This is a genomic window from Shewanella olleyana (assembly GCF_023283825.1).
Classification (GTDB): Bacteria; Pseudomonadota; Gammaproteobacteria; order Enterobacterales; family Shewanellaceae; genus Shewanella; species Shewanella olleyana.
In genome coordinates, this window is the sequence record NZ_JAKILD010000007.1 from 115,343 (window position 1) to 173,013 (window position 57,671).

Sequence of the window (57,671 nt, forward strand, 5' to 3'; positions counted from 1 at the left end):
GACAAAACCACCTAGAATATTAATCACCAGAATCATGATCCCAGCAATGGCATCACCTTTTACAAATTTAGAAGCTCCATCCATTGCACCGTAAAAATCAGCTTCTTTAGTGACTTCAGCTCGGCGAACTCGAGCTTGATCTTGGGTTAATGTTCCGGCGTTCAAATCGGCATCAATCGCCATTTGTTTGCCAGGCATAGCATCAAGCGTAAATCGAGCACTCACTTCAGAGATGCGACCAGCACCTTTGGTCACTACAGCAAAGTTAATAATGATTAAAATGAGGAAAACGACTAAGCCCACAGCATAGTTGCCGCCGATCACTACGGAGCCAAAAGCTTCAATGACTTTACCGGCGGCATCGCCACCGTTATGTCCTTCTAACAAAACTATACGAGTAGACGCGACGTTAAGGGCTAAACGCAGTAACGTCGCGACCAGAAGCACACTGGGGAATGCAGCAAAATCTAGCGGTCTATCAGAATAGATGGCGACGAGTAGTACAACTAAGGCTAAAGCGATATTGAATGAAAACAGAATATCCAAAAGAAAAGCAGGCATGGGCAATACCACCATACCTAAGGCAGCAAGCACTAATAATGGCGTACCTACGCCTTTAAAAGTACTAAACCTAACTTGCTTAACTTGACCTAATGCTGCTTTTACATCCATCAGTAAAAAACCTTTATAGTAATATTCTTGACGCCGACGACAGTAAAATGCAATTACTAAGCCAAAAGAATATTATTAAAGGCGAACTAAAACTGAGTGAGGGATTTATAGACAATTAATGTTTTAAATCATCTGGTATAGGTTGGTTTATAGGTATGGCTTTAGGGCGCTTGCCTTTACCTTTTTGATATTGTTTTAACTGAAAAACATAAGCCAAAATTTGTGCAACAGCGGTAAACAAACCTTCGGGAACTTGCTGCTCAATTTTAGTTGTATGGTATATCGCTCGCGCTAAAGGCGGTGCCGATACGATCGGTACTTCATGTTCTCTGGCTATTTCTCTAATTTTAAAAGCAACATCATCAATTCCTTTTGCAATTAAAAACGGTGCTGCAGATTGACTGACATCATACTTAACTGCCACAGCGTAATGCTCGGGATTCACTACAATCACATCCGCATTTGGCACTTCTGACATCATACGTTTATTCGCCATTTCATGCTGCATCTGCCTGATCCGGCCTTTTACTTCAGGCTTACCTTCCGTGTCTTTGTATTCATCTTTCACTTCTTGCTTGGTCATTTTCAGCTGTTTATTGTGATTCCATATTTGAAATGGCACATCAATAACCACAATAAGTAACATGGAAGAACATAATATGATGAACATCCACACCAATAGTTCTAGTGCATGATATACGTTACCCGGTAAATGATCTGTCGATAGAGTCATGATGTCATAGAAGTAAAAGCTTAATAAAAAGTAAGCAGATACAGCGACTACCAGAAATTTTGCAATCCCTTTAGTCAGCTCTACCAAGGCTTGAGTACCAAACATTCTCTTAAACCCTTTAGCAGGGTTCATTTTGCTGCCTTTAGGCATAAATGCTTTAACGGAAAAAGTGATTCCCCCTAAAATAATATTACCAATAAAAGCAATAAGGGCGAGAAAAGCAATAAAGCTAATTAGAGGGAAAGCTAACTCATTGCCAATAACTCCCCAAACACGAAACATTGAGCTGGTATCAAAAATTTGATCCCGCTCCATGGTTAGCATTTGGGTCATAACATTGTGTAGGCTTCGAGCAAGGTTAGGGCCAACAATCGCAAAGCCAACGGCTGAAGCTAATAATACCGCAGCAGTACCTAATTCTTTAGATCGTGCCACCTGTCCTTTTTCACGCGACTGTTGCAGTCGCTTGGCGGTGGGGTCCTCTGTGCGTTCTTGGCCTGTATCTTCTGCCATCAGTAACCTACTGAGTTATCGAACCGTCAATTTGACAGGTCAGTTGCAAAATATCACACATCAATAATTGGCCTTGAAGCCATACCTCATCAAAATGGGACATGATGGGGCCAAGTGTGAGCCAGAGAATTAACAATCCACTGACCATAGTCACTGGAAAGCCAATAGCAAAAATATTCAATTGCGGCGATGCACGGGTCATCACACCAAATGATAGATTAATGAGCAGTAACGCCACGATAGCCGATATAGACATGGTTAATGCCGCGCCAAACATATAACTACCAAACTCAGCAAGCCTGCGATAGTTTGTGATACTAAAACCCTGATTTGAAATAGGAATAGTGTCAAAACTTGCCACCAGCATCTTGAACATTAATAAATGTCCATCAACAGCCAAGAAAATCAGCGTTGCTAGAAGTAAAAAGAAATTACCTACCACAGGAGTTTGTTGGCCAGAGCCCGGATCAACCATAGAAGCAAAACCCAGACTGGTTTGCATACCTATGATTTGACCTGTGAGAACAAACGTTTGCATCACTAAAATAGTGACAAAACCCATGGCCGTGCCAATTAAAATTTGCTGGGCAGATATAAATACTGCACTGAGGGAGAATAGCTCTACAGGTTCAACAAATGCAGGAAGTACAGGGGCGACAGCGACAGTTATAGCGACAGATAAAAATAATCGAATTCTTGCGGGAGTGGTATTGGCACCAAATACTGCCATCACCATTAGCATTGAAGATATTCTGAATAACGGCCATACATAGGCAGCTATAGTACGGCTGATTTCTTCAAATAAAATCTCCACAGGCTAGCCTATCACTTGTGGGATCATATTAACAATGGTATAAAAAAAATCCATCATGGTTTGTACTAGCCAGTGTCCTAGAAACATCAATGAGAACAATGTCATTAACAATCTAGGTAAGAAACTTAAGGTTTGCTCGTTAATCGATGTCGCAGCTTGGAAGACGGCCACAATCAAGCCAACAAAAAGACCTGGCAGAATAATGGCTGACACAATCAATACAATTACAGATAGCGCTTCACGAAAAATATCAATCAGTGACTCAGGTGACATCTGTAGCGCTCCCTATGTACCGAAACTGTTTGCGAGTGTTCCCATCACTAATCCCCAACCATCGACGAGTACAAACAGCATAATCTTAAACGGTAATGAAACAATCATAGGCGATAACATCATCATACCCATAGCCATCAAAATACTCGCCACCACTAAATCTAATACTAAAAATGGCACGAAAAGCATAAACCCAATTTGGAAAGCTGTTTTTAATTCACTGGTAATAAAAGCTGGAACTAAAACACTCATCGGTGCTTGTTCTGGTGAAGCGATGTTGGTGTAACCCGAAATCTCAATGAAAGTTTCTAAATCTGTCGTTCTTACCTGCGATAACATGAATGCGCGAAGCGGCTCTTTACCCACTTCATAGGCTTGTTGCATCGTCAGTGATTCGTTTATATATGGCTCCACGGCCCGATCATAAATTTGATCGAATACCGGCGCCATAATAAAGAATGTCATGAACATACTTATACCAATAAGCACTTGATTTGAAGGAGTTTGTTGTAAACCTAATGCTTGACGTAAGATAGATAGCACAACGATAATCCGCGTAAATGATGTTAGCATTATCACCATCGCAGGGATAAAGCTCATCGCAGTCATCAATAGCAATATTTGCATCGTTACTGAATATTCAGTACTACCGTCAGCGCCAGTAGAGACTGTAACAGCTTTTAATATTCCATCTTCAGCAAAACTTAATGGAGTAAAAAAAGCAGCTGCAAAAATGGCTAATACTATCCACTTCTTCATTATTGCTATTCCTTAGCCTGTTCTTTTGCTTGTTGTTTAGCTTGTTTTAATCGACTGGCAAATGAGCTGGTTTCAACATTAACAGTCGAATCGAGTTTTTCGATAAGATTAACTTGCTGGGCAGTAACACCGAGTAAATATTGTTGCCCCTCTAACTCCACTAACACCAGCTTTTCTTTTTGACCTAAAGGCGTCATAGCAACTGTTTTAATGACACCTTGATTTGACTGAACTAAGTTCAGTTTTTTGACGATATAAGCCAATACAAAAATGATTGCGATAACCAGTATCAGTCCGCCCATCATGCTTGATAATGCGGCAATATTGGATGTTTCTGCGCCGCGAATAGCGACTTCTGAGCTTGCAGGCTCTGAACTAACGGCTTCGGTAATAGCAGAGCTTGTCACCATGAATAAACTAACTGCATTTAGCACAGAAAAATCCTTACAGACTAAATTTAAATATAAACTACTTTAACTTTTTGATTCGTTCAGTTTGGCTGATCACATCAGTTAACCGAATACCAAATTTATCATTGACCACAACCACTTCACCATGAGCAATCAAGGTTCCATTGACCATAACATCAAGTGGTTCGCCAGCAACCCTATCTAGTTCGACCACCGAACCTTGGTTCAATTGAAGTAGATTGCGGATACTAATAAAACTGCGCCCAACTTCCATAGAAATAGTGACAGGAATATCCATGATGCTATCAAGTTTATCTGCTTCTTCTTGTGAAATTGGCGCAGACTCATCGACGAGTTCATCAAGTTCAACTTGTTCAGCTACATTCGCTTCTTCAAGTGCTTGCTCAGCCATTGCTGCAGCCCAATCGTCAGTATCATCACTCATTTACGTCACCTTATAATTCTGAAATATCACGCGCTTTACCTTGTTTGCGTGTAATCAATTGTAATTCTGATTTAGCCGTTTCTGGGCGAGGAATTTTCTCACTGATCTTCAACGCTAAATTGTCTCTCGATTTACCCAATTTACATCGATAAGTCGGTAAATCTTCTATTCGCATCATGATGTGTTCAGGCAGTTCAATAGGGATCACATCCCCCGCTTTAAACTCCATTACATCACGCAGTGTGACTTCATGTTCGATGATATTGGCATCAATACCCACTTGAACATCCATAATCTCGTCACGTAAGGCTTGGCCCCAACGCATATCAGTATCTTGCTTATCACTTTGAACACCTGCATCAAGCAGTTCACGAATAGGCTCAATCATCGAGTAAGGCATAGTGATATGGAAATCACCTCCACCGCCATCAACTTCAATATGAAAAGAGTTAATCACGACCACTTCAGTTGGACTGACAATATTGGCCATAGCGGGGTTAACTTCTGAGTCTAAATATTCAAACTCAACATCCATCACTGGCGCCCAAGCGTCTTTGTAATCTTCAAATATGATTTTTAGCAGTAATTGAACGATGCGTCGTTCTGTAGGTGTAAATTCGCGACCTTCGATTTTTGCATGAAAGCGACCATCCCCACCAAAAAAGTTATCAACTAAGATAAACACTAAACGCGCTTCCATAGTGATAAGCGCAGTCCCTTTAAGTGGACTAAAACGCACCATATTCAAACTTGTGGGAACGAACAAGGTATGAACATACTCGCCGAATTTAAGCATTTGTACGCCGTTAATTGACACTTCTGCAGCCCGGCGCATCATATTGAACATGCTGATTCTTAAGTGGCGAGCAAAACGTTCGTTGACAATTTCAAGCGTCGGCATCCGGCCACGAACGATTCTATCTTGAGATGAGAAATCATATACACGAGCATCGTCACTTTCGTTAATGTCATCTTCATCGACATCATCAACCCCGTGCAATAGAGCATCAATTTCGTCTTGGCTTAATAAATCACTCACGTCATCACCTTGTCTTATTCACTGGCGTTATTGCATTACAAAGCCAGTAAATAGCACTTTCTCAACTACTTTTTGGCCTGCTACAGGCTGCAATGTGTTTTGCACATTTAGCAGCGCCAGTTGTCTTAACTCATCTTTACCAGCTTGTGTACTTAACTTTTGTACATCAGCCGCACTAAAAGTGGTTAACAGTGCATCTTCAATTAATGGAATATGCATTTTTGCTGTTTGACCATCATCACCGCGCACCATCAATTGCACTTTAATTTCCACTAAACGAGCTCGATCCACTCCCGGAAGGTTGAACAAAAATGGTCTTGGCATACCTACATAATTTGCTTTGCCTTTTTTAGACTCATCAACGACTGTTTCAGTTGAAGCAGACGTACCTGGTGTTGCAGGAATCGACTCATCATCACCGCCCATGAAAAATAAAGCTGCTCCAGCAATTAACGCAACAAGGACGACGCCAATCACAATAAAGATAATGAGCTTTTTCTTACTTTTAGGTTGGTTTTCTGTTGTTAACTCTAACGATTCTTCTTCAGCCATCATTCATTCCATTCTCTGTTGCCACTTGGTGATATTTTGGTTATGAATATCACATGGCGTTGACTGTCTTTAACTTGGTGGCTATAGATTACCGACTTAGGCGTAATAATCTATAGCTGAGTTGCTACTCTTTGTATGTTTTGTGGCAATGTCGAGCTCTTGTGCTGCTATTTCATCCAACATACTATCGCCAGTACTATTTTGCTCATCATATTCAGATCTTTTCTGGTTCTCACCATCTTGAGAAACATGACTATCTGCAAGTTGTAACCCTTCCTCTGCGAGCATTTCACGAAGTTTAGGAATAGCTTGTTCGATTAAGTCTTTGGTTTGAGTCTGGGCGACTTGGAATTGTACTTGAGTTTGTTCGCCATTAACTTGAATTTTTACCACCATATGCCCTAATTCAGCCGGATCAAGGCGAATTTCAGCGTGCTGCACTCCTTGCCCCACCATAGTGATAAGCTGCTGTTTCATCACTGGCGCAAATTTTTGAATCATATCTTGCATTTGTACTGCAGATTCAGTGCCTTGACGTAATGAAAGTTGAAATTGAGGTACATCACTCTTGTGCTGAGGCGTAAAGCTACTTTGGTTTTGTAATGCCTTAACATCTATCGATTCACTGTCTTTCATTGAATCCAACGAACTTATATTAATCGAACTCATATTAGTCGACCCCGTATTAATAGCACTATTTGTAGCACTATCTTTTGCTGAGCTAAGCAGGGCATTATTGAAAGCCACTTTTGAAGTAGGCTTATCTAAAGAGACATTAATTTCTGCTTTCGTCAGATTAATTGATGTAGTTTCTTTATCTGTATTATTAATATCTAACTTTTTCGAATCTGAAATAGCTTTATTCTCTGCAGCGACTTTTTCAGCATTTGTCGCTTGTGCAGCAGAAACATTCGAGGCGTTAGCGACTTTGTCAGTGCCTCTTAATCCACTAGCGGCAGCTTTAAGTTCAGCTGAATTTGATTCGGAGTTAAGATTTTGAACTGCTGAGTTTACAACCCTTTGACCATTCGACTCAGCCAGCCCCATTAGCGGTAAAGTTAAACCGTTATTTGCGGTTTGCTGCTGATTAAAATTACTGATTAATTTATTCAGCTCTGCAGGATTTAATGCTGCGAGTTCGGCCTCACTCATCGAAGAAAATTGACTTAGGGCGCTAACTTGCTCTGTAGAGAGCGAATTTAAAAAGGTAGCAGAATCCAAGTCTGTATCATTAGATAAGTCATTGATAGGTAATTCGCTATTTAAAAGTACTTTATCTGTTGAGTGCTGGGTCTCATCAATTAATACCAATTCAGTATCAGCTTGTAAGAGGCTTTCTTTTGAAGCATCAGCTTCTAACGGCAAGTCTTTGCCACTTTGTTCGGCCTCTGCATTTTTATCAAAGTTTTCAGCTAGCCCTATTTGAGCAAAAATAAGCTCAACATCAGCCTCTTCAGTTTGTGACTCTCCGTTGTTTTCGTTAGTCACTTCAGCTTTTACGGCGATTTGGGTTTTATCTAATTCGGATTGTGAAGCTTGATTAAATACTGACAAAAATGACTTGTTATCAGTACTTTGAACAGTATCTTCCATAGCACCAGCTACTTGTGCATTGGCTGTTTTACTACTACTTCCAAGTAAAATACTGCTCATTTGTTGCATAACAAACTCCACTTATAATCATTCATATTGAATTATTGGGCACAAAATCAAAAACAGAACAACAGTCACAAAGCTGACACTGTGCCTGTTAACTAATTAAACAAGCAAATAAAATGCCAGCTTATAAAAATGGTAAATTATAGAGGTTTTTGAATTTAAATAACCAGCTTAAACAATGATTTATTGTATCGAGAGTGTAATTAGAAAGGGATACTAGCGCGGCTTTTTCCTAATATATTGCTGCATGGCAAATTCATCAGAAGCTTTTTGTTCTCGCTTATTCTCAACTAACTGAGCCTTTAGGGTATTTTTTTCTAGCAGCATTTCAACAGCTTTACGCTTCTGTTGCTTCTCTTGCCAATGTACTTGTCGATATCCCGTTTGCTTTTCAGCTTCTTTTACCGCATTAACTTGTTGAATAAGGGCTTGATCAACCTGCTTAATAAACTCGTGGAATGAGTGATATTCGCTGGCACTCAAGGTTTTACCTTGGGTTTCACCCATTTGCTTCATGTACTCAAGTCGATAATTATTCAACGCATCAAGCTGCCCTTGACACTTTTGTTGCTCAAGTTGAGCAGATTTTAACTGTAGTGCAGCTTGCTCTTCAGCTTCTTTATTGATTTTTAATACCGTAAGCAGTGGATCGGTACGGCGCATTATTTACATTGGGCAGCGATTTGCCCGACCATGGTTTGGCTATCATTAAACGAAATCACGTCTTTAAAACCTTGTCTTAAGAATGCATTCATTGCTGGCTGAAGCCTAATGGCATTATCTATTCGCGGATCGCTTCCTTGAGAATATGCACCAATAGAGATTAAATCGCGACTTTGTTGGTAAGTAGAATACATTTGTTTTACTAAACGCATCGACTCTAAATGCTCAGGCGCAATGACCATGGGCGCGACGCGACTAATAGATTGCTCAATATCAATGGCTGGATAATGGCCTGAATCGGCAAGTGTTCGTGACAACACAATGTGGCCATCTAAAATAGCCCTAGATGCATCAGCAATAGGATCTTGTTGATCATCGCCTTCCGTTAACACCGTATAAAAGGCTGTGATAGAACCTTGGCCAGGTCCACCGTTGCCCGCACGTTCAACCAAACGCGGCAGCTTTGCAAATACCGATGGCGGATAACCTTTTGTTGCTGGAGGTTCCCCGACAGCCAAAGCCACTTCACGTTGAGCTTGAGCGTAACGGGTCAAGCTATCCATCAAGAGTAATACGTTGTAGCCTAAATCTCTGAAATATTCAGCAATACGAGTCGAGGTTTCACACGCTCGAAGACGCATAAGTGGCGAGGTGTCAGCGGGAGCGGCAACCACTACAGAACGCGATCGACCTTCTTCTCCAAGGATTTCTTCAATAAACTCTTTAACTTCTCGTCCACGCTCACCGACTAAGCCGACAACAATAATGTCAGCCGTCGTTCCGCGAGTCATCATCCCCAATAACACACTTTTACCCACACCTGAGCCTGCAAATAAGCCCATACGTTGACCTTTACCGACAGTAAGCATGGCATTAATGGCTCTAACACCAACATCTAATGGCTCTGAAATGGCGCGTCTTGCTAACGGATTTATTGGCGGTGCATGACGTGAGGCTTGTTGTTCTGTATTTAATGGCCCTAAGCCATCTAACGGTAAGCCACTTCCATCAAGCACTCTACCGAGTAAACTTAACCCGACTTTTAAACCTGATTGTTCACCTAAGGGCTTTACTCTTGCCCCCGGTAATACCCCTCGTAACTCATCTACTGGCATTAGGTACAATAACTCATCGTCAAAACCTACCACTTCAGCAACAAGTTCTCCAGCCATAGTTTCAATTGAGCATAAGCTGCCAACCGGCGCTCTGCAGCCTGTTGCTTCAAGGGTTAAACCGACAACTCGCACTAATTGCCCACTGGCAACAGGCCGAAGCGGGCTAACCTTTTGGCTTTGAATTTTTAGTTTATTGAGTAACTGATGTTGACGGTTTAACATTATTGTCCCCTTCATCAGTATCTAATTGAGTTGCTGAATCCAATTGAGTGTCTTTTGCTAAATCATTAGGATTTAAAGATTGCTGTTGGTCTGAGGGCTGCTCTGACTGTGAAATTAGCTCTTGGTTGTCATCCTGAGTATTTTCTTTAGCTTGCGCTGAAACGTCATCATGTGTTGCAGTCTCATTAGACGCATCATCAGCTAACATTCCTGAGTCATTCACACTTGCTTTATTGACGCTATCAGCAGAAGTTTCCGCGTGCTCCACATCCTGAGCCCGGGCATCAATATCATTTATCTTAGGTAACTCGTCGACTACCTCAGTGGTATATTGAGGGTGCTCAGTTTTAATGGTTTGTACGTTGGCTTGAATACCACTGGCTTGCTCTTGCAAGTCATGCAACACCTGACGCATTCTTTCTTCAACACGTAAATCAACACTCGAACGCATACTGTTAATAATGCAGTCGCCAGGATTAAGTGAAGGATCCGCTTCTATATCCCAGTGATTTTTTTGTAATTGTGCGTCGCTATAAAGTTGCATCACTAAAGTGGCATCATCAGGATGTAATCTAAGTTTGACTTGCTGCTCTTTGATAGGCAATGAGTCAACGCCTTGACGCAGCACAGACAAGATATGTTCAGGGTGAGTTTTTAGTTCATGACCGACAATAGATTTAGCAAGATTGATAGCCAAGGTTAACACTTCAGCTTCAATTTCAGCATCGAGTAACATTAACGGTTGTTCGAATTGCTGCACCAGCTGAGTTAATCGTTCAAGGACTTCATCGAGTTTGACTTGACCGACTTCATAACCTTGTTGTTCACCTTGCGCAAAGCCTTCAGCATGTCCTAGCTCTAATCCTTCAAGCTTGCCTTGTTCAAGACCTTGGCTATGACCTTCAATTTTACCTTGCTCAAACCCTTCTTGCTCAGCCTCAACGCGGATCTGCTCAATTTCGGCCATTGTTGGTGGTAAAAGAGGCTTATCTTCACTTGGTGCTGGAGGATTTTGATGACCTTGATAGCCAAAAAGGTTAGATGGAGCATCAGTTTTGTTTTCGGTGACATCAGGCAGCTGCCAATGACTGAAATCTACGTCATCATTATCAATTGATTTGTTGGTTTTAGATTCCGTCATCTGTCTGCCTAATTTCTACTGCGATTAATCTAGTCATAAAACAGCTTTCAGGTAAAAGTCGTTAGCATTAACGTTACAAGAACTCTTCACCACCACCGCCACCTAACATTATTTCACCACTATCACTTAAGCGACGTGCAATAGCGAGAACTTCTTTTTGAGCAGCTTCAACTTCACTAATTCGTATCGGTCCCATGGCTTCAAGATCATCACGAAGTAACTCGCCAGCTCGTTTAGACATATTACCGATAATTTTATCTGATAATTGGTCATCAGCGCCTTTTAGTGCTTTCATCAGTACATCTTGCTGCACTTCTCGAAGTATAACTTGTACACCACGGTCATCGACATCAATTAAGTTTTCAAACACGAACATAAGATCTTGAATTTGCTGAGCCATTTCTTCATCAGACTCTCGCATCGTTTCCATAATTTGACTTTCAACGCCTGTATCTAAGAAGTTCATAATATTAGCAGCCGCTTTAAGTCCGCCCATTTTCGCAGCTTGTGCACCGCCTTGGCCAGCAAACTGTTTCTCCATAATATCATTCAATTCTTGCAATGCTGCAGGCTGAACTTCTTCTAAATTGGCAATACGCATCATCAAGTCGAGTCGGGTGTTCTCTGGGAACTGACTGAAAATTTCAGCTGCTTGATCTGGATCTAAATAGGATAAAACAATGGTCTGAATTTGTGGATGCTCGTTTTGAATAATAGTGGCAACCTGGCGCGCATCCATCCACTTCAATGAATCTAGGCCTTTAGCACCACTACCCATGATAATTTGTTCAATTAAATTACCCGCTTTATCTTCACCCAACGCGGCGGTTAACGCTTTTCTGACAAACTCTTCACTGTTAAAACCAATTGATGAGAACTTTTGAATCTCTTCAAGAAAGAGCTTATGAACACCAATGACTTTTTCTTGACCAAAGTCTTCCATAGCAGCCATAGCCATACCGACTTTCTGAACCTGCTTGGGTTCTAAATGTTTTAGTATTGAAGCCGCGTCAGCTTCACTTAGGCTCAAGAGTAAAATAGCGGTTTTTTCAGTTCCCGTTAAATCATCTGGGTTGAACCCTTTGGTAGCCTCTGCTACCGAAACGTCATCATTTGCCATCGTCTTGTAACCAACTCTTAATTACTTGGGTAGAAAGTTCAGGTTCATTTGCCACTAAAGCCCGAATTGATTTGATCATATCATCGTCTTTATGCAGATTCGGAATTTGAATTGAGCCATCATCTGCGTAGCTATAATCAGCCTCTTGAGTATTGAGCATTCCCAATGTATCGGCAGCATACTGGTCTTCTATCTCAGCAAGTTCATGACCTAAACGTGCTTCTTCAGGCATTTCGATATCATTTGCTTTAAGCAGCTTATTCAGCATAGGCCTGATAACAAACAGGATTAATACTAAAACCAAAAATGCACCTAACACCAGTCTCACTGCGCGCCAAAACCAAGGTTGTTCCCACAATTCTGGCTCAGGTAAAGCTTCAATTAATTGGTCCATAAATGGCACTGTTACCACTTCTAAGGTGTCACCGCGTTGACTGGTAAACCCCATTGCACCTTCAAGTAATCGACGAATATTAGTCAATTCCTGCTCAGTTCTAGGTATTCTGGTAACGACACCGTTTTCATCTACAGGGCCAGGTTTAAAGTCAATTGCCACTGATACACTGACTCGTCTAACTTGGCCTACTTGCTGGCGTGTATGGCTAATCGTGGTGTCTAATTCGAAGTTACGTGTCGCTTCACGATGACTATCTCCATTAACTGATGTCGCTTCTGCGCCGCCAGCTTCTTGAGGTATATCTGACTCCATTGGCGGCTGATTGCTTAAAGCCCCAGGGATCCCTCCCATCGACTGGCCTGATGAATTACGCTCAATGGTCATTTCACTTCGAATGGCGGGTAAATCTGGAGAGAAACGTTTAGCGGTTTGCTCTACTGCAGTAAAATCCATGTTGACATCGACCTGAGAGGTAAAGTTTTCAGGTCCTAATATAGGCATTAAAATTGATTCAACTTTATTACGGTATTCAGCTTCTTTCTGTTGAACTAACTCTTGTTCACGACGCGCTCTAGATGATGCGGCATCTTGGCTACCTGAATTGAGTAAACGTCCATTTGAATCTGTTACAGTAACGCGTGTTGGATCTAAACCTTGTACTGCTGAAGCCACTATATCGACGATTGAATCGATTTCTTCTTGTCCTAAACTGCCACGACGAACGCTAACAACAACGGTTGCACTTGGTTTTGATTTATTGCGTGCGAAAACATTTTCTTTTGGCAGCGCTAAAATAACTTTAGCTCGAGTGACACTTTTTAATTCTTCAATAACTCTGGCTAAGTTAATTTCTTGGCTTTGCTTTAAACGTGCTTGCTCCATTCGTTGGCTCACACCAAAGCCACTGTCTTTACTTAAGTAATCTGTCGGTTGGCTTGATGCTTCAACGCCTGCACGACCTAAAAGTAGTTTTACATTTTGATATTTATCTTCAGGAATACTGACCACATCACCAGAAATTTTGTATGCTATTTTATTCTTATCCAAAACGTCCAATACTTGGATCATTTCGTTGGTTTCCATTTGGCCTAATGGTCTAAATTCTGGCTCTTGTGCCCAAATCATCATAAATACAGCCAGTACTAAACATACAGCTAACGCCAAAATCATCGTAATTTGGCGCATAAAGTCAGCACTACCAAAAGAACTCATCAAACCAGGTTTGTTTTCCTGCTGAATCCCAGAGCTATTGACGGAATCTGAATCTAATACGAGATCTGTACTCACAATAATTACCTACTTTCTAATCTAATAAAGAAGCCTAAACAGGCATGCTCATAATTTCTTTATAAGCTTCTACAAGCTTATTTCTTACCTGTACTGTTGCTTCAAAAGCAACACCAGATTTCTCACGAGCAATCACGGTATCTGATAAGGTCACAGTTGAATCACCCATTTCTAAACGAGTGGCTAAATTTGCTGAGTTTTTTTGTAACTCAGTCACTCCACCAACGGCTTGTGAAAGTAACTCACCAAAATCAGCCCCTGAAGTGTTCCCCACTTTTTGAACCATATCTGGCTGAATAGGTGAACGTAGATTAGGCGAAATCTCACCACGAAGTGATTGCATTTCTTGTAAAAAAGGATTTGAACTAATCTGCATTGTAATCTCCTATTCGTCGGATAATTGACGACTAAAACCAGTTACAATAGATTTAGCAAATTGAATGCCAACAATATAAGCAAACAGAAAGTTTAAGCAGATTTATCGCTAAAGGGTGGCTGTTTGACGAACAAATAGACAACGGACCTAATGATTCGACAAATTAGGCCCGCTTGAGAAGTGAAGTATTAAATTTATCAGCGCTTATGCAGGAACCTGAATCCCCATATCACGCATTTTTGCCATTTTATAACGTAATGTTCTCGCACTGATCCCCAGCTTTTCAGCTACGTCTTTACGACTACCATTGCATTGATTTAACGTTTCTAAAATAATCACATGCTCTTGGGCTTTTAGCTCTCCACCAAGGCCATCATTCTCTACTGCTGGCTTAGCTTGCAAGGGTTCAGGTTGTTGCAAATCGACTTCATTAGTGTCGAGAATAATATCGCTGGTAGAAATCTCGTCACCAGTATGAAGAATAAGTGCTCTTTGAATCACATTATCGAGTTCACGGACATTTCCCGGCCAACGATAAGTAAGTAGCCTACGGCAAGCCACTTCATCTAAGCTTGGTACTGGTGAAATATTGGCATTTTTGGCATGTTTAACCAGCAAATGTCGAGCAAGTGGTAATATATCTGCAGGTCGTTGGTTTAATGCTGGCCAAGTTAAAGGGAATACATTAATTCGATAATATAAATCCTCTCTGAACCCTCCCGATGCAACCATTTCTTTCAGATCTCGGTTTGATGTTGCAAGGACTCTGACATCCAATGAAATCGTTTTCCTGCCGCCTAAGCGTTCCACTTCTCGCTCTTGCAAAACACGCAGCAATTTAGCTTGTAAACCCAATTCCATTTCTGAAATTTCATCTAATAAAATGGTGCCGCCTTGGGCCTGTTCAAACTTTCCAGGGCATGCTTGATAAGCGCCTGTGAAAGCACCTTTTTCATAGCCAAATAAGGTGGCTTCTAACATGTTTTCAGGAATTGCCGCACAATTAATCGCAATAAAAGGCTGTTCTGAGCGGTTACTATTTTGATGTATATAACGAGAAAGCACTTCTTTGCCTGAACCACTTGGTCCCATAATCATCACTGATGCATCAGAGCTTGCGACACGTTGTGCGATTGATAGCAAGGCCAAACTTTTATCGTCTGCAACCACGGGTTGATCAAGGTTTTGCTTTAGCGGTAAATAGCGTGATACCTGATTCAATAATACTTCAGGAGCAAATGGCTTAGCCAAGTAATCAACAGCGCCAAGCTTTATAGCGCTAACAGCACTATCGATTGTGGCATAAGCTGTCATTAACAACACTGGCACCTTACTGCTTTGTTGCTGTAAATAATTTAGCAATCCGATACCGCCAATGCCTTCCATCTGTACATCACTGATTACTAGGTCAAACTCATTGGACTTTAAGGCAATGATTGCTTCTTCTGCAGATGCAACGTCCACACATTCATAACTTGCCAAAAGTAAGGTATCTAGTAAGGCTTCTCGTAAGGATTCATCATCTTCAACAAGTAATAGTTTTGCTTCACCCATGCGTTGCCTCCACTGCATTTACCTTATTATTGGTATCTTGTATTGCTTCAGATTTAATTGACTGATAAATAGGAAATGTCAGTCGAATCAAACAACCTTTATTCGGTTGTGAAGACACTTGCACAGTTCCATTATGATTGCGTACCACAGTTTGAACCACCGCAAGACCTAAACCAGTACCCTGACTCTTAGTCGTAAAGAAAGGTTCAAGTATTTGCTGTTGCATATCAGTAGCTAACCCTTTGCCATTATCAATGACATCAATATGGATGTGGGTATCTGATGAAGCAGTAATGAGCCTAATTTCCGTAGCGTTAGCTTCTAAGCTATTCATCACTAAGTTATTAATTGCTGAGCTTAATGCATTCCCATTCGCTAATATCTTCTCACTAGCGTGGTTGAAATAACTTAATTTGCACTGTTTGTTTTCAACAATAGGTTCACAGCTCGCTAATACAGGCTCAATGACATCTTCGGCAGTCATTGGCTCAGAAGTATCATCTTGTTTGTTTTTCGCCATGAGCAGCATGTCATTTACTTGGCGCTCGAGCTCATTAAGTCTATCTACCAGTTTTGTCTGAAAACGTTTTTTAGCGGGTTCATTTAACTTAGTGCTTGCAAGGTTTGATGCATACAGCATTGCAGCAGAAAGTGGCGTTCTCACTTGATGAGCTAATGTCGCCACCATTTTACCCAATGCGGATAAGCGTTGTAGGTGAGAGAGATTCTTTTGTAATAAACGGGTTTCCGTTAAGTCAGTTAATACGATTAATTGCCCAGGCTCCGGTGACAGCGGTGTTATGGCTAACTTAACTCTAAGACCATTTTTAAGTGAGACTTCATGACCATCATCTTCTTGGGGAGAAAAAGCACGATTAATAATATCAAACCATTTAGCCCCTTGAAGCGGTCGACCTAATAGTTCAGTTGCTACTGGATTGGCAAGTGTCACCAAGCCATCGCCATTAATAATCACAACACCAGAGGGCATTGCTTGTAGGATATGCGCCATTTGATTTGACATATTGGCCGCCTTTTGCGGGGTTGAACACCCAGTTTGCTCAGCAGAATCTCTACTGGATACTGTAGATGTTGTTGCGATGTTCTCAACACCTTTAACAATAGTACTATAGCCTTTGTCGCTGTGAATATAATCCACAGTGTCTAGTTGGGAGCGAGGCTCTACCATAGTTTGTGCTGAACTGCTGTGCGCCGAAAACATAGCCACTCCGTCAAAATAATAACTTTGGTAAGAGCTAATGCATTTGGTGTGCCAAACTATATTTTAATATTATAGGCTATGATTTACAGACAGAAAAAAAGCATGCCTAAGGCATGCTTTTACTGAAACAGTTAAATAGTAAATGGGTTAATCTTTACTCATTCCATATTTGCGCATTTTCTCAACTAGTGTCGTTCTGCGTATTCCCAGCATTTCAGCAGCCCGAGCAACAACATTATCTTGCTGCTCTAACGCTTGGCGGATCATATCGATTTCAAGCTCTGCTAATAAATCTTTAAGATTAACACCTTCAGGAGGCAGTTCACTTGGGAAACGCGTTTCAGGAATTTCGATGGGTTCTTCATCACTGAAAATTGACGCTAATGCATCACGCTCTTGTTGCTCTTCACTAATTTCGACGCAGTACTCTGGCACATCTATATATCGGTATTTACGCGGTAAATCGTTGACATCAACTAAGCCACCAGGGAACAAAATGGTTAATCGCTCGACTAAGTTAGACAATTCACGAACGTTACCCGACCAATTATGCTCCTTTAATGATTCTATCGCACGTTGAGTAAAACGGATTTTACCACGACCTTCATTAAATACTCTGCTAACCAGTTCTTGCAATAGCAAAGGCACATCATCACGACGCTCACTCAGTGATGGCATCTCGATTGGGAAAACATTTAAACGATAGTAAAGATCTTCACGGAACAAGTTTTCATTAATCATCGTTTCTAAATCACGATGAGTAGCAGCAACCACTCTTACATTTGTCGTTATAGCCTTTGAACCACCTACTCTTTCAAACACTTTTTCCTGCAGCACACGCAGTAACTTAACTTGCATCTGTAATGGCATATCGCCAATTTCATCTAAAAACAGCGTACCATTTTCAGCTAATTCGAAACGGCCTTTACGGGTAGAAATCGCCCCAGTGAATGAGCCCTTTTCATGGCCAAAAAGCTCACTTTCTAATAATTCTGGTGGGATAGCGCCACAGTTAACAGGAATAAAAGGCCCATCACGTCGCTCGGACATGTAATGGATATTACGCGCGACAACTTCTTTACCGGTTCCTGATTGACCTAATACCAAAACCGTCGCATCAGAAGAAGCAACTTGGCTTATCAAGTGACGCACGTTAGCCACGCCCTCACTTCGCCCAACTAAAGACCGAAATAGTTTGGTTTGATTGGCACTAGTAGGTATTTGAGGTTGTTTAGCTTGACCGTAGACTTGACAAAAATGAAGAAGCTCAGTTAGTTGGGGGTAATTAATGGGCTCATCAATAGTGCCTAAAACATTGACGCCATGAACTTTAAGATCACCCATTAATAATACAGGTTGCCATGGAATTGATGACTGAACATCTTTAATAAATTCAGGAGTGACTGATTCAGTATCTATGACTAAAGCTCTGAAACGCGATTCTCGCGTTAATGAAGCAAGATCATCTCTAGTAATGATATGGTGTTTTTCATCTAAAAATTCAAAAATACAACAAAGACGAGACACACGCTCAGAAGGTTCAGCAACAATTAAAATTCGTTGTTCTATTTGCATCATGTAAGAAGGCCAAAGCTCTAGTTATTAGTTATTCAAAGTCATATTCATGTTATTGAGCTTTATTTACTCAACATAATCTACTCAACATACTCTACTCAACATAGAGTCTCGACTTGAATATTGATTATCGCGCTATGTATATTGATGTCAGATCTCACTCAATCAAATGACACAATTATAATACAAACATTAACATAGCAGAAAGCATACTCATATTTTTTTAATCTTTACTTAAATATAGCCAAGCCCGCAATAAAGTTTAAACGAATACGCAAAAATAAATATTGTATTATCAGGGCATCAGAATCAAGTGACACTAGTCATTATTCTATCATGGCGATGATTTAAGTCACTGATAGCCGATTTTATATACAACAATTGAAGTAAAGTTAATGCAAACACTAGAATTCGCAGCTTTCAAACTTAATTTATACTTAAATGCCTAAGGCTAAAAAGACGCCAACGGCGCCTTTTGTTTAACAATAACAAACTATATCTTAGCTAGCTTCAGAGGTCATTTGATGCATATCTTGAGGAATGGAGTCCCAACCTTCTTTAATGGTTCGAAGGATGCCTGTTACATCATCAATCGCTTTAACATCGTTATTCACGTTTGCTTCTGATATACGGCGTAACATGAAATCATACAAATCGCTTAAATTGCTAGCAACAGAATCTTTTACATCCATATTCAAACTGTTATTTAAACCATTAATAATGCCAATGGCTTTATTGATTGCAACACCTTTTCCTTGTAAATCTTGAGTTTCAATTGCGTAGCGACTTTGGGCTAAACGCAAAAGAGCACCATCAAACATCATTTGGATAATTCGATGGGGGGACGCAACAGCAATCTCACTATCTAGAGATACTTTGCGGTAAGATTTTATTGATCCTCTCATAGGTCACCTTCGCTACTTATTTGAATCGATTGACTGATAAACATTTATTTGGCGCTGATTTTTTTTCCTAGCTTGAAGTAACGATTGAATGTGCTTAAGAACATTATTAGCCCTTTTCTCAAACCCTTCACCAATCACGATTTGGTCTTGAAGTGTTTTTCTAGCAACTTCCACATCGCTTTCATCAATACTATCGAGTAAAATTTGACGCTCTCCAATCAATACAAGCAATTTAGATACCAACTCATCTGACTTTTCATTTTCTGATGGTGTATTTTCTAATAACTGAAGTGTTTCTTCAATAACATCATTTTTTTTATTTAATTGATTCATATACTTTAAACAATTATTAAACTTAGTTCTGTGCTACCGAACCAGGAAGTGAATTAAGTCTCTCTGTTAAACCTGAGCTTTGCTGATTTAATGAGGCGACCACTAAGTCCATCGCATTAAACTGTTTAAATAAACGTGCTTCAAGTAGCTCCATTTTCAAACTGAAAGCTTCACGCTGATCATCTAAACGACTCTTCTCACTGGTTAAACTATTATTGCGGCTATCAATTAAGCCACCGGTTTTGACATAACCTTCAACCATGGTATCTAAACGATTTGCAATCCCAGTGTCAGGAGTTGCAAATAACCCTTCAACTAAATCCATATTTTCACTAATTGCTGTATCTAGTTTTTCACTGTCAATTGACATTTTACCAAAGCGGTCTGTTTCAATACCTATGTCATATAATGCAACTGTTTGCCCATCGACATCGACTCGATTACTGATCATACTTCTCATTTGGGATTCAATTGAACGGATCATTGAATCCCCCTGAAGTGCTGCGGCCTCTTCTTTTTCAGTATCGTATTTGGACATGTCACTGATTGAGGTCACCAAAGTATTATATGCATCAACAAATGCCTGAATATTTTCTTTAACTAGCTCATCATCTTGCTCGATTTTTAATGTCGATGTTTTTGATATATCAGCTTCAGTGAGAGAAAGGGTTACACCAACTATCGCATCTGACACTTCATTTGTTTGAGAAGTGACCTTTTGACCATCTATGTATAGTATTGCATTTTCTGCACTTTGCAGTGTCGTCAAATTTCCAGCACCGAACATATCATTTAATCCGGAGCCTGTAGTATCTGTAGCTGAAATTGTCACTTCGTTATCTGTACCAGGCTCATCTGAGCTAAATACTAACCTGCTACCAGCATCACTTTTAATGATTGTCGCTGTAACGCCAGAGTTGTCTGTTGCACCATTAATTTTTTTGGCAATATCTTCAAGTGAATCTGTCGCTTCAATATCCACAGAAAATGCTTCACCATTAACTGATAAATCAAGACTGCCCGTTCCCACCCCGAGACTTGGATCTGCAACATTGGTTCCTGCCACTTTATGTGAAGAGGCAAGTTGTTCTACTTGAATTTGATAACTACCTGTTTGCGCATTTTTATCTGCTGTAGCGCCAAAATAAATACTTTCGCCGGTAGATACTTTACGAATATTAAGTGCATCAGGGTCACTTAATTTCTCTAATGCATCCTGGAATGTAGATAATTTACTTTTTAGTGAACCAATAGCCGATACCTTTGCATCAATTGTCGCTTCACTTTTATCAAATAATGCTTCTTTGGGAAGTTTTTCAGCATCGACAAGAACACCTACAATGGTGTTGATATCTAGGCCGGAGCCAATACCTGTTGCTGTTAATGCCATAGTTTCCTCACATAGTATTCAATAAAATCGTTTACGCTTCTTTATCACAAAAGATTGATTGCGAAAAATTAACTACAAAAATCTCTTTATTCACGCTTCAGTATTAAGCAATAAACCTGCCACTTCAGCTAGCTTTTGCGACAGTTCTAACGCTTCCTCGTTTGGGATCTGTCTAATGAGGTCACCAGTGTCTATATCCATAACACTGATCACATTTCGACCTGAATCATCATCAACTTTAAAAGCAAGACCTTTACGCATTATTGACGCCATGTCATTAAGATTATCAGTGACTTCTGCTAAGTTCTGCTCTTCAGGCTTTTTATCAGCATAGTCTTGCTCATACTGCTCTGATTTAGCCAGCTGTGATACTTTTGTTTTTTCCTCGGCCTGTTGAGTTTTACTTTCAGCTAACTGACGCGTGCCCATATTATCAATAAGGGTATTTGAGGCGCTAGTAAAATTGATATCCATAGCCATCTTACTCCTTTAAATTGTTATTATTGTAAAGCCATATGATTCGTTAAAGAGTCTTCACTCTAAAACGAACAAGATTAAAACGATAAAAGGGAGACCGTTCAAGATCTCCCTTCTTTAATTCTAATATTTAAACAGACTATTCAAATTATAGAAGAGATAACGCCACTTGAGGAAGCTGGTTAGCTTGTGCAAGCATCGCAGAACCTGTTTGCTGTAGCACTTGGTTTTTAGTCATTTCGGCAGTTTCTTTAGCGAAATCAACGTCAACAATACGTGATTTTGCATCAGCAACGTTTGCTTGAGTGTTAGCGCTGTTAGCAATGTTGTGAGCTAAACGGTTTTGTTTCGCACCTAAATCTGCACGTTGACTATCAATTGTTTTGATAGCTGCATCAATTTTGGTAAGAGCTGAAGCACGACCAGCTGAAGTTGCATTAGTTAATGCCGCAACTGATAAACTAGTAGAGTCACTTGATTTAACTGTGATAGTAATATCTTCACCATCTTGGTGACCTACTTGGAAGTTTTTACCACCTGAGAAACTACCATCTAATAATTTAGTTTCACCAAATGCGGTATTGTTACCAATCTCAGTGATTTCTAAAGCAAGCTCGTCCATTTCAGATTTAAGAGCGGCTAAATCATCCGCACTGTTTGCACCATTCTCAGATTGTACCGTCAGGTCACGCATACGCTGAAGCATATTAGTTTGCTCCTGCATTGCACCTTCAGAAATTTGTGCAATTGAAATTGCATCATTTGCGTTACGCATGCCCACTTCTAAACCACGAACTTGAGAGTTCAAACGGTTAGAGATAGCTAAACCCGCTGCATCATCTTTTGCGCTGTTAATACGTAAACCACTTGATAAACGTTCCATCGATGTGGCTAAGTTTGAAGTTGAAGAATTTAAGTTCTTCTGCGCTTTCATTGAAGTGACGTTTGTATTTACTGTAATAGCCATAATTTGATTTCCTCTTTATACCTGGCTTTAAAACTTGCCTGTCTTTTATTGCCAGGCGGGTCTATTTGGTTACAAATACTTTAACGGCAGCAAATTTAGATACTTTAGTTTTTTTTGAACATTTTTCACACAAAGGTTTGTCACATTTAAAAACAATAACTTACAAGTACAAAAAAGCCACATTCATCTTTTAAAGATAAATGTGGCTCAATTAAAAAACTAATGAATATCTAGGGCGTGCCCTAGTGTCTTAATTTAAATCGTTCATTAACCTAATAATGATAACGCAACTTGAGGCAGTTGGTTAGCTTGAGCCAACATTGAACTACCAGTCTGTTGCAACACTTGGTTCTTAGTCATTTCAGCGGTTTCTTTAGCAAAATCGACATCAACAATACGTGACTTTGCATCTGCAACGTTAGCTTGAGTATTTGCACTGTTAGCAATGTTATGAGCTAGACGGTTTTGTTTAGCACCTAAGTCTGCGCGCTGGGTATCAATATTTTTAATTGCGGCATCAATTTTGGTGAGTGCTGAAGCACGACCTGCTGACGTCGCATTAGTCAACGCAGCGACAGATAGACTAGTCGCGTTGCTTGTTTTTACTGTGATGCTGATATCTTCGCCATCTTGATGCCCAACTTGGAAAGTTTTACCAGCAGAAAAACCACCTGTTAATAATTTAGTATCACCAAAAGCAGTGCTATCGCCAATAGCAGTAATCTCTTCAGCTAATTGGTCCATTTCAGCTTTCAAAGCGGCTAAATCGTCAGGGCTGTTTGCACCATTTTCAGATTGAATGGTTAAATCACGCATACGTTGTAACATGTTGGTTTGTTCTTGCATCGCACCTTCAGAAATTTGCGCAATCGAAATAGCATCGTTTGCATTACGCATACCAACATCTAAGCCACGAACTTGTGAGTTCAAACGGTTAGAAATAGCTAAACCTGCGGCATCATCTTTTGCACTGTTGATACGTAAGCCACTCGATAAACGTTCCATTGAGGTAGCTAAACCTTGAGTCGAAGCATTCAAGTTTTTCTGCGCTTTCATTGATGTAACGTTGGTATTTACTGTAATAGCCATAAATAAATCCTCATTCTCAGTTTTGTTGCCAAGACTTTGGAGCTTGGCTAAATTTTACAATTTAACGTTGGTTTTTCTTGTTCATATATCTTGCGAGATTCAAACGCCTAGCTAGATATAGTCAAACAACGAAATAGAACCGACTTTGCCGAATACACTCGACACGGCATTTAATGCCAGTTGCTGTTTTTCAAACTCAGTTATTGCAGCTGCATAGTCCAAATCTTCAAGCATTGACAATGCGCTATCATTAACAATTTTTTCTTCAGCGTGATTAGTAGAAATACTTTCTAAACTCTTCAAGCTATTGCCAGCAATACTTCTTGCTGTACTGACTTGAATTTGACCACTATCAATACTATTCAATAGCTGTGCCAACTTTGAGTTTCCTTGAGAAGTATTCGGTATTGTAGGATCCTCAAGCATCGCAATTGCTTCATTCAAGGTGTCTAAAATACTGACAGTTTCCTGAGGTTCCATAGTGAAAGAGTCACCAGCAACAGGTTGTCCAGACAACTTAACCTCTATTCCGTTAAAGCTCACAGGGTTACTTGGATCAAAATTAGGTACAGTAGAAACCACTGTGCCGCCAGAGTCTTGAATTTGTAAATCTAGCACCCCAGCATTATCAACAAAGTTAAAAGTGTAGGTATCTTCAATATGTGCGGCAGGATCAAAGATAGCAGCCTTCTCAACGACAAAATCTCCTTGCTGAGATGGCAAATAATTGACGCCATAATCACCTAACGGGTTTGGCGCGTTCATAAATACCGTATCACCTGGCACATTTGTTCCGACGGTAACACCAGAGGCAACAACACTTTGCCGTTCTCCACTGTCACCGCTATAAACAATTTGGCCATTACTATCAAAAGCAAACGGTGGATTATTGGTATCATTACCAGCAAAGATGTAATTGCCTGATTCGTCTCTTGTGTTGGCAATTGACATTAGTTCTTCGAGGCTATCTTTCATTTCATCGGCAATCATTTGCCGTTCAGATTGAGACAAACTGCCGTTTGCAGCGCGCTGAAATTGCTCGCGCATACTGCTCAGTACAGTTTCAGTACTACCAAGCTTGCTTTCACTTAAACCAAGATGCTTTTGGGCGTAATCGATATTTTTGACATATTGATCGACTAACGAGTTTTTCTGTCTTAAATTATCAACCCCGATTGCGGCAACAGGGTCATCCCCTGCGGTATTAATTTTTTTACCACTGGCTAACTGTTCAAGAATTTTATTAGTTGCCGACTGCCCTTTAGAAATACTGCTAGTATTTTGATTAAACATCTGAGCGGTTGAAATTCGCATAACTGATTCTCCTAGCGAACTGAACTAAGCAGTGAGTCAAACATTTCCTGCGCAGTTGACATTATTCTGGCGGACGCTTGATAAGATTGTTGAAAACGCATGAGGTTTGCTGCTTCTTCATCTAAGTTAACGCCTGATTCACTTTGTACTCGGTTATAAGCTTGCAAATAAACAGCTTCATTTGAAGAGACAGACACCGCAGCAGCCTTAGTTTGACTACCAATATCTAGCTTTGTGCCTTCGAAAACACCAGCTAACGTGGTAGAACCGCCATTCATCAATTTTGCATCGACTAATTTCGCCATTTCAACTGCATTACTGTTATCACCTTCAGCAAATGACAAATCGAAGGTATAAGTATCAATAACACCGCCAGTAGAACTATCATCAATTTCAAAATCAAAACCATAAGGCGTGATGATTTGAGGGGGCGTAAATGCAGTTGGGCCGCCAACAGCAGCTCCAGTGGAGTCGAATGCTTGATAGGTGTTAGTGACAGTGTCAATCTGAAATGTTAATTCACTGTCTGTAATTGGGAAGTTTGGATCCGTTCTGTCAATACTCGTCAGTTTTACACTTGTTTCACCAGAGTTAGTTGGCTCACCAGTAATTTGTGGTCCCGCTGCAGCAATGCCTTTAGCGTCAGTCATCACCACACCGATACCGGCCGCCGCACCTGCGTTAGGTCTGATTTCAAAAGTATCACCATCAGCGAAACCCGCTGGGGTAGAATCAATTTGAATAGAAAAACCATCCCCACCCGTTAATTGATTATTCACAGCATCATAAGTTAATGCTTGAATATCACCGGTTTTGGTATCCTTTAATTCATAAGTAGAAGGTGCTGTAAAAGATAACTCGTAAGAACTGCCAGTAAGCTGACTTACATCATCAATATTAACTCTTAATTTTGCTGTCCCAGTGTTACCTTCATATTCTCCTACACGGCCGGCAGCCATCGTTGGATCATTAATATCGGTAAAAATGTTCTGTCCAAGTTCGCCATTTAAATCAAAACCTTTAGACTGCATTTCATTAAAGGCATCTGCGATACCGAGTGCTAACTGACCTAACTCTTGATTAACTGGGATCAATGTTTCATCTCTGAACTTGAATAACTCACCCAGTTGACCACCTAACTTTGAACCATCAATCACTAATGTTTGATTGCCAGTCGACGTGGTTAATCTCAGTTCATTTGGATAAGGATCGCCAGCAGTCGTTCCCACTTGCATGGCAACTTCACCCGATACAAGCATCACGGAGCCACCAAGCATGACGCTCTTGCCGCCATTATCTAACGGGATCACATTCACTTCCGCGTATTCACTTAGCTCAAGGATCAGTGCATCTTGCTGATCAAGTAATTGGCTATCTTGGTTGCCACTTTTCATCAGCTCTAAGTTGATATTGGCCAGCTCGTTACTAATTTCATTAATACGATCGGCAACTGCGCCGATTTGGCTATTGGTTTGCTTCATCTGCGAATCAAGATGTGACTGCATTTGATTCAAGCTGGTCGCAGTTTGCTGAGCGGCGCCAAGCATACTGTCACGCATACCGAAATCGGTAGGAAGATCCGCAACACTGTTGATACTGGCAAAAAAGTCGTTAAGTCTATCTGGCACCATTGAACCAATTTGAGAATAAAGCTGATCCATCTCATTCATTTTGGTATAACGGGTTTCCGCACCACTCATTGCAGTCTGGCCAATTCGTAACTCACGTGCCGCAAAGTCGTTATAAATACGTTTTACGTCAGACACATAAGTACCTTGACCATAAAAACTGCTACCAATTTTTTGAGATTCTAATGTCGACTGCTCAGCAACTTGACGGTGATAACCCACAGTATTGGCATTGGCAATGTTATTACTGGTCACGCCCATTTGAGATTGCGCCGCCAGTACACCCGTTCGGGCAATATTTAGTAAATCAACAGCCATTAGTTAGTCTCTCCAGGTAGTACAGACTTAAGTCCATTGGTCACTGATTCCATCACTTTCAACACTTTTTGCGCATATTGAGGATCAGTGGCATAACCGGCTTTTTGTAATGCATTAATAAATTTGGCAGGCTCAGCTGCTACTTTTCTAGCGTCTTGGTAACGTTCGCCATTTGAAATAAATGACACAAAGTCATTAAAACTGTGTTCAACACTTTCATACATTCTGAAATCGGCTTTTTGCTTCACTGCAATCCCCTGTTCATATTCCAGTGTATTCACCGAAGTTTTATCACCTTGCCAGCGACTGTCAGCTTTAATATTAAATAAGTTATTGCTGGCACTGCCATCTTGACGGCGGATCATTTTTTGACCCCAGCCGGTTTCAAGTGCTGACTGTGCTAAAAGCACTTCAGGTGTTGTCCCTAAAGTCTTGGCAGCCTTTTCTGCATGTGGATATAAAACAGAGACAAAATGCTGTGGATTTTCAAATTCTGTTGGCGCCTGATGAATGGTTTGCGGCAATTGATTGCCACTAGAGGCAACTGAAGAAGTGATATTACCGGCGAGTATTTTTTCAAGGGTTTGTTCATCAATGACATTATGACTGCTGGACAACTGATTGATATTAACCGCAGGTTTACCTGATCCAATGGCACATAATGACGATGCATTCATAGTGGAAGCTTGATTTACTGAAGCTTCTTGAGCCAATCCTTTATTAAAAGTACCGTCAAATAATGAATGACTGATTTTGGCATCAATATCGCCGCGTAACACTGATGCTGGCTTGAATGGCGTATCTTGTGGAGATAACTGCTGAACCATTAAGTCAGCGATGCCCAGCATTCCTTTATCAGATAAGTCCACCGACATTTGTTGATCACGCATGTTTTCAAAAAACTCGGTGGTTTGACTATTCATCGGGCTATCAGACTTAAAAGCCGCATTCGCATCTCGCATGCTTTTCATCAGCATTTGAATGAAGATGCCTTCAAACTGTTTTGCGACTTCTTTAAGTGCCCCTTTCTCGTCCTTCTGAGCTTGAGAACGTAATGAATCTAGTCCCCCTAGATCCAGAAAGTGCGATGAATTTGACAGCTTTTCCATAGTCGTACCGACAATTTTTAGATGATGATAAGTTCTCCATGCAAAGCGCCTGCCATCTTTAACGCTTCTAATATTGCAAGCACATCAGAAGGTGCTGCACCCACTAAGTTAACCGCACGCACTAGCTCATCTAGCGTTGTTCCTGGGTCGAATAAAAACATTCTGCTATCAGCTTCTGCCACATCAATCGTGCTGTCAGTAGTGACAACAGTTTGACCATTGGCAAATGCGTTGGGCTGAGAGACCTGTGTAGCTTCTGCAATGGTTACCGTTAATCCACCATGAGTAACCGCAGCTGGCATCAATTTCACATTTTGGCCAACAACAATCGTCCCTGTTCGTGAATTAACAATCACTTTTGCCGACTCGCTAGCTATTTCAACCTCGACATTTTCAAGCGTCGCTAAAAAGGATACTCGCTGGGATGCATCGCGAGGCGCACTCACTTGAATAGAAGTACCATCTAAAGCTCGAGCCATGCCAGGGCCTAAAAAGCTATTGATCGCATCCGCCATACTTTTTGCGGTAGAAAAGTCAGAACGATGTAAATTGAAGGTTAAATGATCGCCAGTCGAAAAAGGCGACATAACGCTACGCTCGACCATCGCGCCACCAGGAATACGACCAACAGTTGGGGTATTTTGAATCACTTGAGAGCCATCTAAACCTTCAGCACTAAAGCCACTCACCACTAGACTGCCTTGGGCAATCGCATAAACATTACCGTCCACACCTTTCAAGAATGTTTGTAGTAATGTGCCGCCGCGTAAGCTTTTGGCTTCACCGATACTGGATACTGTAATGTCAAGATTTTGACCAGGTTTAATAAACGCTGGCATCTCAGCATGCACTGCAACCACTGCAGCATTTTTGGTTTTTGGGCTGACATTATCAGGTAGATTAATACCAAAGTTTTTCAACATGGTTCTAAACGTTTGTTCTGTATAACGGGTTTTTTCACCGGTTCCAGGTAAACCTACCACTAGGCCATAACCAATTAACTGGTTACTTCGCACCCCTTGGACATTGGCAATATCTTTAATTCGCTGAGCTTGAGTTGGCGCTGAGACAGTTAACATCGCAACGGTCGCTGCGGAAATAACAGCACTCACAAAAAATGATTTAATCTTCATGGCATACTCCTTAGAAAGGCCACCACTCGCCCATAAAGAATGAGCTTAACCATCCCACTTTTTGGACATCTGCGAAGGTGCCTGTACCACTGTATTGAATACGGGCATTAGCAACGCGAGTTGACTCGACGGTATTATCTGGGGTGATGTCTTGGCTACGAACCATACCTGTGACACGAATAAACTCGTCACCGTTGTTAATCGAAATCCATTTTTCACCACGAATCACTAGATTACCGTTACTCAGTACCTGCATGACATTGGCTGAGATACTGCCATCTAAACTGTTTGATTGATCGGCATCAGACTCACGCTTAGTATTCATCTCATCTGAATAACGTAAATCCAGTGGCACACCTTTAATCGTGACATTGCCACCACCTGCGTATATGGGATCAACACTTAAATTAGAGTCTTTTTTAATTTCGTTATTAGCACTTTTTGTCGCTTGGGTGGACTCATTAAGTAACACAGTAATAATATCGCCAACTTTGTGCGCACGAATATCCGAATATAAGCTCGATGACTGATGGTCTATGTAAATAGAACCCGTTGATACCATTTTTGTTGGCGGTGCCTCTGGGTATACCGGAGCATAAAACGGATCATCTGGAATAGGTTTTTTTTGAGTGCTGCTGCAACCAGCAAGCAAAATTACCGTTACTAAGGCTAAGTAAGTACGCATTATCCTTCCCCTTGCATCAAACGTTATAGGTTTTGAGTCACGTAAGACATCATTTGGTCAACGGCTGAAATCACTTTAGAATTCATTTCATAAATTCGCTGACTTTGAATTAAGTTAACTAGCTCTTCAGTGACGTTCACGTTTGATGTTTCAAGTGCGCCTTGACGAATTGCACCTAAGCCATCTAATGAAGCTGTACCTTGAATTGGTGTGCCACTAGCACCCGTTTCGGTATATAAGTTTTGGCCTAATGGATCTAACCCTGACGGATTGATGAAATCACTCATGGCAAGTTGCCCAACAACGGTACTTTCTGTTGCGCCTGATAATTTGACTGAGACCTCTCCTTCAGCAGAAACCGTAATCGAGGTTGCATCGTCTGGAATAGTGATAGATGGCTGCACCACATAGCCAGAACCTGGAGTCACTATTTGCCCATTTTCATCTAAACTAAACTGGCCATTTCGAGTATAAGCTGCTGTGCCATCTGGCATTTCTACTTCAAAAAAACCCGGTCCCTCAATCATTAAGTCGAGTGAGTTATCCGTGGTCAGCATGTTGCCTTGGGTGAACATCTTTTGAGTAGCAACAACTTTAGTACCCGCGCCAATATTTAAACCATTAGGCAGTTTGGTGTTATCAGCACTAATACCACCTGCTTGATTCACGGTTTGATAAAGCAAGTCTTCGAATACTGCACGACTTTTTTTATAGCCAACAGTGCTGGCATTCGCCACGTTATTAGAAATAACTGCAATATCGGTTTGCTGGGCGTCTAAGCCTGTTTTACTTATCCATAAAGCGGGATGCATAATAATTACTCCTAACTAACTCTCATTAAAGATGATGATGCTTTATCAAGATCTTCGGCATTTTTCATCATCTTCACTTGCATTTCGTATTGGCGCTGAATATCAATTAACGCCACCATTTCAGATACAGCATTAACATTGCTGCCTTCAACAGCGCCTGTTTCAACTTGAATATTGGGATCGTTCGGTGCATTAAGCCCTGAGGTCAATCTGAATAAACCATCTTCGCCGCGCATCATTTCTTGATTGTCAGGGTTCACCAGCTTAATTCGAGCGACTTCCTCAATGACATCAGCTGTAGCGCCTTGTGGCCGTACAGAAATAATCCCATCAGGTGATATCTGAACTTTATCGATAGGTAGCGGCAACACAATTGGGCCAGCCTCACCCATCACCGGGTTTCCGCGCCCATTGGTCAGTAAACCAGTACTGTCAAAACTTAGACTCCCTGAGCGAGTGTAAGCTTCACCGCCATCACCACTTTGAACGGCTATCCAGCCTTGATCTTTAATGGCGATATCTAAATCACGACCCGTTGTTTTAATTGGACCAGAGCTAAAGTTATGCCCAGGGCTTTCTGTCATAGAGAAAACACGCGTAGGTAAACCTTCGCCAAATGCTTGCATAGAGCGAGCTTGAGCCAAATCAGCTTTAAAACCATCGGTATTCGCATTGGCTAAATTATTGGCACGAACAGCCAAAGCATTCATATTCTGCTTTGCCCCACTCATGGCAACATAAAGTAATTTGTCCATTTGCTGCTCCGTCAAACTTTCTACATAACAAAAGATATATACAGAACTAGCAATCAGTGTGCCAAAGTATAAAAGGAAGAGTATTTAGAATTAACTGAATGAAATATAGAAGAAATAAACAGTGCTATAAAATAAGGAGAGCTGATAAATAGTCAGAATAAAATGGCAAAGAGTTGCCATGGCGGCAACTCTTTGACTAGCTAAACTCTTAGAGAGTTTAAAAGATTTATCGAATTTGAAGAATCGATTGGTTCAAGGTGTTATTCACTTCAAGCGTACGTGAGTTAGCTTGGAAGTTACGTTGAGCTGAAATCAAATCAACAAGCTCAGTAGTCAAATCAACGTTAGACTGCTCTAGTGCTGATGAACGAATACTACCAAAAGTACCGCTATTAGCTTCACCCGCTAACGCTGCACCTGAGTCTAAACTTGCCTTCCAAGAGGTGTTACCCACTTGAGTCAAGCCTTGCTCATTAGCAAAACGTACCAAAGCTACACGCGCTAACGGCTCAGTTGTGCCATTACTGTAGCTTGCTGTCACTAAACCATCATCACCAATACCGACATTAGTTAAGCGGCCAACTGTGGTTCCGTCTTGGGTTAATTCAGTCACTTCGAAAGGTGAAGCGTATTGCGTTGGGTTATTAAAGCCAAGGTTTAGTTTTTGAGTGCCATCAGCACCAGGACCTAAAACATTGGCGCCATTGACACCTAATTCAACAGTCTCAACTGTAGCAGGGTCCGATCCAGTATATGCACCCGCATCGTTGAATTTTAATACAGATCCTTTCCAACCTGACGCATTTTCAGCTAATGCTGTACTGTCATCGATACCATCACCCGTGGTATCAACGCCGTAAGATCCACCATTTGCTTGGTCAATATCGACTTGCTCGCCATCAACAGCGTAGAAAGCAACCCAGTTACTTTCGCCAGTGTATGAACCACCTGTAGGCTTAACAAAGTAAGTTGTCATAATATGTGACTCACCTAACGAGTCATAGATCGTTACTGAAGTTGAATTGTTGAAGGTGTCAGGATCGTTCGGGTCGAAATTAGCAGGATCTAGCGCTGACTCACCAACATTTAAATTCATTTGCAAGCCAACATTACTTGTTTGAACTGGGCTACCTGCCGTATCAGGAATTTTAATCGGTACCGTACTCGATAAACTGACTGAAGTAGAGTTACCGTCAGCATCCACAGGGAAGCCTTGAAGGAAATTACCCGCTGAATCTGTCATAAAACTTTCAGAGTTTACTTTGAAAGCGCCAGCACGGGTAAATGAGTGATCTTGTGTGCCCACTTCAGAAGCCGTGACAAAGAAGCCACCACCACTAATCGCCATATCAAGTGAGTTACTGGTGAACTGTAAACTACCTTGTTGGAACTGCTGAGCTACTTGGGTCGTTGTCGCACCGCCACCCACTGCCGTTTTACTGTTGGAAAAAATAGAATTAGCATAAACATCAGCAAATTCTGCTCGGGACTCTTTAAAGCCAATAGTGTTAACGTTGGCAATGTTATTTGCTGTGGTGTTGAGATCTTTTTGAGCAGCAGAAATACCACTCAAAGCAATGTTAAACGACATAATTCACCCCTTCTCTTACTCATTCTATTTATAGTAATCGCCAGTAATCTGACAACTACCGTAATTTGGTTTTAAGCTTTCCACGATCTAACGTGTAATAAATTAACTTTCAGCTACAGCCAGTACATCTGATAATTGAATGCCGCCAATACCACGAAGATTTAATATTGCACCAGTGGTTACATCACCTAATGAAACACTGGAAACGTGAGCGTAAGTCGATACCGCTAAATCTTCTGATGTGCCATTAATTTTACCGTTGGCTTTGATGGCGTAGTTTCCTTCAGCAACCGGCTCACCGTCTTTATCTAGACCGTCCCATGTCACATCGATGTTCCCGCCCGCAGAACCATCGACTTCAAAGGTTCTAATGACTTGACCGGTTTCATCTTCGATATTGACAGTAATGCTATCAATCGGTGTTGGCGTACTGATCACCCCTTTGACCTCAGAACTATCAGTGCCAATATGACCGGTATCAGACGGAATAAGTACTTTCTGCCCAACAAGGCCAGACGCCTGCAAGGCTTGGCTAGAGCTGGTTAAGTTATTGAGATTTAGAATCTCTTCATTTAGCTTGGCAATACCATCTACCGTCGAGAATGATGCCATTTGAGAAATCATCTGGTCATTTTCTACTGGCTTAAATGGGTCTTGCATAGAAAGCTGCTGACTCAATAATGCAAAAAAATCTGATTGAGTCAGTTCCTGACTATTTGCTTCAGGTGTTTCAGCTGCGGCAGCATGTTGAACACTGTCTAAATAGGCATTATTACTCGTTTCAGTTTGCGTGGTGTTAGATGCTATACCAGTAGAACTTGCTGACTGGGTTTGCGGCAAACTTTGACTACTGTAAGGATTAACGAGGCTCATTTGTTACCTCCAACAAAATTCATATTACTTACCCATACGAAGCGTTTGTTGCAGCATCGATTTTGCCGCATCAGCCACTTGGACATTCATTTGATATGACCGAGAAGCAGAAATCATATCTGCCATTTCTTCCATCACATTCACATTCGGTTTATAGATAAAACCATCACCATCAGCCATTGGGTGATCAGGAGAAAATTCCTTTAATAACGGTTTATCACTTTCAACAATGCCTTTTACACTGACACTGTGAGAACTATTCTGTTGACTGGTTGCTTTAGCCATTTCAGCTTCAAAAATAGGATGGCGAGACTTATAAGTTTGATCAACGCTACTTGATACAGAATCAGCGTTAGCAATGTTACTGGCAGTGGTATTGAGTCGTACCGATTGCGCTGACATACCTGAACCTGACACATTGAATATATTAAAAAGGCTCATAATTAATCTCCTCTAATCGCTTTACGCATGCCAGTAAACTTACTTTCCAGAAATCCTAATGACATTTGATACTCTAATGAGTTTTGCATAAATGCTGCTTGTTCTTGCTGGGAGTCAACGGTATTACCATCACCAGTATCAGGTTGATTTGGCACACGGAACTGAACATGTTCTTGGCTTAATGCCTTTAAATCGAAATGTTTGTCAGTTGTTTGACTCATTTGAAGACCTTGCTGATGTGAACGAGCACTGTTCATTGCAGATGCAAAGTCGACATCACGAGCTTTATAGCCTGGCGTATTTGAATTGGCGATGTTGCTTGATAGCACTTCAGCCCTTTGAGCACGTATGCCCAATGAGTATTGATGTATCCCCAAACCATTTTCAAAATTGATCGCCATAAAATTGCCTCCATCAGCTAACTGAGATGAATAAAGCAAAGGCTGTGCCAAAATAATATAGAAATAAGGTAGGAAAGGATAAAAAACAAAACGCCAGCGAATGCTGGCATTAAATAACAATAAAACTATTTAGTTACATACACTTATGATTAAGTTTTTTTCTGATAATAAATACCAGGATTACATCGAACCATATTAAATTCATCGGTTAATCCTGAAATAGATTCTGACGCCCCGAGGAATAATATGCCGTTAGGGTTTAGTGCGGCAGCAAATTGCCGCAATATTTTAGCCTTTGCCTCAGGGGCAAAATAAATTAAAACATTTCGACAAAAAATGATGTCGTACTTACCTAACAAACTATAACTTTCCAGTAAGTTATGGGCTCTAAAGTTAACTAAACGCTTTACGTTATCTTTAACTTTCATATTACCTGACGGTAATTGATCAAAAAATTGCCTTTTGCGCTCAGGCGATAAACCTCTGGCCAATGCCAAGCTATCGTACTCTGCATTTTTACAACGTTCGAGCATTGAGGGCGATAAATCTGTCGCTTGAATTGTGGCGTTACCTGGCAATGCGCCCGGCTTACGCTGTTGATATTCAAGTATCGTCATCGCTAAAGAATAAGGTTCTTGCCCAGACGAACATGCCGCCGACCATATTTTCAAGGGGCGACCTAAACGGCTGTACTCAGGTAATAACGAGTTATGCAGTAACTCAAACGGGTACTTATCTCTGAACCACAATGTTTCATTGGTGGTCATCGCATCGATAACTTCCGCTCTTAAGTGTCTTTCGGTAGGTTTCATCGAACGCTTAACGACTTCTGATAATGAAGGTAAATCATATTTCCCCATCAAAGGTGCTAAGCGGCTTCTTACTAAATATTGTTTATTGTCACCTAATACAATGCCGCTGTGCTGCTCTAAAAAAAGCTTAAACTGATTATATTCTGCTTCAGCGAGTGATTTATTAGTCACATTTACACCCTATTATAAAGAAATTACGCATCGAGTAATCTCAGTGTGAACCGGCCGATTTTACGTTTATTTAGAGTCAACGTACAAAGGGGCTCTGTTTATCGTAAGTCAGGCTCTGAAAGTCTGCCTATACATATAATCATAGACAGACTATCTTAACAATGCTTATAAAATTAAGTGTTTATTTACCGCAGACGCAAGTTCGTCAGGGTTGAATTTCGCGATGAAATCATTAGCCCCAACTTTCTCAACCATTGCTTGGTTAAATACACCGCTCAAGGACGTGTGCAGTACCACTTTAATGTCCTTAAGCTTAGGATCATCACGTATTTCTGCCGTCAGCGTATAACCGTCCATTTCTGGCATTTCAATATCTGAAATAATTAGCGGGATTTCATCTGCAACATTATCCATTTCGGTAGCAATTGCTTTTAATTTTTCCAGCGCATCTTTGCCATCAATTGCGGTATCAATTTGTAGATTCAACGACGCTAAAGAACGAATAATCTGCTTTCGAGCAACTGCCGAGTCATCAATCACCATGATATGGTAATGCTGCTCACGATCAATGGTTAGCGCTTCATCAGCTTCTTTACTGATTTCAGTTTTAACCGGTGAAATTTCATCTAAGATTTTTTCAACATCTAAAATCTCAACTAATTCACCTTCAATTTCTGTCACTGCTGTTAAATATGAATTACGTCCCGCACCTTGCGGTGGTGGCATAATAGACTCCCAATTCATATTGATAATTCGCTCAACCGAGCTCACCAAGAAACCTTGAATACTACGGTTATACTCAGCAATAATAATGAAGCAGTTTTCCGTTGATGTTAACGGGCGGCCACCGGTTGCCGCACTCAAATCAATTACAGAAATGGTCGAACCACGGATATGTGCAATGCCTTTAATCATAGGGCTTAGGCGCGGTAAAGTGGTTAATGGCGGACACTGTAAGACTTCTTTTACTTTAAAAACGTTAATACCAAAACGTTGACGGCCATTCAATTTAAAAAGCAACAACTCGAGTCTGTTTTGACCAACAAGTTGGGTACGTTTATTGACTGATTCAAGAATACTCGACATAACCCTGCCTTAATTAATACAGCCCCTGCGGGCATTTTTCTTATGATTTAAAGCGACACTAATCCTACTATCATCAAATAGTAACACACGCTTGGTGTGATTTAATCGCTATATTAGTAGCTTTAATGTAATAGGCATACTTATTGCTTTAAATTAATCCATTACCATATAAACCAATATTTTCAGCTGAAAAGTCAAACTTCTGACTGCTGGTTCACTTATTGTTTAATTAATAGTTAAGTGAATAGTTCAACTTAAAAGAATCTTGTTTAAATCAATGTATTTAAACCGCTAACATGAAGTATAGAGGTATTCTGGCAATACTCGCTAGAAACAAAATATGAACAAAAACATTCTTTTGTTACTTATCTTAATGTGCTCTGCTTTTCAGGCTTTAGCCAGCGAAGGGAGCACTGTTACCTACTCTTTATCGACCATTACAGAGTTAGCTAAAGAGACAGTAGCAAAAAAAATCACTGAAACACCTTCATATCACCCTGATGCAAAAATTAATATATTGCCGCAACGTCTAGAAGGCAGACTAAATCCACCAGCCTGTTATCCACCAATAACAGTAGAAATGGCTAGCGATAGGCCGATTAATCGAACCAACACAGTAAAAGTAAGCTGTATAAGTCCTGAGTTCGACTACCCATGGCAAATGTACTTATCGGTCAAAGTTGAAGTGCTCTATCCAGTGGTTACAGCAAAAAGCATCATTGAAAAAGGTGAACTCATCACTGATGACACCATTGAAATCAACTTTGTCGACCAACACAGTATTCGTGGCCAATTTTTCTCTGGTATAGCAGATATCGTTGGCACTCGCTCTAAAAGGCGTGTCGCAGCAAAAGCACCATTACTCAATAATAACCTCTGTTTTGTATGTAAAGGGGATTCAGTATCGATATATGCTAAAACCAATAGCTTTGAAATAAAAACGGCCGGTGAAGCATTAAGAGATGGTAACGTTGGAGACACGATTAGAGTAAAAAACTCCAACTCAAACAGGAGACTAGATGTTATTGTCATAGGTGTTGGCGAAGTTGAAGTTAGGATGTAAAATAATCCTAAAGTTCTTTCCGGCACGGCCGATACCCTGTTAGGAATACCATAAATTACGCTGGAGCCTTACATGGCAATTGATATTAACAATCTGAAAACAGCTTCACACACACAGTTACGCACTAATCGTGACTCAAGTGCTGCGACTCAATCTGCAGATTCAACAAGCAGTAATACAGCAGCAGTTAAAACTGATTCGGTCAGCATTACCTCGCAAGCACAACAGCTGCAAGGAGCTCAAAGCAAAATGGCATCGTTACCTGAAATTGATCAAAGTAAAGTTGATGCAATTAAAACAGCGATTTCAGAAGGTCGATATAAAGTAGACCCTGAAAAACTTGCTGCTAATATTGCCAGTTTTGAAGCTGACATGAGCGGACTTAATTTCGACCAAGAGTAATTTCATAATAACTCTTGGTTAATCACGCATTACCTATGTAATGTGAATTTTATAAAGAGTATCTTATGAATGAATTACTACAGCTGTTATCTTTTCAGCACGGCACTTTGTCGTCGCTGAAAAAACTCGTATCTGCAGAAAAACAAGCGCTAACGGATCAAGATGCTGATACCCTGTTGGCTTTAGCACGGGAAAAAGTCACCTGCCTAAATGAATTACAGCAAAACGATCAAAAACTCGCTAACCATCCAGACAAAGCGTTACTCAACTCTAATGCGGAGCTCGCTCAAAAAGTTGAAGAAGCTAAAGCAATTCTTGAGCAATGCAAAGATATTAATAATCAAAATGCCAGTTTAATTGAGCTTAATATCGCAAGTTTGAACCGCTTCTCGCAAGCAATGCAAATGAGCCGAAATGCCACCAGCCTGACTTATAACGACAAAGGCCGCACCTCAACTATCTCCTCTTTAGGTTCTAATTTAAAAGCATAACGGTTCACTTCAAGCATTTTAAAATGCTGAACATTTACATGCTCAATTCAGCTGATAACAAGTACAAAAAAGCCGCTGGGATCAGCGGCTGTTATTTTTTCATCTCAAATTTCTTAAAAATAGGTAACGTCTTTAATCTTTCTTGGACGATTATTTTGCTGATATAAATTCCAAACCTGAGCATAATCCAATTCTAATTCAGTTACATACATATCACCTGCAGGATAACTTTTAACGACTTTAGCGCCCTTTATCATGCCCGACACATTTGCAGAAACCGTTTCATTATTTATGAGCCAATCACTCATTTGACTGTGTGCATCAATTTGCTGGCCATAAACTTGTTCAGCTAACTCACGATAAGCGGCAATTTTAGATGCCTGCATTGCCATTAAGACTTTATGGGATTGGTCTTTAGCAGGTTGAGTAGCAAGTGGGGCGTAGCCAATAGCAGTTAATTTAGGGAACTGCTCTGGTGCTTCTGTTTCCCATTGCACATATTTATCATTAGCGACACAGCCACTCAAACAGAGGCTTGCTAACGCCATCGTAGTTAAAAGTAGTTTTTTCATTGCTTATCTCCTAACACGGCAACATTACCTAATCCGGCCTGTTCATTTCGATACAATAAACCGCCTTCAGAAATCACTTTATTAGATGGTGATAAATAGCCAGGCAAACTGTTCATATTCACAAAGGTCTGTACTGCAGAAACCACGCGATTATTACTAACGTTCACAATCCGCGTATTTAAGGCAAGTCCCATCGGGGTGGTATCCATGGTCGAAACCACCACATGAGAAACGGGTAAGTCAGAGGGTAATAGTTTCCAGTCACGGCTTAAGATAAATTCGCCTTGTTCTGTTGCCCTAAGTGCTTTAGCTACATTAAGATCCACTAAATTAAACTCGTGACCATGGAAAGCGGCTACAAACCCTTGCTGTAATTGCAATCCCAACGCATCCGTTTGATTAAAGTTATCTACCCTTAATGGAGTGGTAACAAGTAAAGGTTGATCAGAGCGTAAACTATCATTTTGTAACACCAGCTCATTAACCACTTTCTCAGCCAGAATATTGACTTGAGACTTAGGCGCTATTCCCACTTTTTTAATGTCATAAGTGAGTTCAGATTTAGCTTCAGGCTCTTCAGCAAACCAATAACTCGTCTGTACAGGCTCATCGACATAAGTTAACTCATCGGTCTGCACCGGTTCTTTATTAGCACATGCCACCGCTAACAAAGCAATTGGGATGAATATCAGTCGACGCATAGCCTATTCCTTAACTCAATGATATTCGCGTCAATCGAATACATTGGTGCCACGAAGCTTGAATGATTACATGTTGCTTTAACTAATGAGTCATCATATTAAATGGCTAAAACAACACACTATATAAAAGGTATCGGCAAAGAACATAAAAGCTTTACCTAAAATAGCCATTCAATATTAATAAATCAGTTGCGATACATTCAAAAAAGGCACAGATTTTGCTTTATTACGCTAATTAATCTAATCAGTGCTGATGAGTCATTTAGTTGGCACTTAAATTTATTGAATATTGTGAAAAGTGATGATGAACATGCCAAACTTCAGCGTTAAACTTTTAGCTTTCGCCCTACTCTTTGTACTGTCAGCGAGTATGAGTAGTGATGCATTGGCCGAAAGAGTCGAGGTTTCAGGAAAAGCTAAAATTATTGATGGCAATATCGATAAAGCTCGGGAAGCAGCCATTAATCAGGCTCTTAATTATGCAAGCTTAAAAGCGGGCGTTAACTTTAATAGTCAACAAAGCATCAACCACGGCAATTTAACCCAAAATTCATTCGATATTCAACGAATTGGCGAAGCCAGCAACATCGAGCTTGTTTCTGAAATCATTAGCCAATCAGATATCACTGTTTTACTTCGCTTGAATTTACAATCAAAACAACAAGCACAACAATGTCATAGCCAACAACTCAAGGCTGCGCTAATGATCCCGCAAGCAACTATGCGCGACCGTTCACAACTTAGATATGGCCAACTGGCAAATTTTGAACAAGCGCTGTCTCAGCAATATGGTAACGTCATTAATAGCTCATCTGATTACAGTTTTGCTCACATGCATGAAAATGAAAAATTGGATCACGCTAACGAATTAATTAACTTTAAAGGCAACAGAATACCAAGCTGGCTGGGTGAAATAACCGATAGCCAATATATTTTACAGCCCGAGGTTTTAGACATTTCAACTGAGCCTTATCAAAGCTCAATGTTTGGTTTATGGAGTGATTACCCTCAGCGTCAAATCAACTTACGCTTTACGCTATTCCATGGTATTAGCGGAGAGAAAGTATGGAGCAAAGATTATGCTGCCACTGCAGAGTGGGAATTTGATAAAGATGAAACGGTATCACCAACTACACAAAGATTTTGGGGTTCAGCCTACGGACAAACCATGAGTCAGCTTTTACAGCAAAGTACCCAAGACATAGACAATTTACTTAATTGCCGCCCATTACTCGGTCAAATTGTTGCAAAGCAAGGTAACAGAATCATTATCAATTTAGGCAGAAAAAACAATGTCAAAATGGGCGATAGTTTTCAGATTGTGCTGCAACAAAATATCCCTGATAGAGTGAATTTAATGCGCGCTGTTGCTACTAAGAACCGTGCGACAGTGACCATTGAGCAAGTATCAGAAGAAAGTGCAACAGCAGTGTTAGAAGGCGTTGAAGGCACCGGTAATATTCAAATTCAAGACATTGTGATTAAAATTTAGGTATTTACTTACAATAGCCTAAAGCTATAAAGCACAAGAAAGTCAAGGTTCGATAAATTAAGTTGTCACCTTGGTGCATGAATTTATTGTATATAATCAACAATACTTGTATTCATGACCAGGCTAGTATAAGCATCATTTTCAAGAAGGTTTTACCACATGGAAGCATCCGGTTCAGTATTGAATAATCAATTTTCTATTAGCCAGTTTGGCGAATATTACTTACCGAGTATTAACCGAAATACCTTTGAAAAAGTGGATTCTACGACTGCGTTTAAACAAAAATTTAAACAGGATATTTTCGCTAAAGACACACTACATATTGTCTTGGGTTTAGATTCTGGATTATTGGTAAATTACATTTTAGAAGCGCCTAAAACTGAAGGCAGTAAATACATTTTTGTTGAATTGCCAGAAGTCATGAACATGCTCAATATTGATATACCAACTGAGCAACAGGATTACCTAAAAGTCATCAGTTTTGATGAGCTAAAACACCATATTGAATCTGCTGAAGACGACTTATACTTTATTAAAGACCAAATTGCTGTGACACTTTCACTAGCCGCTTCATCAGGAGTGATAGAGGAGTATTCAACTTTATACAGCCAAGCTTATCGAACCATAAATCAGCACTCTATTTCACATAAAACCAACTTTAACCAAAAAGCTTTTTTTGAACAGCAGATGTTTAACGTGGCTGAAAATCAGTTACCTGCATCATTATTAAGGAATAAGTTTCTTGGTAAAACTGCAATAGTCATTGGCGGTGGCCCGTCACTGGATCTACATCTAGAGTGGATACAAGAAAACTATCATCAACTCTTTATCTTTACCGTTTCAAGGTTTGCAGCAAAGCTCTCCCAAGCTGGTATTCCCGCACATATTATTGTTTCAGTTGATCCCCAAGATACCAGCTTTGAAGTGAATCGTGACATGATGAAATTAGCAGGAGAAAGCCTGTTCATCAATTCACATCATGTCAATCATAGAATTCTTGCTCAATGGCAAGGTAAGTCCCTATTTTTAGGCAACCAACTTCCCTGGGTTGATACAGACAACATCCCCACTATTGGACCAACAGTCACAAACAGTGCCATCAGAATCGCCATAGAAATGGGGTTTGTACAAGTATTATTAACTGGCGTTGATTTTTGTCACTCTCCAACTGGGGTCACCCATGCTAAAGGTAGCATTGAAGCCAGTGCCGGCAGTAATAATAGTACAATCCATGAGTGGGTTGAAACCTATTCTGGGCAAATAGCCGAAACACCTATTCAATTACTATACGCAGCTCAAGGGCTTGAAGAGGAAGCTTCGCAATTTCCAAATGTTGAAATTATTAACCTCTCAAAACACGCTGCAAAATTAAAAGGCGTAAATTATAAAAGCATCAAAGATATCAATATTGTATCTGCACAATGTTCCCCTGCTCAACTATTGGCAATGATACCGTCGAGATCCAATAATGAATCAAGCTTTCTTAATACATTAGAAGCTGAAATCACCGAGGCTAAAAATGCTTTTATCAGCATTCAAAAACTGTCAAAAAAAGCATTGAACTTAAATAACTCAGCGAGAAAACTGAAACCTGACTGCAGAGAATACCAAGCTAAAGTTAAAGAAATAGATAGCATTGAAACTAAAATCAATAAGAAGTTTCATCGCTATAACATGTCGATTAAAGTATTTGGTTATTTTGAGTTCTCTCAGTTTCTGACCACAAAAAAAACACAAGATTGGTCAGAGCAACATATGCTTAAGATGACACAGCTGTATTACAGCGCATATGAAGTCATCACTCAAAAGCTACAAAAGCTGACAGAAACAGCGATAGAGACGATTAGAATTAGACGTGAAGAAACTAAAGTTCAGCCCAACATTGAGCTGCTTACCGCTGGTTGGAACAAATACAATCAACCAGGTCGAGTATGGTTATTGGATCAAAAGCTCGATGAAACATCTTTAAATACATTATCAGCAAAAGAATCAGAACAATTAGCAGAATCAAAAAAGCAATATCAAGAGCAGTTAACTAGTTTTTCTCATCCATATTTTGCCATGAAAAAAACCAATCAGAATTTAGATAATACATTAGCCAAAATTCTGGACTTAAAGAAACATGACAACATAAATGGGCTAACTTTACTCGTTAACAGCATTAGACCTTTAATCGAAAAAGATGCTTTTGCGGCAAGGTTACTACTCCTTGTAGAGCATTATATTCATTTCATAGGGAAAGAATATGAATCTTCGTTGCAGTCTTTATTACAAATAAACAAGGCTGATAGAACAGAACTAGAGCTCAAGCAACTGTTATTGTTGGCTTTAAAGCTTCATCAACTCGATCTTGCAGAAGAAACTATTAAAAGTCTTTCACTGTACAGCGATGAATATTTCCCTCAGCTTGCTCATATTTTCTCGATACAAGGCAATAATCAGCAGGCACTTGATACCTATCTAGATTATTTAGATAAATATCCGACGGATGAAGCCACTTTACTTAAGCTTGGAATTTTTCTTGCTAAAATTGGTCAACTTGAAGGAGCGAAATCAGCTTTTGAACAAGTGTTAAGTATTAACCCTGATAGTCTTTCAGCAAAAAATTATTTGGAGCAAGTACTTCAGCTCGCTTAGACATTCACCTAGCCTATAGCGATTTTATATTAACGAATTCATCTTATGATTTTTCCTGGTTAGAGGTACGTTAATTTATGAGGAAAAAACGTGATAATCACTGATTCAATAAGGAAAATAGATTAGAAGTGGCTAAGGACTAAGCAACTAAATTTAAACACTTTTAATCAAAGGTAAAACTTGTATAATTAGCGAAGTCTCCCTATAGCTCAACAGGATAGAGCAGTCGCCTCCTAAGCGATCGATCAGGGTTCGAGTCCTTGTGGGGAGACCATATTCAACTATTCCCGAAGAGCTAAGCAGTTAAACTAAAAATCAGTCATTTAAGCTATTGTGTCTATAGAGGCGTAACTCAGAGTTAAATCCATCAATAGTTTCAAAACCAAACGGATGAATATTAGTAGAAACCAGTTGGTAGTCAGGTAAAAACTTATCGTAATCATTGGCTTTGATTTGCTGTTGTACGCCAGCTTGATTGCCATTAGTGGCAAGCTGCTTTCCTTCCCTTAAGTTTCTCAATAAGACATATTTAGACTTTAAACGTGATACATGTTTAAGATAGTTCTCAACGATATCTGGCTCCATTTCCTGGAACGAAATAAAGTTAATAAATAAATCTAGCTCTCCAGTGACGCTAGGCAGTTGCCAAGGGCACATTACGGCACCTTTATATTGGCTCGCTAAATGTGATAATGACAAGTCATCGCTATTTTTTAGCATCTGATAGTCGGCAATTTTGTCTCTGCCGAATATTGATTGGAGATAGTAAGTTGAAAACAAACATGTTGGTGCTATGTCCACATTTAAATAAAAAGTATCATTACGTTCATCGCTGAGTAATATCTCTCCAAGAGAGCCGAAACCTCCACCTATTTCTAACACCGTTTTAATAGGAACATCTGAAATTTGCTGTTTTAAAAAGTTCAAGCCGAGCAAGTAATTTAAACTTGAACGGCTAAACTTTCGATTATCAAACTCAAACTGCTCTATAGGTGCACCCACGGCACTTTCTGTAAAGTTATCTGTAAATGGTTTTTTATTCGTTTCACTCGCTTTATACACTCTAAAGTCACTTCTAGCGTGATTTTCACCAGATAAGAAATCTTTCATCGAAAGCAGAGCTTTATTATCACCAACAAGTTGGCTCTCGCACATTGATAGCATACCTTGATATTTCTCAGGGCACGTTGCCCATCCATGAAATAAGTAGGTTGGAACAAAAAAAGATAATGCACTTTGTAAACTGCGAAAATGCTCAATACCATGGATTTCAATATCTTTTTTTAAACCATTTGCACCAAATTGCCAAAAACTAGTGGGTAAATACTTTGAATCTACTTGTTGCATATCTTGGCTAATAAGCTCTATTTGTTCTAACCACATGGCACAGCTTCCTCGAATATTATTTATTTGATGTTAACTTGCTTAGGAACGCAATAAAGCACGGTTTCTAACAACATGTCTCCATATACCCTTAAGTACATGTCATAATTGGGGTTTATCTTCATTATCAATGCAGGAATTTGCCAAAGATCGGCTGGGGTATGATAGAGACAAATAGCCAAAATAGGACAGTAATCTTTAATGATCCTACTAGCTCCATTTAATGCTGCTTGTTCTGCTCCTTCGATATCCATTTTGATAAAGTTTGGCTTGGCGCCATAAACTACGTCATCTAGCGCGACGCAATGAATGGTGTCAGAGTTGATACTACCTAATGAAAGTTTACTCGATGTATTACTTTCAGCTTCAAAATTCAGTTGAGCACTTTCACTCCATACACCAGATGGATATACAAAAATATTGGTACAGTTTTGTACAGTAGATAATGCAAAAACCGCTTGCTTTAATCCCTCTAAATTATTTGGATCCGGTTCAAAGCTAGCGCAATATTCAATCTGAGTATGTTTAGATTTTGCCACTTCAAATAATTGAGTTAAGGTATCACCATTGTACGCACCAGCATCAATAAATCTAACATTCTCAAGCGAATTAAATGCTGGCACATCATCGGAAAAATATTGTACCTGACGATCAGGTGTTACATAATCTGCAATATCAAAGTCGGTTCTAAAACGGACAATTTGTGCCAGTAACGCTTTACTTTGTTCATCAGAAAGCCATTCATTAAACTGAGAAATGCCTTTTTTATTGACTCGCTCATCCAGCTTGTTGCTATACCACAAGCTGTGCAGTTTCAGCTCGTCAATAATTGTAGGAAAACTCTTGAGCGATTGGGTAAAGTCAAAAACATGCAGAAAGCCTAACTCAATTAACTCTCTTTTTATTTTTTCACTTATTAGACCAACAGAAATATACACTTTCGTTGTTTTATCAAGGATTTCTGCAGGCTTTAACACTGGAATACCTTCAAGAACGGCCTTAGTTGAGTAGCTATCAATAACACCAATGACATTGACGTCACTGGCTTTTATTGCACGTAAAAATATCTGGCCTTGTATTCCTGCTCCAAATAAATAAACATTACTCATCAGTTTGCTCTCCATATAACATAACTCTCAGCATGTCGGTCCAGCCATCATTGAGCTCACAATATTCTTCCCTCAGCATTAGCTTTGATACTTTACCCGTTGAAGTTAAAGGTAAAAACTCAGGAAAAAAGAATTTTAAGGGCCGCTGAAATGGTGCAAGTGTTTTATTGGACAATTTACGTAACTCTGGCTCTATATTGTTATTATTGTCAGTAATACAGACAGCGATAATCACTTCCCCAAGCAAGCTATCATCAATACCAACTACAGCGACTTCATTAAGTAGTTCATGCTTTAATAATGCAGTTTCTATATCTTTGGGGTAGATATTAATCCCACCAGAAATAATGATATCTTTTTGGCGACCAACGTAAGTCAAAAAACCTTCATGGTCGACTTTTCCAATATCACCAGTTAAGAAGTACTCATCTTTTAGTGCAGCTTGAGACAATGATTCATTTTTATAATAGCCATTAAATCTTAACGGTGATTTAACAGCAATTTGGCCAATTTCACCCACTTCTGCAGCTTTTAAGTCTTCATCAAGAACCAAAACATTAACCTGTTCGCAGGGAGCGCCAACTGTTTGGTATTTTTCACTGGCATCTTTCGGTGCTAAATTAGTCGCAACAGCAATTTCTGTTGCGCCATAAATCTCATGAAAATCACACCCTATGGCCTGAAAAACTTGGGCTTTAAAAGCTGCATCAATAGGTGCTGATGAAGTCACGATAGTACGTAAGCTATTTAACGCTTGTGCATTAGATAGCAAACTGTTTTTAAGTGCGTATAAATGAGATGACACCGCAATAATAAAACTAACCTTTTGAAGTTTAACTGCAGCTAACCAAGCCGCTGGAGTAAAACGCGAAAGGTGCACCATTTCAGCACCTAATAATAGAGGTACAAAAGTAAGACGTTGCCCTAAAGAATGAAAAAAAGGTGAAGCACACAAAACTATGTCGTTAGCTGTTAATTGATACAAGGACCATGTTTGTTCAGCCCTGGCAAGCTTGACATCCTGAGAAATCATTATAGGTTTAGGCTTTCCTGTTGAACCAGATGATAAGGTAATCAAATAATCATCTGCTTTCATCCACTCCTGAACCCTCAAATCAGATAACATATCAATATTGTTCATTTGTTCATCAACTGTGTCAGTGAACAAATAAGTAAGCTGAGTTTGACCTAATGTTTTTTTGATAAATGCTTTCTTGCCAATTACCATTGTGGCATCAACAGCTTCACAGGCTTGCTGAAGTTGCTCTGGAAGCATATGAGCATTCATTGGAATACAGCATCCGCCTAACTTAGCTAAAGCGAGACTGACACAAACATTATCTATTTGATCAAGCGTAATTAATGCAACGCGTGGTCTGATGCCATTGCAATGAGTCAGTATACGTGCAGCAATGTTATCCACCATATCCAGCAATTGAGCATAAGTGTAATGCTGCTCATCTATATGCAATGCAACTTTATCAGGTGATAAAAGAACCATTTGTTGAAAGCGAGAATAAATAGGAGACATACTGAACCTATGATGACCATTTATTACAAACAGCTTGAGCTAAGCCTTTAATTGTCTGTAATTCTTCATTTGCCAGCTCTATAGGTTTAAATTTGACATTAAATTCTGATTCTAATGTCATGATCAAACTCAAAATAGCAAATGAATCTAGCAAACCCTCTTTAACAAAGTTACTGCCATCATTTATGCTGATATCATCATTATGTTGTTGGATATAAGATGTAATATATTCAACGACTTCCCCAACCCGTTCATTTTTCATTTTCAATTCTCTATTCAATTACTTAAGCAATAACATCCCAGCTCAACCTGTCACCCGCTTTCAAATCAATTGATGCTTTCCTTCCCAATACTAATGGAAGGTACTTAGGTGCAAGTCCATAGCCTGGTCTGACTGAACGAATGTTTAATTCTGTAATGGAGTCACCAGCTTTGATGTCTTGTGAGACATACAAAGAGCGTCTTCCGTTACTGTTTTTAGCTGCTTCAGGGGTCAGACTATATTCAACTTTACCAATAGCTAGTTCAGCTCTTCTAATTTCTGTGATCATATTTTTAAACTCATCAACCGTTAATGAGAAAAAACTATCAACAGTTTCTTCTCCATCATCAAGTTTAATGTGCTTTTCTATCACACATGCCCCCATTGTGACTGCTGCGATTGATACACCAATGCCAACCGTATGATCTGAAAGTCCTACAGGACAGTTAAAAGTCTGCTCTAGGCTCTGAACTGTTTTTAAGTTCACTTCTTCTGGAGGAGTTGGATAAGCTGTTGTACATTTTAATAAAATGACTTCTTTACAGCCATGTTCAGTTAAACAGTCTACTGCACGGGCTATATCACTTAAGCTTGCTAAGCCCGTTGAAACAATTACAGGCTTGTTAGTCATAGCGACTTTTTTGAGTAACCCTAAATCGACAATTTCAGGCGATGCGATTTTATAAGCTCGAACAGGAAACTTCTCTAATTCATCTACAGATGTGTTATCAAATACTGATCCAAATAGCTCAACGCCTAACTTTTCTGCTTCAGCAAATAAGTCTGGCAACCATTCCCAAGGTGTATGAGCATACTCATATAAATGATACAAATTTTTGTATTTAGACCAAGCATTATCTTGTGGAATAGCAAAATCACCATGACTAACATTTAATGTAATAGTGTCAGGACGGTATACTTGTAGTTTGATAGCATCAGCACCAGTAGAAGCTCCAGCTCTTAATAATTCCAGTGCTTTTGATAAGCTGCCACCATGATTACCTGACAACTCAGCAATGACATAAGCCGGTTTGCCTGCAGCAACTTCTCTCTCACCAATTTTCACGGTATGCGATAGTACAGTCATGGTTCGCTCCTTCATGTTAAATTTATCCATTGTTGCTGTTGATGTGATTGAGTAGCAGCATCCAGTAATACCAAGCCATCATGAGCATGTTGCCACCCAAAAACATAAGGAGAGTTATGGTAACCGCTGAGTTTAAACTCATTTAAAGCATCACCAATATCTCGATAAAGGTTGGCAAATGCTTCAATAAACCCACCAGGATGTCCAGGTTTGAATCGTTCTATAATCTCATCAGGAAAGTAACAATTACCTCTGTTATATATAGTCTCAACTGATTGCTGATTAAATATTCGTAACACCTCTGGTTCTTCTTGAACCCAATGACCACTACCTTTGTCACCAAATACTGAAATTTTTAATCCATTTTTATGACCAATTGCAGTTTTACTCACCCAATAAGAAGCACGTATATCCTGTTCGCATTTCAACCAAATATTTGCATCATCCACAATCCCATCAAATACAGAAAAATGATTAAAATCAGCATTAACACTTAATGGTTTACACCCTGTGACAAAGTCAGATATATGATGAACATGTACAGCCAAATCGAGTAACAAAGTTGGAATATCGCCATCCATGAGTCTCCATGCTTGAGGTGTCATGGAATTAATATCTTGAATGAACCCATCTGAAGGCATTTCAGCCCTAATTTGTAATATGTTACCTATATCACCCGCCGCGACATGACGTTTTAGTACTCTTAGCATTGGGTAACCACTATAATTAAATGTTACCGCTAGAAAACCATTGGCTTCCTCTAACGCCTTTTGAATAGCTAAAGATTGTGAAACACTTGCAGCCATCGCTTTCTCACAAATTACAGCAATACCTGCATAAAGTAGCTCACAAACAATCTTTTCATGGCTAGGTGTCGGAGTAAGCACAACCACAGCATCTAATGTTTTGCCTTTCTCTTTAATATATTGTTGCCAGTCAGTATAAACTTGTGAGGCATCAAGCCCCCAATATTCACCGGTTTGCTCGCTTTTGCCTCTGTCACGAGAAAAGCAACCTGATGTTAATTTCCAAAAACCATCAAGCTGACAAGCTACGCTGTGGGCATAGCCCACAGCTGAGTCATGCGCGCCACCGATAAAACCAATATGTAATGGGGTATTATTCAATTTGAATTTATGCATTTCAATCCTGTGATTCAACCAATGGTGACAGTGAGTTAGCCACAGGCTCTCGTATCACGTAATAAAAATCATCATGGGATGCATCAGCAAAAATCGAACCAATTGCATCATAATATTTGTGTTCAAGTGTTATTTCTTTAAAACCTAAATAGTCATTCATAAGCTTTACATAACGGTTTTCTCTATGTATGACGGCAACCCAAGGTAAGTTTGGCCACTGGAGATCGCAATGTTCTAATTGCCAATTTAAAGCAATTAACGCATCTTGAAATGAGCTTTCTCCATTACATACAAACCATCCACCGATAAGAAATTGACGCTTTTGGTATTGCTGAACTTGATGCCAAATATATAAGCTAGGTTGGTGATGCTTCTCAAGCAGAAAAGACTCTCTCTGTGAGTTAAACCACCAAGTGTAGTGCCCTAAACGAGCAATGGGCTTAGTTTGAATCATGTTTTGAGAATTCGTAGATAAATTCCGGCTATCTAAGTAATGATTAATATCACCATCTGTAACCTTTCGTATACGATAATGCTCACTCAAAGATTCAAACTCAGAACATTGAGTATTACCGTCGTAAAATGTCGCCTGAAGATTAGGGACTTGCTCTCTTACTAAGAATTGCGCCACTCTACTTGCGCCAAGTCCATCAACTTGAACAGCTTTAGGTTTCATCTTGATAATTCTGGAATAATGTTCAGCAAAACACGTGACTAATTTTGCTACTTGGTCAACATTAAAGTCATCTTCGCAATGAAAATAATGTCCAATTCCCTCTAAGTCTGCATGAGCAGTTTGTTGGTTACTAGCGAGTGAAAATGTAATAGCAGGTTTGTTCAATGCTTTTAATTGGTACAAAATTCCACCAGCCGCACCAATATATAAATGGCAGTTCGACAAATGAGGATACAAATCAAAACAGTCCTCGATGGGTTTAACGTTTTCAAGAGTTTTGTATTTATCTAGCAAAAGTTGTTTGTTTTCGGTAAGGGGGCCTAATATGGGTTTAATAATCAACTGTGGTATTTGAGTTAATGCAATTAAAGCATCTATAATCTCAATTGCAGTGTGACTATCGCCAGCCCCACCAATACCGACCAAAACAGTAAAGGGTTTTAAGCCTAAAATAAGAGAGCCTGACTGTTTATACTGTTGATTTAATAAAGCATACTGCGGACCTAATAAGGTATCTGTACCTTTTGGAATTAACTTTTGATAAGACTCATTTGTAGTTTGTCCACGCCAGCGAACATCCAATAAAGCATCACAACAATGCAATCTACATAAATCATCAATTGCCATCAAACATAATGGCATTTCTACAAATTGTGACTCCCATTCATGTCCCAAATTATAATCATCGATAATAAGCCAATCGACTTGTTTGCCATGTAAAAAATCTTTTGTAAACTTAGCGTCCATTTGCCAATCAGGTTCTTCCTGATTAATGTCACCTTCTGCATACAAAAAGTGGTGTTTAAATCCCACGAGAAAAGGCGTAACCGCAACATCAAAACTACCTAACAGGAAATCACAGTGATGACCAAGCTTAATGAGTTCTGTCGCCAAAGAGCAGCAACGCACTAAATGTCCGACTCCGACTCCTTTGCCAGCGTTAACTCTAAATACAATCTTTTTCATTGAAAATTACTATCCTGTCATCACCTGGAACAAGGCTTCAGCTCTAACCCAGTCATCCGGAGTATCAATATCTTGTACTTGATGGCAAGGTAAAGGAAAAGGAATGGCATCAGTAGAAAACATTCCTTTACTGTCAAAGAAACCGTCAGTTGTGCCCCAATAAAATTGCCCTGCGTCATGATAAGCTTTTTCTAAGTCTTGCGAGCGAGAATTAAAATGCTCAGGCTGAAACATCACTACGTCGCCTGCTTTAGTAATTTTAAAAGCCCTTTGAATAGGAGATGGGAATTCAGTGACACCAAAACAAAATTTTTTATTAGGTTGCTGTTTTAAGAGTGAAAATGAATCACTTAAGGCTTGGGACTGAATAAAGGGAGCTGTAGCATATATGACACATGCATAATCGGGTTTTTGACCTTGAGTAATTAACCAATTTAAGGCATGAGAAATAACAACAGCTGTAGTAGCATGATCATCAGATAATTCAGGAGGTCTTAAGAAAGGTACTTCAGCGCCATAACTTTTTGCTATTTCTGCAATTTCTTGGTCATCAGTAGAAACAATAATACGGTCAATACAGCCACTTTTAAGAGCACGCTCAATAACATGCCCAATTATCGGCTTACCATTAAATAATTTAATATTTTTACGAGGAATACGTTTACTGCCCCCTCGAGCAGGGATAATAGCAATATTCATTAATTCAACTCCAAACTATTATTTATAATAATTTCAGATAATGTACTCACGACTTTATCTTGCTGAACTTGTGTCATTAAATGAAACATGGGAAGAGAGATTGCTTCTCGATAGTAAGCTTCAGCATTCGGAAAATCCCCTTGGCTAAAGCCCATTCGTTTATAGTAAGGCTGAGTGTGCACTGGAATATAATGTAAATTAACTCCAACCCCTTTCTCACGAAGTAAGCTAAATACTTGCTGATGAGTTAAAGAGGTTTTGTCCAATTTCAAACGAATAACATATAGATGAAGGCCAGAATACGAACTCTCTAGCTGAAAAGGCAATGTGATTGGCAAATTAAGTAATAATTGGTTATATCTTTTAGCTAGCAGATGACGCTTTGCTACAAATTCATCTAAACGCTGCATTTGAGATACGCCTAAGGCTGCTTGAAGTTCGGTCATTCGATAATTGAAACCTAACTCTACTTGCTCATAATACCAGCCACCACAAGACTTCTTCTGCATCAATTCAGGGTCACGAGTCACACCATGACTTCGAAACAATTGCATTTTCTCCGCCAGAGATGGGTCATTAGTGACAGCTACGCCCCCTTCAGCTGTCGTGACAATTTTCACAGGGTGAAAACTAAATACAGTAATATCTGAGTAAAGACATTGACCTACTGGCCCATCTAAATACCGTCCACCAATTGCATGAGAGGCATCTTCAATAATATGAAAACCATACTCTTTAGATAAAGAATGGATTTTCTTCATATCACAAGATTGGCCGCAAAGATGAACAGGAATTACTACTTTTGGTAATGTGCCAGAAAGTTTAGCTTTTTCAAGTTTAGCCTCTAATGCACTAACACTCATATTGTAGGTTTTAGGATCTATATCGACAAAGTCGATTTGGGCCCCACAATATAAACCGCAATTAGCTGAAGCAACAAACGTAATTGGTGATGTCCATAGCCAGTCTCCTTCTGACAGCCCTAGTGCTAAGCAAGCAATATGCAATGCCGATGTGGCACTATTCACTGCGACAGCGAACTGGGCTTTAGTGTATGCCGTTATTGCAGCTTCAAAAGCTGGTACTTTAGGACCTTGAGTTAAAAAGTCTGATTGTAAAACGTCGATAACAGCATTGATATCTTGCTGAGAAATATCTTGCTTACCGTATGGAATCATGTGTTAGTCACACCGTAAAGCCAGGATCAATATGCTGTTTAATAAGTTCTCGTAATCCTTCCACTGTTTCCCATTCAACATTAGTAGCTGAATCATATTTGAAACCAAAAGGGACTTTTTCTGCATTATGATGTTTCATGTAATCTTCCTCAGAGTATGTATAAGAAACAGAAGGTAAAATCGCATAGTAACTACCTAAATCAATCGTATTCAACGAATCGGTGTCTGTGAACATTTCCTCATGAAGCTTCTCACCAGGACGCACACCTACAATTTTTATTTCGCATTCGGGAGCAACTGCTTCTGCTACATCTAGAATTTTATAGGATGGAATTTTAGGAATAAAAATCTCTCCACCAAGATGATTATCTAATGCATACATCACCATATTTACGCCATCTTGCAAGGAAATATTAAAGCGAGTCATATCCTTATGAGTGATAGGCAGCAACCCTTCTTTCTTTTTCGCCATGAAAAAAGGGATAACAGAGCCACGAGACCCCAAAACGTTACCGTATCGAACCACACTAAAACGAATATCTTTAGAGCCTTTAATATTATTAGCAGCAGCAAAAAGCTTATCTGAAGCTAATTTTGTTGCTCCGTATAAATTAATTGGCGCACATGCTTTGTCTGTTGATAATGCAACGACATCTCGAACACCACATTGAAGCGCTGCATGAATGACGTGCTCAGCGCCATCAATATTCGTTCTTATACATTCGGTTGGATTATATTCGGCAGTATCGACTTGTTTGATTGCAGCCGCATGAATGATGACATCCACCCCTTCACATGCTTGTGTTAAACGATTTTGATCTCTCACATCACCGATAAAAAAACGTAACTGTGGAAATTCTTTTCTAGGATACTGCTGCTGTATTTCGAATTGCTTAAGCTCATCACGAGAATAAATAATCACTTTTTTTACATCAGGGTACTGCTGTAAAATTGTTTTAATAAATTGCTTACCAAAAGAGCCCGTGCCCCCTGTAATTAAAACTGATTTATTATTTAGCATTGATTATTCCCCACAAGACTTTTAGATATACTCGGCCCTGAAAAGTTTCGTTAAATATTTCAGTAACACAGCGTGTTATCTCTTGGTCAAAAAGATGACACTAAAGCTTAATTTAAAACTACTCAGCAAACTTTAGGCCATTATTATTAAAAAATGAGTTTTATTGTTAGTTCATCTTCATTGATAGATTCAAATATTGTAATTTAAATAACATTAAACCATGTAAATCAGATCCTTGACACTTAATCTACTGTTAATGGTACCACGTGAAATTCTTATAGAGTAACTACTGAAACGAGTTACCTCATTTATGCTAAATCATTTTAGATTAATCTTTAAAAAGTCATTTAATTTCCCTCAAGAAACCACACACCACCCTTGTTACCAGAAGGTTAAATTCAACCCAATAATGTCACCAAGTTAACAGTTGGTAATTTATATGCCTAGTTGTTATCAATAAATAAGATGATAAAACCATTATTCATGCCATTAATCACAGTTTGTAAAACTGTACATTGGAAATCTTAATTATTCATATTGTAATACAAATTAATTAAATCTTAGATAGAGTTAGCGATGTCATCTATTAGACTAGTTTTATTGATTTGTACTGTATTTTTAGTTTGCTCATATGCAAATGCTGCTTCGTTGGATTTTCGCCAAGAATATAAAAGCGGAACGGATCAACATGCTAGTCGTATCAAAATGGGGCATACTTTTGACAGTGACTTTTCAGTCAGTTTAGAGCTAAAATTTAAAGGCGCTGACGGTAAGTTTATGGAAGATTTACAATCAAATGGCTCTGAACTAGATTTAGGTTACCGTATAAAGCTTACCGACCAATTGACACTCATACCAGGTATGCCTATTGAGTTTGGTTCATCAGGCGCAACCTATAAACCCCAACTACGTCTAACTTACACTCCAGACAGTATCGAAGGTCTTTCACTAAGTGGTCGCTATCGTCTTGACGTAAAACCTGATGAAGACATTAAACGACTTCGCCATCGTTACACGGTAAATGTTGGTTATAAGTACCAGAATTGGTCATTTGGATTTGAAGGTAATTATTACTATGCAGACAATGATGATTACCTACTTTATAACGACAATAGAACTAACTATGAGAACAATTTAACAGCTCACTATAAGATAGGAAGTTGGACTCCATGGGTAGAGTTCGGTGATGTGTCTGTTTCAGATGATTCAAGTCAAAGGGAGTTAAGAAGCCGTATCGGAATACGCTATAGCTTTTAGTTGAAGTAGATAATAACAACAGTATTTATAATACAAATAAAGCTAAGATGTTGTTTTAGATAAGCTTTAGCTAATTTAAACTAAAGTAAAACTAAAATAAATATATTAAGCCTAGGGTCACTTTCGTTTACTCCGAATTTAATTGGCCTTTTAACTACCACAGCAAATCTTTCAGTGTTACTTGTTACTGTTTTACGGCCAACTATATAGTTGAGTTAGTCATCAGGTCGATAACATATTCAAGCAAACATCATTCGCCACCACATCCCCGGTAGGCTGGTAAAGCCTGTGGTGTAATGCTTAAGTTCGCCATCTTTAAACACCATAACTGTGGGCGTGACTTGCACTGACCATTCTCGGGCTAAAAAGCTTTGCTGATCGTTAATTGTACTTAAGCTATAACCTTTTTCGGTTAAAAAATGCGTTAACCTATCATCGCTACCTGAGCTCATCGCCACTGAAACTACCGAATAATGCTCGCTCAATAAATTCACCGAAGGTGTGACAAAATTGCACACTGGGCACCACGTCCCCCAGAAATAAACTAATACAGGTTTATCATGGCTCATTGCCATCACATCCACTAAATTGTCATTTAAATCTAGCGCACTGATAGCTGGCAGAGCTTCGGTTGGGATATCTTTCCCGCGCCATAAATCAACTGCTGTTGAAACGATTAAAAACAGCACCAGCATGATGAGTAATTGCTTGATGCCACTTAACCCTTTTTGAACCCAAGTTTTATTTATTGAATCAGCCATGTTTTGTCATTAATTCCAATGTGCTTACTGATGATAATTCACAGACTTAATTTGACCGTGAATTATCATATTTATATTCATCGCATCACATTAAAAAATGATTAACCTGCAGAAGCTCGCTCAATAGCGGCCAGTACTTGCTCAGTGGTTAAAATCACTGGCAACTTTATGCCCTCTGGCGCATTAGGCCCATAAACCACGTTAAACGGTACCCCAAAGCGACCATGGCTTTGTAAGTAATCTGTGATTGGCTGTGACGCCGTTGTCCAATCCCCTTCTACTAACGCAATGTTGTCTTGTTTGAGCGTTGAGTAAACAGGGTCTTGTAAAATCACCCCTACTTTATTGGCTTTACAGGTAATACACCAATCTGCCGTGACATCAACAAAGACCGTTTTACCTTGGGCAAC

Annotated in this window: 58 protein-coding genes and 1 tRNA gene (2 of these 59 running past the window's edge); 7 read left to right on the forward strand and 52 right to left on the reverse strand. The window is 39.7% G+C overall.

What is annotated here, in order from left to right; translation table 11 throughout:
• From flhA to L2735_RS07075, 38 genes are all read right to left on the reverse strand, one after another.
• Positions 1–672: the beginning of a flagellar biosynthesis protein FlhA gene (gene flhA, locus L2735_RS06890; protein WP_248984004.1), read on the reverse strand. Its footprint begins 1,428 nt before the window's first position; only the first 672 of its 2,100 coding nucleotides appear in the window; its start codon is at positions 670–672; the stop codon falls past the left edge of the window.
• A 115-nt stretch (positions 673–787) separates the two neighbouring features.
• The gene (gene flhB, locus L2735_RS06895) at positions 788–1,918 is read right to left on the reverse strand and encodes a flagellar biosynthesis protein FlhB (protein WP_248984005.1); all 1,131 of its coding nucleotides are present in this window, start codon (positions 1,916–1,918) and stop codon (positions 788–790) included.
• Between the two features lie 7 nt (positions 1,919–1,925).
• A complete protein-coding gene (gene fliR / locus L2735_RS06900) occupies positions 1,926–2,732 on the reverse strand; it encodes a flagellar biosynthetic protein FliR (RefSeq protein ID WP_248984006.1) in 807 nt (268 codons plus the stop codon).
• Positions 2,733–2,735: 3 nt separating this feature from the next.
• Positions 2,736–3,005, reverse strand: a complete 270-nt coding sequence (gene fliQ, locus L2735_RS06905; protein WP_153913901.1) for a flagellar biosynthesis protein FliQ — start codon at positions 3,003–3,005, stop codon at positions 2,736–2,738.
• Between the two features lie 12 nt (positions 3,006–3,017).
• A complete protein-coding gene (gene fliP / locus L2735_RS06910; protein ID WP_248984007.1) occupies positions 3,018–3,764 on the reverse strand; it encodes a flagellar type III secretion system pore protein FliP in 747 nt (248 codons plus the stop codon).
• A gap of 5 nt (positions 3,765–3,769) precedes the next feature.
• Entirely contained in the window at positions 3,770–4,174 is a 405-nt protein-coding gene (gene fliO, locus L2735_RS06915; protein WP_283104568.1) for a flagellar biosynthetic protein FliO, read from the reverse strand.
• Between the two features lie 58 nt (positions 4,175–4,232).
• Positions 4,233–4,619 (reverse strand): flagellar motor switch protein FliN, encoded by a 387-nt coding sequence (gene fliN, locus L2735_RS06920; protein ID WP_248984009.1) that lies wholly within the window; start codon positions 4,617–4,619, stop codon positions 4,233–4,235.
• A 10-nt stretch (positions 4,620–4,629) separates the two neighbouring features.
• The gene (gene fliM / locus L2735_RS06925; protein WP_248984010.1) at positions 4,630–5,658 is read right to left on the reverse strand and encodes a flagellar motor switch protein FliM; all 1,029 of its coding nucleotides are present in this window, start codon (positions 5,656–5,658) and stop codon (positions 4,630–4,632) included.
• Positions 5,659–5,685: 27 nt separating this feature from the next.
• Positions 5,686–6,210, reverse strand: a complete 525-nt coding sequence (gene fliL / locus L2735_RS06930; RefSeq protein WP_248984011.1) for a flagellar basal body-associated protein FliL — start codon at positions 6,208–6,210, stop codon at positions 5,686–5,688.
• A 96-nt stretch (positions 6,211–6,306) separates the two neighbouring features.
• Positions 6,307–7,872 (reverse strand): flagellar hook-length control protein FliK, encoded by a 1,566-nt coding sequence (locus tag L2735_RS06935; protein ID WP_248984012.1) that lies wholly within the window; start codon positions 7,870–7,872, stop codon positions 6,307–6,309.
• 213 nt (positions 7,873–8,085) lie between these two features.
• Entirely contained in the window at positions 8,086–8,532 is a 447-nt protein-coding gene (fliJ, locus tag L2735_RS06940; RefSeq protein ID WP_248984013.1) for a flagellar export protein FliJ, read from the reverse strand.
• Complete coding sequence (gene fliI / locus L2735_RS06945; protein ID WP_248984014.1) at positions 8,532–9,869, reverse strand: flagellar protein export ATPase FliI; 1,338 nt, start codon at positions 9,867–9,869, stop codon at positions 8,532–8,534. Before fliI ends, fliJ begins: the two co-directional genes overlap by 1 nt.
• Entirely contained in the window at positions 9,838–11,010 is a 1,173-nt protein-coding gene (gene fliH / locus L2735_RS06950) for a flagellar assembly protein FliH (RefSeq protein ID WP_248984015.1), read from the reverse strand. Before fliH ends, fliI begins: the two co-directional genes overlap by 32 nt.
• A 73-nt stretch (positions 11,011–11,083) precedes the next feature.
• Entirely contained in the window at positions 11,084–12,130 is a 1,047-nt protein-coding gene (gene fliG / locus L2735_RS06955; RefSeq protein WP_248984016.1) for a flagellar motor switch protein FliG, read from the reverse strand.
• Positions 12,120–13,739, reverse strand: coding sequence for a flagellar basal-body MS-ring/collar protein FliF (fliF, locus tag L2735_RS06960; protein WP_283104569.1), 1,620 nt, complete (start codon positions 13,737–13,739; stop codon positions 12,120–12,122). The genes fliG and fliF overlap by 11 nt, the downstream gene beginning before the upstream one ends.
• Before the next feature lie 109 nt (positions 13,740–13,848).
• Complete coding sequence (fliE, locus tag L2735_RS06965) at positions 13,849–14,190, reverse strand: flagellar hook-basal body complex protein FliE (protein WP_153913912.1); 342 nt, start codon at positions 14,188–14,190, stop codon at positions 13,849–13,851.
• Positions 14,191–14,394: 204 nt separating this feature from the next.
• Positions 14,395–15,744, reverse strand: coding sequence for a sigma-54-dependent transcriptional regulator (locus L2735_RS06970; RefSeq protein WP_248984018.1), 1,350 nt, complete (start codon positions 15,742–15,744; stop codon positions 14,395–14,397).
• Positions 15,737–16,966 (reverse strand): sensor histidine kinase, encoded by a 1,230-nt coding sequence (locus tag L2735_RS06975; protein WP_248984019.1) that lies wholly within the window; start codon positions 16,964–16,966, stop codon positions 15,737–15,739. Before L2735_RS06975 ends, L2735_RS06970 begins: the two co-directional genes overlap by 8 nt.
• Positions 16,967–17,113: 147 nt before the next feature.
• Entirely contained in the window at positions 17,114–18,544 is a 1,431-nt protein-coding gene (locus tag L2735_RS06980) for a sigma-54 dependent transcriptional regulator (protein WP_248984020.1), read from the reverse strand.
• 497 nt (positions 18,545–19,041) lie between these two features.
• Positions 19,042–19,446, reverse strand: a complete 405-nt coding sequence (fliS, locus tag L2735_RS06985) for a flagellar export chaperone FliS (protein WP_248984021.1) — start codon at positions 19,444–19,446, stop codon at positions 19,042–19,044.
• 12 nt (positions 19,447–19,458) lie between these two features.
• Entirely contained in the window at positions 19,459–19,779 is a 321-nt protein-coding gene (locus tag L2735_RS06990) for a hypothetical protein (protein WP_248984022.1), read from the reverse strand.
• Between the two features lie 22 nt (positions 19,780–19,801).
• Positions 19,802–21,169, reverse strand: coding sequence for a flagellar filament capping protein FliD (gene fliD, locus L2735_RS06995; RefSeq protein WP_248984023.1), 1,368 nt, complete (start codon positions 21,167–21,169; stop codon positions 19,802–19,804).
• 90 nt (positions 21,170–21,259) lie between these two features.
• On the reverse strand, positions 21,260–21,643 hold the full coding sequence (locus L2735_RS07000; RefSeq protein ID WP_248984024.1) for a flagellar protein FlaG: 384 nt from the start codon (positions 21,641–21,643) through the stop codon (positions 21,260–21,262).
• A gap of 151 nt (positions 21,644–21,794) precedes the next feature.
• Positions 21,795–22,613 (reverse strand): flagellin N-terminal helical domain-containing protein, encoded by an 819-nt coding sequence (locus L2735_RS07005; RefSeq protein WP_248984025.1) that lies wholly within the window; start codon positions 22,611–22,613, stop codon positions 21,795–21,797.
• A gap of 267 nt (positions 22,614–22,880) precedes the next feature.
• Entirely contained in the window at positions 22,881–23,702 is an 822-nt protein-coding gene (locus tag L2735_RS07010; protein WP_248984026.1) for a flagellin N-terminal helical domain-containing protein, read from the reverse strand.
• Positions 23,703–23,813: 111 nt separating this feature from the next.
• Positions 23,814–25,016 carry a flagellar hook-associated protein FlgL gene (flgL, locus tag L2735_RS07015; RefSeq protein WP_248984027.1) on the reverse strand — a complete coding sequence of 401 codons (1,203 nt, stop codon included), beginning with the start codon at positions 25,014–25,016 and terminating at the stop codon, positions 23,814–23,816.
• 11 nt (positions 25,017–25,027) lie between these two features.
• On the reverse strand, positions 25,028–26,962 hold the full coding sequence (flgK, locus tag L2735_RS07020) for a flagellar hook-associated protein FlgK (protein ID WP_248984028.1): 1,935 nt from the start codon (positions 26,960–26,962) through the stop codon (positions 25,028–25,030).
• Positions 26,962–28,071 carry a flagellar assembly peptidoglycan hydrolase FlgJ gene (gene flgJ / locus L2735_RS07025; protein ID WP_248984029.1) on the reverse strand — a complete coding sequence of 370 codons (1,110 nt, stop codon included), beginning with the start codon at positions 28,069–28,071 and terminating at the stop codon, positions 26,962–26,964. Before flgJ ends, flgK begins: the two co-directional genes overlap by 1 nt.
• 17 nt (positions 28,072–28,088) lie before the next feature.
• Entirely contained in the window at positions 28,089–29,150 is a 1,062-nt protein-coding gene (locus L2735_RS07030) for a flagellar basal body P-ring protein FlgI (protein ID WP_248984058.1), read from the reverse strand.
• Between the two features lie 64 nt (positions 29,151–29,214).
• On the reverse strand, positions 29,215–29,889 hold the full coding sequence (gene flgH, locus L2735_RS07035) for a flagellar basal body L-ring protein FlgH (protein ID WP_248984030.1): 675 nt from the start codon (positions 29,887–29,889) through the stop codon (positions 29,215–29,217).
• Positions 29,890–29,912: 23 nt separating this feature from the next.
• Entirely contained in the window at positions 29,913–30,701 is a 789-nt protein-coding gene (gene flgG / locus L2735_RS07040) for a flagellar basal-body rod protein FlgG (RefSeq protein ID WP_055025044.1), read from the reverse strand.
• 11 nt (positions 30,702–30,712) lie between these two features.
• Positions 30,713–31,456, reverse strand: coding sequence for a flagellar basal-body rod protein FlgF (gene flgF, locus L2735_RS07045; protein ID WP_248984031.1), 744 nt, complete (start codon positions 31,454–31,456; stop codon positions 30,713–30,715).
• Positions 31,457–31,682: 226 nt separating this feature from the next.
• Positions 31,683–33,047, reverse strand: coding sequence for a flagellar hook protein FlgE (gene flgE / locus L2735_RS07050; RefSeq protein ID WP_248984032.1), 1,365 nt, complete (start codon positions 33,045–33,047; stop codon positions 31,683–31,685).
• A 102-nt stretch (positions 33,048–33,149) separates the two neighbouring features.
• Positions 33,150–33,920, reverse strand: a complete 771-nt coding sequence (gene flgD / locus L2735_RS07055) for a flagellar hook assembly protein FlgD (RefSeq protein WP_248984033.1) — start codon at positions 33,918–33,920, stop codon at positions 33,150–33,152.
• 24 nt (positions 33,921–33,944) lie between these two features.
• The gene (gene flgC, locus L2735_RS07060; RefSeq protein WP_102528992.1) at positions 33,945–34,361 is read right to left on the reverse strand and encodes a flagellar basal body rod protein FlgC; all 417 of its coding nucleotides are present in this window, start codon (positions 34,359–34,361) and stop codon (positions 33,945–33,947) included.
• A 2-nt stretch (positions 34,362–34,363) separates the two neighbouring features.
• The gene (gene flgB / locus L2735_RS07065; protein WP_248984034.1) at positions 34,364–34,762 is read right to left on the reverse strand and encodes a flagellar basal body rod protein FlgB; all 399 of its coding nucleotides are present in this window, start codon (positions 34,760–34,762) and stop codon (positions 34,364–34,366) included.
• Positions 34,763–34,911: 149 nt separating this feature from the next.
• Positions 34,912–35,745 carry a CheR family methyltransferase gene (locus L2735_RS07070; RefSeq protein ID WP_248984035.1) on the reverse strand — a complete coding sequence of 278 codons (834 nt, stop codon included), beginning with the start codon at positions 35,743–35,745 and terminating at the stop codon, positions 34,912–34,914.
• 165 nt (positions 35,746–35,910) lie between these two features.
• Positions 35,911–36,831, reverse strand: coding sequence for a chemotaxis protein CheV (locus L2735_RS07075; RefSeq protein ID WP_248984036.1), 921 nt, complete (start codon positions 36,829–36,831; stop codon positions 35,911–35,913).
• A gap of 340 nt (positions 36,832–37,171) precedes the next feature.
• Here L2735_RS07075 and flgA point away from each other — a divergent pair, with 340 nt between their 5' ends.
• The 3 genes from flgA to L2735_RS07090 all read left to right on the forward strand — a co-directional run bounded on the left by flgA (position 37,172) and on the right by L2735_RS07090 (position 38,787).
• Positions 37,172–37,894 carry a flagellar basal body P-ring formation chaperone FlgA gene (flgA, locus tag L2735_RS07080; RefSeq protein WP_248984037.1) on the forward strand — a complete coding sequence of 241 codons (723 nt, stop codon included), beginning with the start codon at positions 37,172–37,174 and terminating at the stop codon, positions 37,892–37,894.
• Between the two features lie 72 nt (positions 37,895–37,966).
• Positions 37,967–38,296 (forward strand): flagellar biosynthesis anti-sigma factor FlgM, encoded by a 330-nt coding sequence (gene flgM, locus L2735_RS07085; RefSeq protein WP_248984038.1) that lies wholly within the window; start codon positions 37,967–37,969, stop codon positions 38,294–38,296.
• Between the two features lie 65 nt (positions 38,297–38,361).
• Entirely contained in the window at positions 38,362–38,787 is a 426-nt protein-coding gene (locus tag L2735_RS07090; protein WP_248984039.1) for a flagella synthesis protein FlgN, read from the forward strand.
• A gap of 113 nt (positions 38,788–38,900) precedes the next feature.
• On the opposite strand, the gene L2735_RS07095 is transcribed toward L2735_RS07090, so the two are convergent.
• Entirely contained in the window at positions 38,901–39,359 is a 459-nt protein-coding gene (locus L2735_RS07095; protein ID WP_248984040.1) for an LPP20 family lipoprotein, read from the reverse strand.
• Positions 39,356–40,060, reverse strand: a complete 705-nt coding sequence (locus L2735_RS07100) for a FlgO family outer membrane protein (protein ID WP_248984041.1) — start codon at positions 40,058–40,060, stop codon at positions 39,356–39,358. The genes L2735_RS07095 and L2735_RS07100 overlap by 4 nt, the downstream gene beginning before the upstream one ends.
• 304 nt (positions 40,061–40,364) lie before the next feature.
• Between L2735_RS07100 and L2735_RS07105 the strand changes: the two genes are divergently transcribed.
• The 3 genes from L2735_RS07105 to L2735_RS07115 all read left to right on the forward strand — a co-directional run bounded on the left by L2735_RS07105 (position 40,365) and on the right by L2735_RS07115 (position 44,463).
• Positions 40,365–41,552 (forward strand): flagellar assembly protein FlgT, encoded by a 1,188-nt coding sequence (locus tag L2735_RS07105; RefSeq protein WP_248984059.1) that lies wholly within the window; start codon positions 40,365–40,367, stop codon positions 41,550–41,552.
• 159 nt (positions 41,553–41,711) lie between these two features.
• A complete protein-coding gene (locus L2735_RS07110; RefSeq protein ID WP_248984042.1) occupies positions 41,712–44,189 on the forward strand; it encodes a motility associated factor glycosyltransferase family protein in 2,478 nt (825 codons plus the stop codon).
• Positions 44,190–44,387: 198 nt separating this feature from the next.
• Positions 44,388–44,463: transfer RNA gene (locus L2735_RS07115), tRNA-Arg, on the forward strand.
• 41 nt (positions 44,464–44,504) lie between these two features.
• On the opposite strand, the gene L2735_RS07120 is transcribed toward L2735_RS07115, so the two are convergent.
• Genes L2735_RS07120 through pseB form a run of 10 tightly spaced genes read right to left on the reverse strand, consistent with a single transcriptional unit; the run spans position 44,505 to position 55,243 of the window.
• Complete coding sequence (locus tag L2735_RS07120; RefSeq protein WP_248984043.1) at positions 44,505–45,572, reverse strand: putative sugar O-methyltransferase; 1,068 nt, start codon at positions 45,570–45,572, stop codon at positions 44,505–44,507.
• Positions 45,573–45,595: 23 nt separating this feature from the next.
• The gene (locus tag L2735_RS07125; protein ID WP_248984044.1) at positions 45,596–46,681 is read right to left on the reverse strand and encodes an FkbM family methyltransferase; all 1,086 of its coding nucleotides are present in this window, start codon (positions 46,679–46,681) and stop codon (positions 45,596–45,598) included.
• The gene (locus tag L2735_RS07130; RefSeq protein ID WP_248984045.1) at positions 46,674–48,212 is read right to left on the reverse strand and encodes a class I adenylate-forming enzyme family protein; all 1,539 of its coding nucleotides are present in this window, start codon (positions 48,210–48,212) and stop codon (positions 46,674–46,676) included. The genes L2735_RS07125 and L2735_RS07130 overlap by 8 nt, the downstream gene beginning before the upstream one ends.
• 7 nt (positions 48,213–48,219) lie before the next feature.
• Entirely contained in the window at positions 48,220–48,474 is a 255-nt protein-coding gene (locus L2735_RS07135) for an acyl carrier protein (RefSeq protein ID WP_248984046.1), read from the reverse strand.
• A 22-nt stretch (positions 48,475–48,496) separates the two neighbouring features.
• Complete coding sequence (pseI, locus tag L2735_RS07140) at positions 48,497–49,561, reverse strand: pseudaminic acid synthase (protein WP_248984047.1); 1,065 nt, start codon at positions 49,559–49,561, stop codon at positions 48,497–48,499.
• An 11-nt stretch (positions 49,562–49,572) separates the two neighbouring features.
• Positions 49,573–50,703 (reverse strand): Gfo/Idh/MocA family protein, encoded by a 1,131-nt coding sequence (locus L2735_RS07145; protein WP_248984048.1) that lies wholly within the window; start codon positions 50,701–50,703, stop codon positions 49,573–49,575.
• A gap of 1 nt (position 50,704) precedes the next feature.
• Complete coding sequence (gene pseG / locus L2735_RS07150; RefSeq protein WP_248984049.1) at positions 50,705–52,345, reverse strand: UDP-2,4-diacetamido-2,4,6-trideoxy-beta-L-altropyranose hydrolase; 1,641 nt, start codon at positions 52,343–52,345, stop codon at positions 50,705–50,707.
• A 9-nt stretch (positions 52,346–52,354) separates the two neighbouring features.
• Positions 52,355–53,044: a pseudaminic acid cytidylyltransferase gene (pseF, locus tag L2735_RS07155; protein ID WP_248984050.1), complete on the reverse strand. Its 690-nt coding sequence runs from the start codon at positions 53,042–53,044 to the stop codon at positions 52,355–52,357.
• Positions 53,044–54,222 carry a UDP-4-amino-4,6-dideoxy-N-acetyl-beta-L-altrosamine transaminase gene (gene pseC, locus L2735_RS07160; protein ID WP_248984051.1) on the reverse strand — a complete coding sequence of 393 codons (1,179 nt, stop codon included), beginning with the start codon at positions 54,220–54,222 and terminating at the stop codon, positions 53,044–53,046. The genes pseF and pseC overlap by 1 nt, the downstream gene beginning before the upstream one ends.
• A gap of 7 nt (positions 54,223–54,229) precedes the next feature.
• Entirely contained in the window at positions 54,230–55,243 is a 1,014-nt protein-coding gene (gene pseB / locus L2735_RS07165; RefSeq protein ID WP_248984052.1) for a UDP-N-acetylglucosamine 4,6-dehydratase (inverting), read from the reverse strand.
• 576 nt (positions 55,244–55,819) lie between these two features.
• Here pseB and L2735_RS07170 point away from each other — a divergent pair.
• Positions 55,820–56,500, forward strand: coding sequence for an oligogalacturonate-specific porin KdgM family protein (locus L2735_RS07170; protein WP_248984053.1), 681 nt, complete (start codon positions 55,820–55,822; stop codon positions 56,498–56,500).
• A gap of 239 nt (positions 56,501–56,739) precedes the next feature.
• Here the strand turns inward: L2735_RS07170 and L2735_RS07175 are convergent, their stop codons facing one another.
• Complete coding sequence (locus tag L2735_RS07175) at positions 56,740–57,261, reverse strand: protein disulfide oxidoreductase (RefSeq protein WP_248984054.1); 522 nt, start codon at positions 57,259–57,261, stop codon at positions 56,740–56,742.
• A 101-nt stretch (positions 57,262–57,362) separates the two neighbouring features.
• Positions 57,363–57,671, reverse strand: the 3' portion of a protein-coding gene (locus L2735_RS07180) for a protein-disulfide reductase DsbD family protein (protein ID WP_428848298.1). The gene runs 1,770 nt beyond the window's last position; 309 of the gene's 2,079 nt are visible here — the last part of the coding sequence; its start codon lies off the right edge, out of view; it ends in the stop codon at positions 57,363–57,365.

What these genes read in the sequence shown, in the direction of transcription:
- fliI (WP_248984014.1), bottom strand. Translation starts at nt 9,869, where the DNA reads ATGTTAAACCGTCAACATCAGTTACTCAATAAACTAAAAATTCAAAGC.
- L2735_RS07010 (WP_248984026.1), bottom strand. Translation starts at nt 23,702, where the DNA reads ATGGCTATTACAGTAAATACCAACGTTACATCAATGAAAGCGCAGAAA.
- flgF (WP_248984031.1), bottom strand. Translation starts at nt 31,456, where the DNA reads ATGGACAAATTACTTTATGTTGCCATGAGTGGGGCAAAGCAGAATATG.
- fliD (WP_248984023.1), bottom strand. Translation starts at nt 21,169, where the DNA reads ATGGCATTAACAGCAACAGGTATTGGCTCCGGCCTAGATATCAACACC.
- pseF (WP_248984050.1), bottom strand. Translation starts at nt 53,044, where the DNA reads ATGAATATTGCTATTATCCCTGCTCGAGGGGGCAGTAAACGTATTCCT.
- L2735_RS07000 (WP_248984024.1), bottom strand. Translation starts at nt 21,643, where the DNA reads ATGGATATCAATTTTACTAGCGCCTCAAATACCCTTATTGATAATATG.
- flgA (WP_248984037.1), top strand. Translation starts at nt 37,172, where the DNA reads ATGAACAAAAACATTCTTTTGTTACTTATCTTAATGTGCTCTGCTTTT.
- fliH (WP_248984015.1), bottom strand. Translation starts at nt 11,010, where the DNA reads ATGACGGAATCTAAAACCAACAAATCAATTGATAATGATGACGTAGAT.
- L2735_RS07075 (WP_248984036.1), bottom strand. Translation starts at nt 36,831, where the DNA reads ATGTCGAGTATTCTTGAATCAGTCAATAAACGTACCCAACTTGTTGGT.
- flgL (WP_248984027.1), bottom strand. Translation starts at nt 25,016, where the DNA reads ATGCGAATTTCAACCGCTCAGATGTTTAATCAAAATACTAGCAGTATT.
- fliP (WP_248984007.1), bottom strand. Translation starts at nt 3,764, where the DNA reads ATGAAGAAGTGGATAGTATTAGCCATTTTTGCAGCTGCTTTTTTTACT.
- L2735_RS06980 (WP_248984020.1), bottom strand. Translation starts at nt 18,544, where the DNA reads ATGATGCAAATAGAACAACGAATTTTAATTGTTGCTGAACCTTCTGAG.
- fliF (WP_283104569.1), bottom strand. Translation starts at nt 13,739, where the DNA reads ATGAGTTCTTTTGGTAGTGCTGACTTTATGCGCCAAATTACGATGATT.
- L2735_RS06935 (WP_248984012.1), bottom strand. Translation starts at nt 7,872, where the DNA reads ATGCAACAAATGAGCAGTATTTTACTTGGAAGTAGTAGTAAAACAGCC.
- L2735_RS07120 (WP_248984043.1), bottom strand. Translation starts at nt 45,572, where the DNA reads ATGTGGTTAGAACAAATAGAGCTTATTAGCCAAGATATGCAACAAGTA.
- L2735_RS06975 (WP_248984019.1), bottom strand. Translation starts at nt 16,966, where the DNA reads ATGTTTTCGGCGCACAGCAGTTCAGCACAAACTATGGTAGAGCCTCGC.
- pseB (WP_248984052.1), bottom strand. Translation starts at nt 55,243, where the DNA reads ATGCTAAATAATAAATCAGTTTTAATTACAGGGGGCACGGGCTCTTTT.
- L2735_RS07090 (WP_248984039.1), top strand. Translation starts at nt 38,362, where the DNA reads ATGAATGAATTACTACAGCTGTTATCTTTTCAGCACGGCACTTTGTCG.
- fliQ (WP_153913901.1), bottom strand. Translation starts at nt 3,005, where the DNA reads ATGTCACCTGAGTCACTGATTGATATTTTTCGTGAAGCGCTATCTGTA.
- pseC (WP_248984051.1), bottom strand. Translation starts at nt 54,222, where the DNA reads ATGATTCCATACGGTAAGCAAGATATTTCTCAGCAAGATATCAATGCT.
- flhB (WP_248984005.1), bottom strand. Translation starts at nt 1,918, where the DNA reads ATGGCAGAAGATACAGGCCAAGAACGCACAGAGGACCCCACCGCCAAG.
- L2735_RS07100 (WP_248984041.1), bottom strand. Translation starts at nt 40,060, where the DNA reads ATGCGTCGACTGATATTCATCCCAATTGCTTTGTTAGCGGTGGCATGT.
- flgD (WP_248984033.1), bottom strand. Translation starts at nt 33,920, where the DNA reads ATGAGCCTCGTTAATCCTTACAGTAGTCAAAGTTTGCCGCAAACCCAG.
- L2735_RS07125 (WP_248984044.1), bottom strand. Translation starts at nt 46,681, where the DNA reads ATGAGTAATGTTTATTTATTTGGAGCAGGAATACAAGGCCAGATATTT.
- flgG (WP_055025044.1), bottom strand. Translation starts at nt 30,701, where the DNA reads ATGCATCCCGCTTTATGGATAAGTAAAACAGGCTTAGACGCCCAGCAA.
- flgH (WP_248984030.1), bottom strand. Translation starts at nt 29,889, where the DNA reads ATGCGTACTTACTTAGCCTTAGTAACGGTAATTTTGCTTGCTGGTTGC.
- L2735_RS07175 (WP_248984054.1), bottom strand. Translation starts at nt 57,261, where the DNA reads ATGGCTGATTCAATAAATAAAACTTGGGTTCAAAAAGGGTTAAGTGGC.
- L2735_RS07105 (WP_248984059.1), top strand. Translation starts at nt 40,365, where the DNA reads ATGAACATGCCAAACTTCAGCGTTAAACTTTTAGCTTTCGCCCTACTC.
- L2735_RS07130 (WP_248984045.1), bottom strand. Translation starts at nt 48,212, where the DNA reads ATGTCTCCTATTTATTCTCGCTTTCAACAAATGGTTCTTTTATCACCT.
- L2735_RS07135 (WP_248984046.1), bottom strand. Translation starts at nt 48,474, where the DNA reads ATGAAAAATGAACGGGTTGGGGAAGTCGTTGAATATATTACATCTTAT.
- L2735_RS07005 (WP_248984025.1), bottom strand. Translation starts at nt 22,613, where the DNA reads ATGGCTATTACAGTAAATACAAACGTCACTTCAATGAAAGCGCAGAAG.
- flgB (WP_248984034.1), bottom strand. Translation starts at nt 34,762, where the DNA reads ATGGCGATCAATTTTGAAAATGGTTTGGGGATACATCAATACTCATTG.
- flgK (WP_248984028.1), bottom strand. Translation starts at nt 26,962, where the DNA reads ATGGCTGTTGATTTACTAAATATTGCCCGAACGGGTGTACTGGCGGCG.
- L2735_RS06990 (WP_248984022.1), bottom strand. Translation starts at nt 19,779, where the DNA reads ATGAATCAATTAAATAAAAAAAATGATGTTATTGAAGAAACACTTCAG.
- flgM (WP_248984038.1), top strand. Translation starts at nt 37,967, where the DNA reads ATGGCAATTGATATTAACAATCTGAAAACAGCTTCACACACACAGTTA.
- fliJ (WP_248984013.1), bottom strand. Translation starts at nt 8,532, where the DNA reads ATGCGCCGTACCGATCCACTGCTTACGGTATTAAAAATCAATAAAGAA.
- pseG (WP_248984049.1), bottom strand. Translation starts at nt 52,345, where the DNA reads ATGAAAAAGATTGTATTTAGAGTTAACGCTGGCAAAGGAGTCGGAGTC.
- fliE (WP_153913912.1), bottom strand. Translation starts at nt 14,190, where the DNA reads ATGCAGATTAGTTCAAATCCTTTTTTACAAGAAATGCAATCACTTCGT.
- fliO (WP_283104568.1), bottom strand. Translation starts at nt 4,174, where the DNA reads ATGGTGACAAGCTCTGCTATTACCGAAGCCGTTAGTTCAGAGCCTGCA.
- L2735_RS07030 (WP_248984058.1), bottom strand. Translation starts at nt 29,150, where the DNA reads ATGTTAACTGTCTCAGCGCCAACTCAAGCTCAGCGAATTAAAGATATT.
- flgJ (WP_248984029.1), bottom strand. Translation starts at nt 28,071, where the DNA reads ATGGAAAAGCTGTCAAATTCATCGCACTTTCTGGATCTAGGGGGACTA.
- L2735_RS07110 (WP_248984042.1), top strand. Translation starts at nt 41,712, where the DNA reads ATGGAAGCATCCGGTTCAGTATTGAATAATCAATTTTCTATTAGCCAG.
- flgC (WP_102528992.1), bottom strand. Translation starts at nt 34,361, where the DNA reads ATGAGCCTTTTTAATATATTCAATGTGTCAGGTTCAGGTATGTCAGCG.
- L2735_RS06970 (WP_248984018.1), bottom strand. Translation starts at nt 15,744, where the DNA reads ATGGGTGAAGCAAAACTATTACTTGTTGAAGATGATGAATCCTTACGA.
- fliL (WP_248984011.1), bottom strand. Translation starts at nt 6,210, where the DNA reads ATGGCTGAAGAAGAATCGTTAGAGTTAACAACAGAAAACCAACCTAAA.
- L2735_RS07170 (WP_248984053.1), top strand. Translation starts at nt 55,820, where the DNA reads ATGTCATCTATTAGACTAGTTTTATTGATTTGTACTGTATTTTTAGTT.
- pseI (WP_248984047.1), bottom strand. Translation starts at nt 49,561, where the DNA reads ATGACTGTACTATCGCATACCGTGAAAATTGGTGAGAGAGAAGTTGCT.
- fliN (WP_248984009.1), bottom strand. Translation starts at nt 4,619, where the DNA reads ATGAGTGATGATACTGACGATTGGGCTGCAGCAATGGCTGAGCAAGCA.
- fliS (WP_248984021.1), bottom strand. Translation starts at nt 19,446, where the DNA reads ATGAGAGGATCAATAAAATCTTACCGCAAAGTATCTCTAGATAGTGAG.
- flgE (WP_248984032.1), bottom strand. Translation starts at nt 33,047, where the DNA reads ATGTCGTTTAACATTGCTTTGAGTGGTATTTCTGCTGCTCAAAAAGAT.
- L2735_RS07145 (WP_248984048.1), bottom strand. Translation starts at nt 50,703, where the DNA reads ATGCATAAATTCAAATTGAATAATACCCCATTACATATTGGTTTTATC.
- fliG (WP_248984016.1), bottom strand. Translation starts at nt 12,130, where the DNA reads ATGGCAAATGATGACGTTTCGGTAGCAGAGGCTACCAAAGGGTTCAAC.
- L2735_RS07095 (WP_248984040.1), bottom strand. Translation starts at nt 39,359, where the DNA reads ATGAAAAAACTACTTTTAACTACGATGGCGTTAGCAAGCCTCTGTTTG.